29 protein-coding genes and 2 pseudogenes (2 of these 31 running past the window's edge) are annotated in these 57,671 nt (G+C 72.8%); 16 read left to right on the forward strand and 15 right to left on the reverse strand.

Translation table 11 applies throughout. The features are described from left to right. The 3 genes from OHT74_RS41250 to OHT74_RS41260 all read left to right on the forward strand — a co-directional run. Positions 1-4,481: the 3' portion of a WD40 repeat domain-containing protein gene (locus OHT74_RS41250; RefSeq protein WP_328623550.1), read on the forward strand. 127 nt of this gene lie to the left of the window's left edge; 4,481 of the gene's 4,608 nt are visible here — the last part of the coding sequence; its start codon lies beyond the left edge, outside the window; the stop codon is at positions 4,479-4,481. Positions 4,482-4,770: 289 nt separating this feature from the next. After that, the gene (locus OHT74_RS41255; RefSeq protein WP_328623551.1) at positions 4,771-5,466 is read left to right on the forward strand and encodes an RES domain-containing protein; all 696 of its coding nucleotides are present in this window, start codon (positions 4,771-4,773) and stop codon (positions 5,464-5,466) included. A 709-nt stretch (positions 5,467-6,175) separates the two neighbouring features. Further along, positions 6,176-6,583 (forward strand): XRE family transcriptional regulator, encoded by a 408-nt coding sequence (locus OHT74_RS41260; RefSeq protein WP_266674394.1) that lies wholly within the window; start codon positions 6,176-6,178, stop codon positions 6,581-6,583. 205 nt (positions 6,584-6,788) lie between these two features. Here OHT74_RS41260 and OHT74_RS41265 read toward each other — a convergent pair whose 3' ends face one another. Then, positions 6,789-7,025, reverse strand: coding sequence for a hypothetical protein (locus tag OHT74_RS41265; protein WP_422070979.1), 237 nt, complete (start codon positions 7,023-7,025; stop codon positions 6,789-6,791). 87 nt (positions 7,026-7,112) lie between these two features. After that, the gene (locus OHT74_RS41270; RefSeq protein ID WP_328623552.1) at positions 7,113-7,580 is read right to left on the reverse strand and encodes a hypothetical protein; all 468 of its coding nucleotides are present in this window, start codon (positions 7,578-7,580) and stop codon (positions 7,113-7,115) included. 272 nt (positions 7,581-7,852) lie between these two features. On the opposite strand from OHT74_RS41270, the gene OHT74_RS41275 reads away from it, so the two are divergent. Then, positions 7,853-8,767 carry a C40 family peptidase gene (locus OHT74_RS41275; RefSeq protein WP_328623553.1) on the forward strand — a complete coding sequence of 305 codons (915 nt, stop codon included), beginning with the start codon at positions 7,853-7,855 and terminating at the stop codon, positions 8,765-8,767. A 99-nt stretch (positions 8,768-8,866) separates the two neighbouring features. On the opposite strand, the gene OHT74_RS41280 is transcribed toward OHT74_RS41275, so the two are convergent. Together OHT74_RS41280 and gntD are read right to left on the reverse strand one after the other, a co-directional pair. Continuing rightward, entirely contained in the window at positions 8,867-10,144 is a 1,278-nt protein-coding gene (locus OHT74_RS41280) for an MFS transporter (protein ID WP_266674388.1), read from the reverse strand. A gap of 66 nt (positions 10,145-10,210) precedes the next feature. After that, positions 10,211-11,302, reverse strand: coding sequence for a guanitoxin biosynthesis L-enduracididine beta-hydroxylase GntD (gene gntD / locus OHT74_RS41285; protein WP_328623554.1), 1,092 nt, complete (start codon positions 11,300-11,302; stop codon positions 10,211-10,213). Positions 11,303-11,578: 276 nt separating this feature from the next. On the opposite strand from gntD, the gene OHT74_RS41290 reads away from it, so the two are divergent. Together OHT74_RS41290 and OHT74_RS41295 are read left to right on the forward strand one after the other, a co-directional pair. Then, positions 11,579-11,701 carry a hypothetical protein gene (locus tag OHT74_RS41290; protein ID WP_266674384.1) on the forward strand — a complete coding sequence of 41 codons (123 nt, stop codon included), beginning with the start codon at positions 11,579-11,581 and terminating at the stop codon, positions 11,699-11,701. 70 nt (positions 11,702-11,771) lie between these two features. Next, the gene (locus tag OHT74_RS41295) at positions 11,772-12,854 is read left to right on the forward strand and encodes a hypothetical protein (RefSeq protein WP_328623555.1); all 1,083 of its coding nucleotides are present in this window, start codon (positions 11,772-11,774) and stop codon (positions 12,852-12,854) included. A 1-nt stretch (position 12,855) separates the two neighbouring features. On the opposite strand, the gene OHT74_RS41300 is transcribed toward OHT74_RS41295, so the two are convergent. Beyond that, entirely contained in the window at positions 12,856-13,257 is a 402-nt protein-coding gene (locus OHT74_RS41300; protein WP_266674380.1) for an ACT domain-containing protein, read from the reverse strand. Between OHT74_RS41300 and OHT74_RS41305 the strand changes: the two genes are divergently transcribed. From OHT74_RS41305 to OHT74_RS41315, 3 genes are all read left to right on the forward strand, one after another. Beyond that, positions 13,222-20,358 (forward strand): non-ribosomal peptide synthetase, encoded by a 7,137-nt coding sequence (locus OHT74_RS41305; protein ID WP_328623556.1) that lies wholly within the window; start codon positions 13,222-13,224, stop codon positions 20,356-20,358. The two genes, OHT74_RS41300 and OHT74_RS41305, sit on opposite strands and share 36 nt — an antisense overlap. After that, positions 20,355-23,675, forward strand: a complete 3,321-nt coding sequence (locus OHT74_RS41310) for an amino acid adenylation domain-containing protein (protein WP_328623557.1) — start codon at positions 20,355-20,357, stop codon at positions 23,673-23,675. Before OHT74_RS41305 ends, OHT74_RS41310 begins: the two co-directional genes overlap by 4 nt. Positions 23,676-23,795: 120 nt before the next feature. Next, positions 23,796-23,954, forward strand: coding sequence for a hypothetical protein (locus OHT74_RS41315; RefSeq protein ID WP_328623558.1), 159 nt, complete (start codon positions 23,796-23,798; stop codon positions 23,952-23,954). Between the two features lie 376 nt (positions 23,955-24,330). Here the strand turns inward: OHT74_RS41315 and OHT74_RS41320 are convergent, their stop codons facing one another. Continuing rightward, positions 24,331-26,610 carry a D-alanyl-D-alanine carboxypeptidase gene (locus OHT74_RS41320; RefSeq protein ID WP_328623559.1) on the reverse strand — a complete coding sequence of 760 codons (2,280 nt, stop codon included), beginning with the start codon at positions 26,608-26,610 and terminating at the stop codon, positions 24,331-24,333. A 427-nt stretch (positions 26,611-27,037) separates the two neighbouring features. Here OHT74_RS41320 and OHT74_RS41325 point away from each other — a divergent pair, with 427 nt between their 5' ends. After that, positions 27,038-28,096 (forward strand): vWA domain-containing protein, encoded by a 1,059-nt coding sequence (locus OHT74_RS41325; protein ID WP_267003483.1) that lies wholly within the window; start codon positions 27,038-27,040, stop codon positions 28,094-28,096. A 62-nt stretch (positions 28,097-28,158) separates the two neighbouring features. Here OHT74_RS41325 and OHT74_RS41330 read toward each other — a convergent pair whose 3' ends face one another. The 3 genes from OHT74_RS41330 to OHT74_RS41340 all read right to left on the reverse strand — a co-directional run bounded on the left by OHT74_RS41330 (position 28,159) and on the right by OHT74_RS41340 (position 31,882). Then, positions 28,159-29,271 (reverse strand): ABC transporter substrate-binding protein, encoded by a 1,113-nt coding sequence (locus OHT74_RS41330; protein WP_328623560.1) that lies wholly within the window; start codon positions 29,269-29,271, stop codon positions 28,159-28,161. A gap of 28 nt (positions 29,272-29,299) precedes the next feature. Next, on the reverse strand, positions 29,300-30,268 hold the full coding sequence (locus tag OHT74_RS41335) for an immunity 49 family protein (RefSeq protein ID WP_328623561.1): 969 nt from the start codon (positions 30,266-30,268) through the stop codon (positions 29,300-29,302). Positions 30,269-30,385: 117 nt separating this feature from the next. After that, a complete protein-coding gene (locus OHT74_RS41340) occupies positions 30,386-31,882 on the reverse strand; it encodes a PKD domain-containing protein (RefSeq protein WP_328623562.1) in 1,497 nt (498 codons plus the stop codon). Positions 31,883-32,502: 620 nt separating this feature from the next. On the opposite strand from OHT74_RS41340, the gene OHT74_RS41345 reads away from it, so the two are divergent. From OHT74_RS41345 to OHT74_RS41360, 4 genes and pseudogenes are all read left to right on the forward strand, one after another. Next, on the forward strand, positions 32,503-33,171 hold the full coding sequence (locus tag OHT74_RS41345; RefSeq protein ID WP_267003491.1) for a DUF4097 family beta strand repeat-containing protein: 669 nt from the start codon (positions 32,503-32,505) through the stop codon (positions 33,169-33,171). Between the two features lie 41 nt (positions 33,172-33,212). Continuing rightward, positions 33,213-33,988 (forward strand): annotated as a pseudogene (locus tag OHT74_RS41350) (ATP-binding cassette domain-containing protein). After that, positions 33,985-34,773 carry an ABC transporter permease gene (locus OHT74_RS41355; protein ID WP_328623563.1) on the forward strand — a complete coding sequence of 263 codons (789 nt, stop codon included), beginning with the start codon at positions 33,985-33,987 and terminating at the stop codon, positions 34,771-34,773. Before OHT74_RS41350 ends, OHT74_RS41355 begins: the two are co-directional and overlap by 4 nt. Before the next feature lie 335 nt (positions 34,774-35,108). Beyond that, on the forward strand, positions 35,109-35,876 hold the full coding sequence (locus OHT74_RS41360; RefSeq protein WP_328623564.1) for a thioesterase II family protein: 768 nt from the start codon (positions 35,109-35,111) through the stop codon (positions 35,874-35,876). A 161-nt stretch (positions 35,877-36,037) separates the two neighbouring features. Here OHT74_RS41360 and OHT74_RS41365 read toward each other — a convergent pair whose 3' ends face one another. Further along, positions 36,038-37,240 (reverse strand): enoyl-[acyl-carrier-protein] reductase FabV, encoded by a 1,203-nt coding sequence (locus OHT74_RS41365; protein ID WP_266674356.1) that lies wholly within the window; start codon positions 37,238-37,240, stop codon positions 36,038-36,040. Positions 37,241-37,519: 279 nt separating this feature from the next. Here OHT74_RS41365 and OHT74_RS41370 point away from each other — a divergent pair, with 279 nt between their 5' ends. After that, complete coding sequence (locus tag OHT74_RS41370; protein ID WP_266674354.1) at positions 37,520-38,320, forward strand: alpha/beta fold hydrolase; 801 nt, start codon at positions 37,520-37,522, stop codon at positions 38,318-38,320. A gap of 4 nt (positions 38,321-38,324) precedes the next feature. Continuing rightward, entirely contained in the window at positions 38,325-39,101 is a 777-nt protein-coding gene (locus OHT74_RS41375; RefSeq protein ID WP_328623565.1) for a MerR family transcriptional regulator, read from the forward strand. Positions 39,102-39,257: 156 nt separating this feature from the next. Here OHT74_RS41375 and OHT74_RS41380 read toward each other — a convergent pair whose 3' ends face one another. The 5 genes and pseudogenes from OHT74_RS41380 to OHT74_RS41400 all read right to left on the reverse strand — a co-directional run. Further along, a complete protein-coding gene (locus tag OHT74_RS41380) occupies positions 39,258-41,528 on the reverse strand; it encodes an MMPL family transporter (RefSeq protein WP_328623566.1) in 2,271 nt (756 codons plus the stop codon). 303 nt (positions 41,529-41,831) lie between these two features. After that, entirely contained in the window at positions 41,832-45,110 is a 3,279-nt protein-coding gene (locus OHT74_RS41385) for a non-ribosomal peptide synthetase (RefSeq protein WP_328623567.1), read from the reverse strand. Positions 45,111-45,204: 94 nt separating this feature from the next. Next, positions 45,205-48,312 (reverse strand): type I polyketide synthase, encoded by a 3,108-nt coding sequence (locus OHT74_RS41390; RefSeq protein ID WP_328623568.1) that lies wholly within the window; start codon positions 48,310-48,312, stop codon positions 45,205-45,207. 5 nt (positions 48,313-48,317) lie between these two features. Then, complete coding sequence (locus OHT74_RS41395) at positions 48,318-54,881, reverse strand: type I polyketide synthase (protein ID WP_328623569.1); 6,564 nt, start codon at positions 54,879-54,881, stop codon at positions 48,318-48,320. A 9-nt stretch (positions 54,882-54,890) separates the two neighbouring features. Continuing rightward, a pseudogene (locus OHT74_RS41400) lies at positions 54,891-57,671 on the reverse strand (SDR family NAD(P)-dependent oxidoreductase); its annotated part runs 2,715 nt beyond the window's last position; the annotation flags it as partial.

A 57,671-nucleotide genomic window follows, 5' to 3' on the forward strand; every position in this document is an offset into this window, starting at 1 on the left:
TGCGGCAGGCCCTCGGCGCGCAGCTGGAGGCGGTGGCGCTGTGGTGGGAACGGCCGCCTCCGGCCGGGCCCGGATTCGTGAAGGTGGCGCCCGCGCAGCCGGTGACCAGCCGTCATGACGTGGAGTGCTTCCTGGAGACTTCGGGGATCCGGGAGGCGGAGCCGGACGTCCCCGTGGTGCTGTACGTGTCGGGCCACGGCCTCACCTCGGGCGCGGCCAAGCACTTCGCGGTCCTGCGGGAGACCGATGCCCAGCGGCTCCTGGCGACGGGTCTGCGTACGACGGAGATCGTGATCGCCGCGCTCGACTCGCACGCCCGGGACGTCCTGGTGATCGTGAACATGTGCGAGTCCGCCGACGTGGGAGGGGAGCTGCTGGAACTCTTACGCAGCCTGGACACCGCGCGCACCACGCGCGCCACGCTGAACGTCCTGACCACCGCGGCGCCCAAGACGCAGGTGATGGGTGGGGAGTTCGCGCTCGTCCTGCGCCGGGCCCACGAGTGGCTGCGTACGGCCGGCGGGGTCACCCGCCCGTACCTGACGATGGACGAGTTCAGCCGGGCCCTCTATCAGGCGGCGCAGGCGGTCGGTGCGGAGCTCGGCCGGAGCCTGTCCCTCGACTGCCGCCCGCTGACGGGCGGCAAGCTGCACGTGCCGACCGCCGCACTGCCGAACCCGGGCTACCGGCCGGAGCGGGCCGCGGTGGAGGAGAGCCGGCAGGAGGTGGCGGCGACCCTGGAGGACCTGGGCTACTGGCTGGAGAAGGCCAGTGGCCGCACCGGCGCCGACGACACCGGCTGGTACTTCTCGGGCCGCAAGCGGCTGAACACCTCGGTGGTCTCCTTCCTGAAGGGCGCGCCGGGGGTCCTCGTCGTCACGGGCATCACCGCGAGCGGGAAATCGGCGATCCTGGGCCGCGCGGTGACCTTGAGCGACGCGACGTTCAGGACGTCGGCCCTGTTCGCGGCCGCCGTCGGCCACTGCCCGCAGGACACCGTGCCGGACGAGGGTGCGGTGACCATCGCGGTCACCGCGCACAACCGGGAGCCACTGGGGCTGTTGACGGTCATCGCGAAGAAGCTGGGGGCCGTGGCCGACCCCTCGGGCAGGGACCAGCTGAGCCGCTGGCAGTTGGGGCTGCGGAGGTTCCTCGGCTCGCCCGGCCCCATGGTGACGGTCGTCGTCGACGCCCTGGACGAGGCGACCAACCCGGCGGCGGTGGTGCACCAGGTCCTGGTGCCGCTGACCGGACACCTGTCCGGCGCCGCGCCGTCGTCGCCCGTACGGCGTGGGGTACGGCTGGTCGTCGCCGTCCGCAGCAGCGATGGCGCCGACCGCCTCGCCCCGGACGGCGGCGGCGGCGGCCAGGAACTGCTGGGCCGGCTGCGGGAGGCGTTCCCCGGGGCGGCCGTGCTGCGTACCGACGACGAGGACATGGGCAAGGACGTCGAAGGGTACGTACGGGCCCTCCTGGACGGGGAGGCCAACTGGGCGGGACACGGCCTGACCGAGGTCGCGCGGACGGTGGCCGAGGCGGTGGGGCGGTCCTTCCTCGACGCCCGCGTGGCGGCGCACCAGCTGCGCACCGAGGGGCCCCGGCTGGCGGCCGACGCCAGCTGGCTCGCGCGGCTGGGCGAGGGCACGACGGGACTGCTGAAGGACGATCTGGCGAGGTCGGCGGAGGACGGCCTGGGGGCGGACGAGGCGCTGGCGCTGCTGCGGGCGACGGCGTTCGCGCAGGGGCGCGGCATCGCCTGGGGGGAGGTGTGGCCCGCTGTCGCGTCCGCCGTCCACGGGGAGGCCCTCCAGAATGCCGATGCCAAGATCCGGGTGCTGCTGGAAGGCCGGCTGGCTGGGTATCTCACCCGTGACGTGGAAGAGGACCAGCGGGTGTACCGGCCGGCGCACGAGCGGCTGGCCGCTGTCCTGCGCGCCTGGCCTGCGGGCGGCGCGGCATCTCGTGGGGGGATGGGAATGACGGATGGCCAGGATGAGCCTGCGGAGCAGCCCGATGAGACCGGCGGCGCTGATGAGGCCTGCGGCGCTGATGAGGTGACGGGGACCGGCGCGACGGGGGACGCGTACGAGGACACGCACAGGGACGACCATGCCGCCGTGCACGCCCGCATCGCACGGGCGCTCGCCGATCTGGCCGCGCCGCACACCGGCGGCCGCGCGGCCGGCACCGCCCCGCACCCGTACGTACGGCGCTACCTCGCGCGCCACGCCCGCCTGGGCGGGGTCCTGAACGACGCGCACGTGCCGGCCGACGTGCTGCCGTGGCTGACCGGCAGCCCGATCCGCGGGCTGCTGGGCCCGGGCCGGGGGCGGGAAGGCCGGCTCTGGCTGGAGGCGTGGGCCGCCGTCGAGCCGTACCTGCACCGGGCGGACCGGGAGGACCACCCCTCGCGCCTGGCCAGCCTGCACCTCGCGTACACGGCGCTGCGCCATCCCGGCCTGCCGCGCCCGCGCACCCCCGAAGAGGCGGCGGGGCCGCTGGCGGTGCTGTGGTCCCGGTGGACGCCGCCCGTGAACGTCCTGGCCACCCTCGACGCCACCGTGCGTTCCCTGACGGCGCTGCCGGCACCCGACGGGCGCCCCGCCCTCGCGGCGGGCGACGACGACGGCGGCATCGAACTGATCGACGCGGTCGAGGGAACGGCGGTCCGCGAACGGATCGGCGCGCACGAGGGATCCGTACGCCACCTGCTCCTCGCGCCGCGCCCCGCGCAGTCGCCGCTGCTGGTGTCCGGCAGTACGGACGGCACCGTCCGCCTCTGGGACCCCGCGACCGGCCGCCTCGTCGACCAGGTCCACCGGCCCGGCGGGATGTGGATCGCCGACGTGTGCGCGTACCGCGACAGCGGGCACGAGCTCGCGGTGCTCTGCGTCAACGGGGACGGCGTGGTGGTGTGGTGGAACGAGCGGATGGGCCCGCTGAACCTGCTGACCCTGCCGGGCGACACTCCGCGTACGACGACCACCGCACTGGCGGCGGTGGAGGGGGAGACGCCCGGCCGGCCGTTGCTGGCGATCGCCGACGGCGCGTTCCTGGCGTTCCGGGACACGGCGGCCGAGGTGGAGGTGGCACGGTTCGATGTCCCGGCCGACGTACGCGTACTCGCTGCGACCACGCGGCCGGGGACGGTCGCGGCCGGCCACGCGGGCGGGAGCGTCACCGTCTGGGGCGTCGGCGGACCGCTCGCCACCCTCACCGGCGCCGGCGGGCCGGTGAGCAGCCTGGCCGCCCTCACCCTGGGCGAACGGCACCTCCTCGCGGCCGGGACAGGCAGCAGCATCGCCGTATGGGACGTCTCCCGATGGGACACCGCCATGAAGGAGCCTCCGGCGCTGCTCAGCGGGCACACCGCCGCCGTGACCGCGCTCAGCCCCGTCGCCTCACCGGATTCCGGGATCCTCGCGTCGGCCTCCACCGACGGCACGCTGCGCCTGTGGAACCGGGAGGTCCTGGAGCGCGCACTGGCCACTGCCCGTACGCCGGCCGAGCCTGCGGCGACGGGCGGGGCGCTGCTGCTGCCGGAGCCGGGGGACCTGTGCGGCCCGTCCTGGTTCGCGCTCAGCGGCGGCCACCCGCACATCGACGTGCGGGACATCGGTGCGGGGATCGGCGCGGGGGACGAGGTCGCCCGGATAGACACCGGCCGGCCGGTGTCCGCGATGGCCTGGGCGCGCCGGCGGGAGGGGCGCGTACTGGCGTCGGCCGGATGCGAGGACCACGGGATCCGGCTGTGGGACGCGGGTACCCGGCAGGCGCTGCCGGACGTCCTGGAGGGGCACTTCCTCCCCGTCCGCGCCCTGGCCGGCTGCGCCACGGCGGACGGCCGGCATCTGCTGCTGAGCGGCGGGGACGACGAGACGGTCCGGCTGTGGGATCTGGACCGCCTGGCCCCGCTGCGGGAGTGGACGGGGCACGGCCTGCGGGTCCTGGCGGTGGCGGCCGCCTCGTGCGAGGGGGGCGGGGACTGGTTCGCCTCCGCCAGCTCCGACGGCACCGTACGGCTGTGGGACGCGGAACGCGGTGGTGCGCTGGGCGGACCCCTGCGCTGCGACCAGGGGCTCCTGCACGCCGTCGCCATCAACCCCGGCCCGCTGGGCGGCCTTCCGCCGCATCTGGCCAGCGGCGGCGACACCGGCACGGTGCGGCTGTGGGACCTGCGCGAGCGCCGCCCCCTGGGCGAGCCGCTGACCGGCCACACCGCGGCCGTGCACGCCCTGGCCCTGTGGAACGCGGAGGGCCACGGCAGCTTCGTCGCCTCCGGCGCGGCCGACGGGACCATCCGCGTCTGGGACGCCGCCACCGGGCAGTGCCGGCTGCTGCTCGCGGTGGGGAGCCCCGTACGCAGCCTCGCCGCGCACCCGTCGGCGGCCGGCGGGCGCTTCGTGCTCTCCTTCGCCGGGGACGCCGGAGCCGCCGCGGTGGAGATCGACCTCGCCGAATGCCGGGCGGGCGGAGCCTGATCACCCGCATGCGCCCCCTGCGTTCCTTCGTGCGCCCCCGATGACCACCGCAACCCGGTCGCGTTGGTCGTACCAGAGCATGAAAATGATCGTTCGGCATGTGCCACGGATCAATACGCCGTCGGGCGCGCGCCATCCGCTCATGAGCGCCCCTCATGTGCATCACACCGTCACGAGACCGGCTCTCCCGGCGGCCGGACCGCCCCGCCGGCCCGGCCGCCCTGCGCGAGCCACGAGCATCACCGGCCCGCGCCTCGCGGAGGGCGGCCGGAGCAAGGAGAGCGGCCGCATGAGCCGGGACACCGCACAGCCGGACGTCGTACTCGTCCCCGCGCCCGACCACGGCGTCTGGCGCCTGGGGAAGGCCAACAACCCGGTCACGTACGAGAGGATCAGCCAGGAGGACGCGTCCCGGACGGGCGGAAACCGCTGGAGTCTGGTCAGCTACGACACCCTCTACTGCGCATCCCAGCACGACGGGTGCTTCGCGGAGGCCTTAGCACCCTTCCGTGTGGACCCCAGGATGCGGGAGGTCATCGGGGACGAATGGATGAAGCCGTCCTACATGACCCCCGGCAAGATCCCCCGTGACTGGACCACGCGCCACATCCTGGTCCGCCTGCAGCCTCCCAAGGAGGTCCGCTTCCTCGACGTGGACGACGAGCGGACCCTGGAGACGCTCTCCCGCGAACTCAAGGGCGAGCTGGCGGAACAGGGCGTGGACAGGCTCACCACGGAGCACATCCAGGGCTTCAACCGCCGGATCACCCGGCTGATCTCGGCGTGGGCCATCACCCAGCGCACCGGCCCCTCGAGGCAGGAGCGCCTCGTCCACGGCATCGCCTACCGCTCCCGCTTCGGGATGCGGAAGTGCTGGGCCGTCTTCAACGACGTGGAGCTCAAGCAGGAGGAGACCAGCCTGATCTTCCCCGAGTCGGAGGCGCTGCGGCGGGTGGCCGAGGAGTACGACCTGACGATGCTGTGACCGGAGTCCCCCCACCCACCCCCCTCAATCCCCTCGCGTTGCCCACCTGAAAAGGTGACTGAAACCAACCTGAAAGCCGCCACATCGCTGTCGTCCAAAAGAGCGAAACAACCCGTTCTCTGCCGCCCCCACGCCGCCGGCCACCCTCCCACCCCGGCAACATATGGACAGGTCAGGACGGAAGTCCGGCTTCAAACCCGCCAGTTGACGTACCGTCGAGAACGTGCTGAATTCCGGCTAAGAGGTGGAGTTGGAAGGTGATAATGGGTAACCTAACCAGTACGTAGACCAACTTGGAGCATGTGGGGGATCTCATGAGCAACACCCGTTGCGCCGTCAGTGCGTTCTTACCCGTCGGGCTCGCGCCACGCGTCGCGGCACCACCGCCCGCAACGGGCTCTGCACCATCGGATCACCCAAGTCAGCCATGTGCCGGATCCCCGCGGACCGGAATACATCGATGCTGAGCGCCGACCGCTGACCGCTGGTCGGCACGCCCCGCCCCACCCGCGCTGGTACACGCTTCCCGGCGGGTCGGGAACACACCACGAAGCGTTCGCAGCTCGCCGAGACCGAGCGTCCCTTCCGTCTGCCCCCCGTGGCAGTACGCGACAGCCAGGTCCTGCGGGCACACCCCGACACCCGTCGCCTGAACACGCGACCCGCCACCGGACGGGCGCGTAGTCAGGGCAACGAGGGAGACCTGACCATGCCTTCTGACACCACCACGCCCCCCGTCGCCCTCGCCAAGAGCGTTGCCAGCGCCGAAAGAGCCCACGTCGCCACCGTGCGCATGCACATCAGCGAGATCGCCCGCTTCCTCCAGGAGAACCTGGGGCAGCGCCTGACCGCGCGGATCGCCAACATCAGCGATCCCAAGCAGGTCGGCAAGTGGGCATCGGGCGACACCACACCCCGACCCGAGTCGGAGCAGCGCCTGCGCGCGGCCCTGCAGGTCTTCCAGCTCATCCAGGACGCCGAAAGCCTCTACACGGCTCGTGCGTGGATGATCGGCATGAACCCGCAGCTCGAGGACGAGGCGCCGGCCCAGTGCATCGCCGACGGCAGGATGCGCGACGTGATGGTGGCGGCCCGAGCTTACGTCGACGGCGGCTGACTCCCCGCGTACCTGCTCGGGGCGAAGAGCGCTGCAGTCGGCCGGACGGGCCGACCGCAGCGCTCAGCCCGCTCAGCCCGCTCGGCACCGAGGCTCTACTCGTGATCGATCAGGATGACCTGCCCGAAGTATCCGCCCGGGCCCTTCATCTCGTCGGAGAACGTGACGCCCAGGCGCGCTTCGGCGGCGGCGATCTCCTCCTCCGTCAAACCATCGCGTCAGGCAACCGCTCGCGGGGCGTCCGCTCCAGCAGCTCGAGGTCCGCCGAAGGGGCCGATGCCACCCCGGGCACCGGGTCGGGGAGCTGCCGCCAGGGCTGGGCCCGGGCGCCTTCGACCAGAACGAGCACCCCCAGGTCCGGGTAGCCGATGGCCGGTTCCCGCAGCACGGGCTCCCAGGTCACGAAGTCCTGTACCGAAGACGAACGTCCTTGATCAACCATGCGCAGACCGTACGCGCATGGAGTCCGTGTTCCGGGGCGGCAGCCACAGTGACGGGCGCTGTGGAGCGGGCCGCGCGCCAACTCCTCTCACGGCAGGTCGGTACGTCCCAGCCACGCTGGTTTCACCGGCACGCCATCCTCGTCCCGCTCCACCGCCACCGCCGCCGTTGACGGCGGTGGCGGTGGCGGGGACTCCGGCGCCGGTATCGGCGTCGGTGTCCTGGCCGACCGCGCCTCAGCCGCGGCTGGTTCACCGCTGACCCGTTCCGCCGGTGCAGGGCGGTCGGTGTCGTCCAAGAGTTCGGCAGCGGAGAAGCGGGTGGCGTGGGACTGCCACGCGCCGTCGACAACCAGCAGAAATCCATCACCGTCGCGGAAGAGGCGGCGGCGCTTGGGGCTCCTGGGGTGCTCCGGCGTGTAGGCACGCGCCCGCCGCTCCAGCTCCGCCAGAGCCGTCTCACGCCCACCCTCCACGTGCGCCATCACGTAGGCCTCGGTGTGTTTGTGCTCGCCCGAGCCGACCGTTGTCTCCAGGATCAGTCCCCACGTCGTCATGCCCGGCTCCCTTCCCTGTTCCATCGAGCAGTAGCAGAGCGGCAGATGTGATGTGACGAGGATTGCCGTCGGCGGTGGCCGCCGAGACGGTTCTGCCCTCGCGTCCTGCCGCCTCCGGTCCGGGGCGCGTGAGGCTCATGCCGCGGTACGGAAACCGCTTGCAGCAATTTTCGCTCGCGGACTATCTGCACCGGCATCGCACTGCTTGAATGGCCGCCGCCAACTGGCCCTCATCTCAAGCCACTTGTGGCACACGAGCCCAGGACACCGCCATGCCTACGCGCGTCAACCTCCCACCGCGGCGTTCCCTCCCCGCCCTGCGCTTCGCCGCGCTCCTCGCCATGCTGGCCTCCGTCATCGTCTTCTTCTCCGGCGCCCCGCCGGCCCATGCGGCCCCGGCCTGCGCAGTCCTGTCCTCCGGGGCCGCTCCGCAGGCCAGATCGGCTGTGAACGCCGCCTGCGGCTTGATCGGGACCCCGTACGCCTGGGGCGGCGGCCACGGTGGGCAGCCGGGCCCCACGTACGGGATCTGCGACCCCTCCAACGGTGCCCCGAACGACTGCCACGTCCGTGGGCTGGACTGCTCCGGAATGGTCCGCTACGCCTACTACCTCGCAGTGGGTACCGACGTCATCAACGGAGTGACCAGAACCCAGTGGACCTCCTCCAGGGCGGTCGCCAGGTTCTACCGCAGCGACGGCACCGCACCGCTGCTCCCCGGCGATCTGGTCTTCTTCGGGAACACGCCCTCGACCATCCATCACGTGGCGATGTACCTGGGCCAGGGCTACATCGCCGAGGCGCCGTACTCCGGCGGCCGCGTCCAGGTCTCCGCGCTCTCCTCGCACGGTGACTACTACGGAGCGATCCGCCTCTACGGCCCGGGAGGGGGGTCCCCCGAGCCGCCCGGCGGCAGCCTGTACTGGGTGGACACGTTCGCGGACGCCCCCGTCTACGGTTCGCCGACCGGCACGTCCAGCACGGGCACGCTCCGCAAGGGCACGAATTACGTGTTCTGCAAGGCCTGGGGGCGCGAGGTGCGCAGCGGCAGCAGCTTCAACCACTGGTGGCTGAAGACCGACCCGGACATGGGTCCGGCCGGGCAATGGGTATCCGCGTACTACCTGTCCAAGTGGGGCAACGACGTCGCCAAGGACAACAACGGCACCGTCATCCCCGACTGCTGAACCGACCGTGACGTGCGGCCGGCCCGGCGGATGGTCTTCCGTCGGGCCGGCCGCACAACACGGCAGTGCGTGAAGCACCGTAGGTTCAGCGTCGCGGTGTCATGCCACGGCTCCGGGCTGTCCGACGGGCTGGGCGGCGGGTTCGGCGGGCTTCTGGTCCTCGGCGTCGGCCGGGGCCGCCGTGAGCGTTGCGCGGGCGGAGAGGAGCGCGGGGCCGCACAGCGCGAGCGCCAGGAAGATGCCGCCACCGGCGATCACGAAGACCAGTCGGGCGTGGCTGTCGGGGCTGAGCAGGCTGCCGGCCAGGTAGCCGGCCGTGCTGCCGAAGAAGGCGGCGGAGGACAGCGTGCCGCCCACCCGGCCCAGCACCTCGGCGGGCACGGCCTTCTGCAGCAGCGTCTCCTCGCCGACGTTGGCCACACCGTTGCCCAGGCCCGCGATCAGCTGCATGGCGATCGCGGCGAGCAGCACCGGCGCGGCGGCCGTCAGCAGCAGGCCCAGGCCGGTGAAGAACCAGCCCGCCAGCAGCACCCACACGGGCGAGCGGCTCTCGGCGGTGCGGACCAGCCACAGCGAGGCGGCGACCATGGCGACGCCGAACGACGCGGACAGGATGCCGTATCCGGTCTCGCCGGCGTCCAGGGTGTGCTCGGCGAGGAAGACCAGCGCCAGGTTGTCGAGCGAGCCGAAGAACAGGCCGAGCAGGAGCAGCAGCACGATGGCCCGGGACACCCGGTGGTGCCGTACGAACTTCAGCCCCTCGACGGTGTCGCCCAGCAGGGTCCGCCGCTGGCCGGTGCGCAGCGGCTCCAGCGCCGGGATGCGGGTCAGCAGCAGGGCCGAGACCACGAAGCTGCCCGCGTTGACGGCCAGCGCGCCGTACTCGCCGCCCCAGGCGGAGAACACACCGCCGAGGACCGGGCCGAGCGCGGCCTGGAGGTTGAAGGCGGTGCCCATCCACGCGTTGGCGGGCATCAGGTCCTTCTCGTCGACCAGGCGCGGCACCACCGTACGGCCGGCCGCGGAGAAGACGGTGGAGGCCGCGGCGGCCACCGCGACCAGCGGCACGAGGACGGCGAGCCCGGGCCGTGCCAGTACGACGATCCCGAAGACCAGGGCCTGGACCAGCTCGGCGGCGATCAGCAGGCGCCGCACGCCCATCCGGTCCGCGAGCGCCCCGGCGAGCGGTCCGAAGAACCGCGGCACGGACTCGGCCAGGAGGATCAGCGACACACCGGTTCCGGCGTGGTCACCACGGCTGACCAGCAGGACGAGCGCCACCATGGCTGCGCCGTCGCCGACGAGCGAGACCGCGCGCGCCAGCCAGAACCGGCGGAACAGCCGGTGGCGTCGGATCAGATTGGGTTCTGCGGCCAAGGCCTTGAATCCTTTCAAGGGGAAAAGGGTCGGTCCGGGCGCGGCGTGAGCGCTTGCGGCAGTGGGTCAGACCACGGCCCGGCCGTGGTCGCCGAGCCGGGATCCGGCGCTGCGGCGCAGATCGGCCGTGAGGTTGATGCGCTTGAGCCAGCGGTCGGTGCCGTCGTAGCGGGGCGTGAACGGCCGGCGGCCGTGCACCGCACGCTTGTTGTCGATGACGAACAGGTCGCCGCGGCCGATCACCACGTCGGTCAGCTTCGCCTCGATCGCGGCCAGCAGTGCGTCCTGCGCCTCCGCGGCCTGCGGGTCGAGCGGGTTGGTGTGCATGAACGGCGGGTCCACGCGCAGCCACGGGGCCGCGGGGTCGCCCTCCAGCAGGGCAATCTGCTCGGGCCGGTTCGCCATGGTGTCGATGCGTCGGAACTGCTCGGCTCCGGTGGCATCCGCCGCTTCGGCGGCGCCGGTGGCCACGTTGAAGCTCTTGGAGTGCGACTCGTCCGGAAGGATCGCGAAGCGCTTCTCGAAGAGGACGGCGCGGTGCTCGTCGCTGAGCTCGATGTCCTCCATGGCCGCGAAGGTCGTGGGCACCGCGTCGTGGTTGCGCAGGCCCAGCAGGATCATCCAGTCCGCGCGGTGCGGGTGGAAGGCGTCCTCGGTGTGCCAGTCGAGCATGGCGGTCGATCCCGAGCCGAGCTGGCTCAGCTCGTGCCCGGGCACCGGGTACAGGTCGAGGAGCAGCCGGCCGCGCTGCTGGCTGCTGAACGAGAACGGCTCCCCGAGCAGGGAGCCGACCAGGGACAGCACCGCGTCCGCGTGCCGCAGTTCGGGGCGGTCGGGGCGCTCCTGGTAGCTCATCGGGGTGGGGCCCAGCGCGTTCTCGTCGATGAGCAGCCCGCTGATCAGGAAGCCCGCGTGCGGGGACCCGGCCAGGCGGAACTCGGTCATCAGCCGCCGCAGCGAACGCGGCAGCTCATGCGCCATCAGGGCGGCGAGCTGGAGGGATCGCCGGGCATCCAGCGAGGCCGAGGCCCGCGCGTACTCGTGGGCGAGTGCGGCCACACTGTGGCGCTCGTCGGGCAGGAGTTCGATGCGCGGGACCCCCGGCCCCGGCTTTGACGGCGCGGTCGGTGCGATGACGGCCGGTGCGATGGTCTGCATGGTGGTCCCTTCCTCAGGAGACGTGGAATTGCCGCAGCCTCTCAGGATCCACTCGAATCGCACTCAAGGACTTTCACGCGTCACGTCGTTCCCACCATTGCACCCTCGCCGGTTGTCCGGGACGCGGGCTCCGGCATCTTTCAAGCGGTCCTGTAGCGAAGCGAGTTGTTCTGTTCTCGGGAAAGGCCGAGGCCCCAAGCGGGACCGGCCCCGACCACGCCGGACCCCGCAACCCGCGGCTACCGGAGCTCCACCAGAACACGACGAGGAGTCGATGTGACCGAGAACAAGCTGGACCAGCAGTCCGTTCAGGCCAACAACAAGCCGGTGGCCGAGAAGAAGCCGTCGATCAGCTCCCGCATCAGCAAGTACGGGAAGTACGACCGCCTCGAGGGCTGAGTTCGAGTCGTGGTCCGGGGTGTGAGTGAACGGCACTCACACCCCGGCACGCCTTTACAGGGAGGTTTCCTTGAGCACTGCACAGCTCGTACCGATCAGCCCGGAGCAGTTCCGCAAGGTGTTCGGGGGTGACCTCGCAGACGTCTTCCTCCTGGTCACGTCGCCGGGCGTGCGCAGCGCGCTCACCGTCGAGACCAGCACCGTCCCGGTACAGGAGTTCACCTGGACCGGCCCCGACTCCCGCGCGGGCCTCATCGCCGAGATGGCCGCCATCCGCGCCTCCGGCCGCCGTGCCTCCGTCCTGTGGATCGCCGACGACGAGTTCGTCCACTTCGACGACGAAGACCTCGTGGGCATGGCCATGGGCGCCTTCTCCAGCTTCTCGGTGCCCTTCTCCGAGGAGAGCCTGCGCAACAACGTCCGCGTCGTCGCCGATGTCGACTACGAGCGCGAGCTCGGCATCGAGGAGGAGTTCCTGACCCTCCTCGACCAGGCCGACGACATGCTCTTCCTCGGCCGCGAGTTCGGCACCGAGGCCGTCTTCCAGCACCAGCTCTCCGAGCACTGGTTCTCGCTGCACGGCCCGCTCCTGCCCGGCCAGCAGGTCGTCCTGCCCACCGGTGAGCTCAGCTCGCTGGTCAACGCCTCGGGCGAGTTCGAGCTCCACACCCACTTCACGCTGAACGGCGACATCACCCTCCAGGGCGCGCCCATCGTCCACCGCGGCGGCCATGAGACCAGCCTCGCCGAGACCGAGCAGGTCTACCGCGACCTCGCCTCCATGGCGGACCAGCCGGCGATCATCACGCTGGCCGAGGGCCGTATCACCGCGGTCCGCCCGGCCGTCGCCGGACGCACCGAGTTCGCCGTCAACCTCGAGAAGCTGCTGGCCAAGGACGACCGCTACGCCAAGGTCCACGAGATCGGCTTCGGCACCAACGCCAGCTGCTCCCCCCTGCTCTCCGGCAACCACTTCGCCAACGAGCGGCACCCCGGTGTGCACCTGGGCCTGGGCCTGGGCACGTTCACGCAGTTCCACATCGACCTGATGAGCACCGCCATCGACGTGCTGATGCGCGGCGTGGACGGCCGCGACGTGGAGCTGTTCCCGGCGCTCGGCGTGGCGCCGGCGCGGATTCTCACCGGCGTCTGAGTCAGTCCGACGACAGCACGTGCCCGGCCGCTTCCAGAGCGGTCCGGGCCCGCTCGTACTCCCCGGCAGGTACGAGTACGAGGTCCGCGTCGAACGTCGACGCGGCGAACACGCCGATCCCGGCCCCGGCCAGCGGCACCAGCACGCTCGCCAGCATGCCCGGCAGGTCCAGGGAGTGTGCGCCGGTCCCGTACAGCCCGCGCCACGGACCGCTCGCTCCGGACGCGCCGGGCAGCCGCTCGGCGCACACCACGGTGAGCCCGTCCCGCGCCCGGGTGACCGAGGACCAGGGACGGCCGGGCAACGGGGGCACGGGGGCGTCCGCCGGCAGGCGGTGCACCCACAACCGATCAGGGAGGACGTAGAAGTGCTGCGCAACGATGGTGACGGAGAGCTCGGCCATGGGGACGACCCTAAGGCGTCGGCCGCGGAGGCCGAGTTCTGGCTCCCGCGCCTGAACGGCGCCTGGCGCGAACCCCTGCTCGAGCCCGCGGGCGCGCCCGGCGCCGTCGCCGCACCGCCCGGCCGGGTGGCCCCCGAAGCCGCCGCCGCCCTGCACGCGATGACCGGCGGGGCCCCCGAAGGCCTGCTGCTGCTCACCGTCGCCGCCGCCCGGATCGCCCTCGCCCGGCTCACCGGTTCCACCGGGTCCGGTGCGCCGGGGCGGGTGCCGGTCCTCGTACCGGCCCTCGGCACACCGTCCGGCGGGGCCGAGTTCGCGCTGCTGGCCCCGCTGGACCCCGCCGCGCCCGCCACCGACTTCCTCGAGGCCCTGCACTCCGAGCTGGAGCAGGCCTCCGCCCGCCCCTGGCAGGACCGGGACGCGCTCAGCACCCGGCTGGACGCCGTCACCCCCGGCACGGGCTCCGCCCTGGCGCAGCTCGCCGTCGTCTGCCCGGCCCTGTACGGGGACCGCACGCCGGCCCCCCGGGCCGCCCTGGTCCTGCGCGCGGAACCGGGCCCGGACGGCGCACTGTCGGTCACCGCCCACGGCACCGCCGGCCTCACCGCGGCCCTGCCCCGCTGCGTGGCCGCCGTACTCGAGGCCCTCGCCGCCGACCCGCGCCGGACCCCGGCGGAGACGGACGTGCTCGGCGCCACCCAGCGCGCCGAACTCCTCGCCCTCGCCGAGCTGCCCGTCCCCGCGGCCTTCGAGGCCGCCACCCTCACCGCCCTGTTCGAGGAGTCCGCCCGGCGCACCCCCGACTCCGTCGCCGTCACCGGCGAGGGCCGCACCCTGACCTACCGGCAGCTCGCCGCCGAGGCCGGGCGGGCCGCCGCCGCGCTCACCGCACGGCACGGCATCGGCCCCGGCGACGCCGTCTGCGTCATGGCCCCGCGCGGCGCCGACCTCGTCACCGCCTTCCTCGCCGTCCTGCGCACCGGCGCGGCCGTCGTCCCCCTCGAACACCGCCACCCCGCCGCGCGCGTGGCCCTGCTGGCCCGGCTGAGCGGCGCCCGCCTGGTGCTGCGCGCCGAGGGGTACGGCCCCGCCGACGAGGAGCTGCCCGTCCCGGTGGCGGGCCTGACCTCCCTGCTCGCCGCAGCGCCGGCCGACGCAGACGCCCGCGACGCCGCCGAGCCCGGGACCCCGGCCATGGTCCTGTTCACCTCCGGATCCACCGGCACCCCCCGCCCGGTCGCCGTGTACCACGACCAGCTGTGCCACAAGATGCTGACCGAGATCAGCGCGCTCGGCATCGACGCCGCAACCCGCACCGCCCTGCTCTCCGCGATCACCTCCGACGCCACCGCCTTCCAGGTCTTCGCCACGCTCCTCGCGGGCGGCACCCTCGTCGCCGTCGGCGACCCCGACCGGCTCGACCCGCACGCGCTGTGGCAGCGGGTGCGCGACGGCGAGGTCAACCTCGTCAACTGCGTGCCCGGACTCCTGTCCGTCCTGCTGCGCGCCCTGCCCGAGGACGGCGAACTCCCGCTGCGCCACCTGCTGCTGGGCGGCGACACCATCGCCCGCGGGCTGCTGCCGCGTACCGCCGGACGGCTGCGCATCGCCACCTTCGCCAATCTGTACGGGCCCAGCGAGGCCACCGTCGAAGCCACCATGTTCATCCGGGACGGCGCGCTCGCCCAGCGGCTCGACCGGGTGCCGGTCGGCCGCCCCTCGCCCGGCTACGGCGTGTTCGTGGTCACCCCCTCCGGCGAACTCGCCCCGCCCGGCGTACCGGGCGAGATCCACGTGGCCGGACCCGGCGTCGCCCCCGGCTACCGCGGGGACACCGAGGCCACCGCCGCCCGCTTCGGGCGCTCCCCGCACGCCGGGGACGCCCGCGTCTTCCGTACGGGGGACCAGGGCCGCTGGAACGCCGAGGGCGAACTGGAGTTCCTCGGCCGCGCCGACGGCCAGATACAGGTCTTCGGCACCCGGGTGGAGACCGGCGAGGTCGAACAGGCCCTGGTCCGGCACCCGGAGGTGATCGAGGCCGTGGTCGTGCCCCGCACCGCCGCCGACGCCACCGTGACCCTGCACGCCTGGTACGTGGCCCGCCCGCAGGCGCCCGGGGGCGCCCCGCTCGCCCCCGACGCCCTCGCCGCATGGCTGCGCGAGCAGCTGCCCTCCCCGATGGTCCCGGCCGGCCTGCACCGGCTCGAGACGCTGCCGCTCACCGTCCACGGCAAGGTGGACCGGGCCGCGCTGCTCGCGCTCCCCACCGCTGCGCAGGGCCCCGGATGGCAGCCCGCCGACGCCCTGGAACAGCTCGTCCACGACGCCTGGGCCGAGGTGCTGGGCCACCCGCCGCACTCCGCCGACGAGGACTTCTTCAAGGCCGAGGGCCACAGCCTGGCCGCCGTCCAGCTCGTCGCCGCGCTGTGCGAGGGCACCGGACGCCCCGACGCGGCCCGCGTCCACGACGTGCTCGACCTGCGCACCCCGGGGGCGCTGGCCTCCGTACTGCGCGAACGCGGGGCGCTGCCCCGGGACCCGGCTGCGCACGCCGCGGCCGAGGCCGCCGCGCGGGCGCCCCGGTCCGGGAACACCTTCCCCGCCTCCAACGCCCAGCGCCGGATGTGGCTGCTGGACCGGCTGGACGAGTCGCCCGTCCCCCCGTACACGATGGTCGAGGCCTACCGGCTCGACGGCCCCGTGGACGAGAACCGGCTCGCCGCAGGCGTCGACGCGCTGGTGGCCCGGCACGAATCCCTGCGGACCGTCCTGCGCCACACGCCCGGGGGCCTGACCCAGGTGATCCTCGACGCGCCCTCCGCGGTCCTCGCCGTCGAGCGGGACACCACCGTGGACGAGGCCTTCGCACGGGCCTGCCGCCACCGCTTCGACCTCGCCGAGGGCCCGCTGGCCAAGGTCTCCTGGCTGCCCGACCCCCGGTCCGGGAACGGGCCGGCGACGGGCGGCGTGCTGCTGTTCACCGTGCACCACGCGATCTGCGACGGCTGGTCCTTCGGCCTGCTGATGCGCGAGCTCGTGCGCTCGCTGACCGGCCCGGCCGCCGCGCAGGAGCCGGCGCCCACGTACACCGAGCACACCGACCGGCTCGCCGCCCGGCTCGCGGGCCCGGCGGGCGCGGAGCACCGCGCGTACTGGCAGGAGCGCCTCGCGGGCCTGCCCGAACCGCTGGAACTGCCCGCCGACCGGCGCCGCCCCGCCGCCCGCAGCGCCGCCGGCGGCACCGTACGCCTCACCCTCGACCCGGAACTCACCGGCGCGCTGGCCGAGCTGTGCCGCGCGAACGCGGCCACCCCCTTCATGGGCTTCACCGCGGCGCTGCGCGTCCTGCTGTGGCGGCTGTGCGCGCAGCCGGACGTACTGCTGGGCACCGTGGTCGCGGGCCGGCCCGACCGGCGGTCCGCCGAGACGGTCGGGCTGTTCGCCAACACCGTGGTCCTGCGCACCCCGGTGGACCCCGCCGGCTCGTTCCGCGAGCTGCTGGCCGCCGTGCGCACCACCGCGCAGGAGGCCATGACCCACCAGGAGTACCCGTTCGAGCAGCTCGTCGAGGACCTCGCGCTGCCCCGCGACCCCAGCCGCAACCCCGTCTTCGACGTCCTCGTCGAGACCGTCCTCGACGACGGCGCCGCAGCACCCGGCGGCACCGGCCCGGCCGTGCGCCACCTCGATCTCGAACAGCCGGTCAGCGACTTCGACCTGGCGTTCAGCTTCCTCGACGCCCGGGCCGGGGCCCCGGGCGAGCTGTGGGTCGGCTACACCGACGACCTCTTCGACCGGGACAGCGCACGCCGCATGGGGGAGCGGCTGGTCCACCTGCTCGCCGGGCTGCTGGCCGGCCCCGACGCCCCGCTGCCCGGGATCCCGGTCCTGCCCGCGGCCGAGCGGCGCTTCCTGCTCGACGAGGCCAACGACACCGCCGCCCCCTTCCCCGAGCACCGGACCCTCCTGGACCTGGTCGAGGAGCAGACGGCGGCCGGCCCCGACCGGCCGGCCGTGGTGCACGGCACCACCGTCCTCAGCTTCGCCGAGCTCGACGCCCGCGCCGAGGCCGTCGCCGCCCGGCTGCGGGCGGCCTGCGCCGCGGGCCCGGGAACGCTGGTGGCCGTGGTCACCGAGCGGACCGAGTGGATGGTCGTGAGCGCGCTCGCCGTCCTGAAGACCGGCGCCGCCTTCGTCCCGCTGGACCCCGAACAGCCCGGCGACCGGCTCGCGTTCGCCCTCGCCGACAGCGGGGCGCTCGCCGTGCTCGCCGACGGCCCGTACCACGCCAAGACCGCCGCCCTGACCGGCCTGCCCGTCCTCGACCCGCGCGCCCCCGCGGAGCCCGGCGCCGCCCCTGCCCCGCTGCCGCCCGCGCACCGGGCCGGTCCGCACGACCTCGCGTACGTCATCTACACCTCGGGCTCCACCGGCCGCCCCAAGGGCGTCATGATCGAGCACCGCGGCATCGTCAACACCGTCCACTACCGGGCCGGCTACTACGGGTTCGGACCGGACGCGGCCGTGCTCCAGGTGCCGCCGCTGCACTTCGACAGCGGGGTCAACGACATCTTCTCCGCGCTGATCGCCGGCACCCGGGTGGTGGTCCTCGGCAAGGACCGCCTCCTCGACGTCGAGCACGTGGCCGAGGAGATCGGCCGCAACGCGGTCACCCACATCATGCTGGTCCCCAGCCTCTACCAGCTCATGCTGGAGCGCTGCGCGCCCCGGCTCACCTCCGTCCGCCAGATCGTCCTGGTCGGCGAGCGGCTCCCCGAGGCCCTCGCCGCCCGGCACGCCGACCTGCTGCCCGACACCGTCCTCTACAACGAGTACGGGCCCACCGAGGACAGCGTGTGGACCACCGTCCACCGGATCACCGACCCGGGCGCCGACGTCCTGATCGGGCACCCCATCGCCAACAAGACGGTCGACGTCGTCGACGCCCACGGCGACCTCGCCCCCGTCGGCGTCCCCGGCGAGCTGTGCATCTCCGGCGCAGGCCTGGCCCGCGGCTACCTCGGCAACCCGGAGCTGACCGCCGACCGGTTCGTACCGCACCCGCTGCGCCCCGGCCGGCTCATGTACCGCACCGGCGACCGCGCCGCCCGCCGGCCCGACGGCAACCTGCTCTACCTCGGCCGCATCGACGACCAGGTCAAGATCCGCGGCCAGCGGGTCGAGCCCGGCGAGGTGGCGGCCGTCCTCGCCGAGCACCCGGACGTACGGCGCTGCGCCGTCATCGCCGTGCCCGACGAGCGCGGCGAACTCGGCCTCGTCGCCTACGTGGTGGGCGCCGCCGCCCCGCACACCCTGCGGGCCCACCTCACCGAGCTGCTCCCGGCCGCGATGGTCCCCCGTACGTACGTCGCGATCGACGAGCTGCCGCTGAACCCCAACGGCAAGCTCGACCGCCGCGCACTGCCCGCCCCGCCCCGCGAAGAGCCGCTCGCGTGCGCGGACCTGAACCCCACCGAGGAGCGCGTGGCCAAGATCTGGGCGGACGTGCTCGGGACCCCGGTCACCGACCCCGAGGCCGATCTGTTCTCCCTCGGCGGCCACAGCCTGACCGCCGCCCGCCTCGCCGCGGCCCTCCAGGAGGAGTTCGGCGTCCGGGTTCCGCTCGTCACCGTCTTCCAGCAGCAGACCGTACGGGCCCTCGCGGCCGTGCTCGAGCAGCCGGACGGCATCCCGCTCGGCGCCCCGGCCGCCCCGGCGGCCGTGCCCCTGCTCGCGCCCGCCCCCGACGGCGCCGTCCTGCCGCTCTCCCGCGCCCAGCGCCGGATCTGGATGGCCTCCCGGACCAGCCGCAACCCCGTCGCGCTCAACATCAGCGACGCGGTACGGGCCGGCCGGACGCTCGACCCCGGCGTACTGCAGACGGCCGTCACCGCCCTCGCCGACCGGCACGAGGCGCTGCGCACCCGGGTGGCCGCCGTCGACGGCACCGTCCGGCAGATCGTCATGGACCGCCTGCCCGGCGGGCCGCCGCTGTCCGTCCTGCGCATCGACGGCACCGACGAGGCGCTCGCCGAGGCGGTGGACGCCGCCCACAACGCCCCGTTCGACCTGGCCGCAGGCCCGCTGTTCGCAGTGCGGCTGCTGACCGGCCACCCCGGCGGCGACATCCTGGTGATCACCGCCCACCACATCGTGTACGACGGCGACAGCGCCGCCGTCGTGGCCCGCGACCTGCTGGCCGCGTACGACGCCCTCGCCGCCGGACGCGAACCGTGGGACGGCCGCCCCGCCCACCCGTACCGCGACTGGGTGGCCGAGGAGGCCGCCTGGCTGGAGGGCCCCGACGCCGCCCGCCAGCGCGCGTACTGGACCCGTACCCTCGCCGGGCCGCTCCCCCGCCTCGACCTGCCGGACGCGGGCCCGCGCGAGGGCGCCGGACAGCAGGGAGCGGGACTGGTCCACCGGGCCCTGCCCGCCGCCGTGCTGCACGCTGCTGCCCGGTCCGGGGGCGCCACCCCGTTCGGCGCCCTGCTCACCGCCTGGGCGCTGGTGCTGCACCGCCGTTCCGGCAGCGCCGAGGTGGTCATCGGCTGCCCGGCCGGCACCCGCGACCGTGCGGAGACCGCCGAGACCGTCGGATGCTTCGTCAACGCCCTGCCGGTGCGACTCGCCCCCGGCGAGGCCGACAGCCCGGCCGAGCTGCTGGTCCAGGTGCGCAACCGGCTGGCCGAGGCGTACGACAATGCCCGCTTCCCCTTCGACACCATGGCCGTGGAGATCGCGGAGCGGCCCGCGCGCGGCCGCCGGCTCCTCTTCGACGCCGGACTGAGCTGGGAGACGCCCGAACGCTTCGAGGGCGGGCCCGAGTTCCTGTCCGCCGCCCCCTCGCAGACCCCCCTCACCGACGACCTGCGGATCTACGCGAACGAGCGCGACGGCCGGGTCCTGCTCGAACTCGCCTACGACCGGGCGCTGTTCCCCGAGGTCACCGCCGAGGGGCTGCTCGACGAGGTGGTGGACCTTCTGCACCGCCACCCGTCCTGGTCCCCCGCAGCCGAGGACCGGCCGGCGCCGCCCCACCCGGCCGCCTGCCCTGCCGAAACCGACCGACCGCACACCGCAGGGAGCGTAAGGCCTTGACCGCAGTACCGATGACCCGCCCGGGAGCGGCGGTGACCGCCTGGCAGCAGACCCTGGCCGCACTCAACGACACGGCCGCGCCCGTCCCGCGGGGCCCGGTGGCGCACCTGCTCGCCGAGCGCGCCCGCCCGGTCGCGGACCGGCCCGCCGTGCTGGCCCGCGACCGGGACCTCACCCACGGGGAGCTGCACGGCCTCGCCGAGGCGCTCGCGGTACGGCTGCGCGAGCGCGGGGCGGGGCCGGGCGTCCTGGTCCGGGTCTGCCTGCCGCGCTCCGCCGAGCTGGTCGTCGCCGTCCTCGCGGTGCTGCGCGCCGGAGCCGCGTACGTACCGCTGGACCCGGACCACCCGCCCGAGCGGCTCGCCCAGCTCGTCGAGAGCGCCCCCGCACCGATCACCCTGACCAGTGCCCGGCTCGCCCACCTGTTCCCCGCACCGGGTGTGCTGGAGGTCGACCTGGGAGCGCCGGGCGCCGTCGGCCCGGCCGTGCCGCAGCCGGGCGGGCCGCAGCCGGGCCCGGCCGACCTCGCGTACGTCATCCACACCTCGGGCTCCACCGGCCGCCCCAAGGGGGTGGCCATCGAACAGCACTCCCTGGCCAATCTGCTGGAGGCCACCGCCGTCCCCTTCGGCCTCGCCCCGGGCCGGCGCGTGCTCCAGTTCGCCAGCCCCGCCTTCGACGTCTCGGTGTGGGAGATCCTCGCGACCCTGTGGGCGGGGGCGGCCGTCGTCGTCTTCGACGAGCCCGTCGCCTCCGCCGAGGCCCTGGCCGCACTGGTCCGCGAACGCCGCGCCGACACCGTGTTCCTGCTCGCCGCGCTGCTGGCCCAGCTGGACCCGGCCGCCTTCCCGGGCGTACGGACGGTCGTCACCGGCGGCGAGTCCTTCAGCCAGGCGCTGGTGGACCGCTGGGCCCCGGGCCGCGACCTCATCTACGTCTACGGGCCCACCGAGGCCACGGTGTTCCAGTCCTGGCACCGGTGCCTGCCCGGAGCCCCCGGGGAGCCGGCGACCGTCGGCCGCCCCATGGCCAACCTGCGCTACTCGGTGCGCGACGGCTCCGGCGCACCGGTCGGCCCCGGCGTCGAGGGCGAGCTGTGGATCGGCGGCGCCGGCGTGGGCCGGGGCTACCTGGGCCTGCCCGACGCGGGCGCGCCACGCTTCGTACCCGACCCCGACGACCCCCGCCCCGGGGCCCGGCTCTACCGCACCGGCGACCTGGCCCGCCACCGCGAGGACGGCACCCTGGACTTCCGCGGGCGCGCCGACCGGCAGCTGAAGATCCGCGGCTTCCGCATCGAGCCCGGGGAGGTGGAGGTGGCGCTCACCGCTCTGCCGGGCGTCGCGGCCGCCGCCGTGGTCGTGCCCGAGGGGACGGCGCAGCCGCTGCTCGCCGGGTACGTGGTCACCGACGGGCCGCTGCCCGCCGACTGGCGGGCCAGGCTGGCCGAGCGGCTGCCGTACTACATGATCCCGGCAGCGGTGATCCCGCTGGACCGTTTGCCGAGCACTCCCAACGGCAAGATAGACCGGCGCAGCCTTTCCGCCCGGCCCCTCCCCACGGGCCTCCCGGCCGCTGCTGCCCCGGACACGTCCGCCGGGCTCGTGCCCGCGGGCGATGCGGGTGCCTCCCGCGGTGCGGCGGTTCCGTCTGCCGGGCTGCGGCCCGCGGGGGATGCGGGTGGGGCGGCCGACCACGTCCGTGCCGTGCTGCGGGCTCTGTTCTCCGAGGCGTTCGGCCAACCGGTCCCGGACCACGGCGACTTCTTCCTGCTCGGGGGCAACAGCCTCAAGGCCGCCTCCCTGGCTGTGGAGGCAGCCCAACGGCTGTCCGTGCCGGTCCGCGTCCGCGACGTGTTCGAATGCCCGAGCGTCACCGACCTCGCCGACCGGCTGGCGCCACGCACCGCCTCGGCGACGGCCGAGGCCGAGGCCGTGGCCGTGGCCCCGGCGGTGGCCCCGGCCGGCCCGGCCGGGGGCGCCGACGGGTCGCAGGGCGTCAGTGGGGCTCAGCGGTGGCTGTGGCTGGAGGACCGGACCCGGGGTACCGGGGCGCGCGGGAGCGCCGCGTACCACGTGCCGATGTTGCTGGAGTGCCACGGCGCCGCCGATCCCGAGGCGCTGGGCGCCGCGTTCGCCCGCCTCCAGGAGCTCCAGCCGCAGCTGCGCACCGTCTTCCGCGAGGAGTGGGGGGAGCCGGTGCCCGCCCCCGCGTCCGAGCGCGCCCGCCTGGCGGTGCTGGACCTGCCCGACGAGGCCGCCCGCGCGGCCGCCGTACAGGAGTGGGCCCACGCGCCGTTCGACCTCGCACAGGGGCCACTGGTGCGGGCCGCACTGCTGCGCCGCCCCGGCGGCCGGGACCGGCTGCTGGTCGTCCTGCACCACATCGTCGGCGACCAGACCTCGCTCGAGATCATCGCCCGGGCCCTGGCCGGGACCGGTCCGGACCCGGCTCCGGGACTGCCTGGCCGCGCTTCGTACGAGTCGCCCTCCGGGGACGAACTCGCTTACTGGCGGAGCCGGTTGAGTCCGCCGCCGGCTCCGCTCCCGCTGCCCGTCGACCATCCGCGCACCGGCCCGGCCGGCCGGACCACCGCGGTCACGGCCGTGCACCTCGACACCGCCGAACTCGAGGCGCTGGAGGAGCTCGCGCGCAGCCGCCGTACGGGGCTGTTCCCGGTGCTGGCCGCCGCCGTCGCCGCCACGCTGCACGAGGCGACCGGCGCCGGCGACATCAGCCTCGGCACGGCCGTCAGCCGGCGCCCCGCCCTCGGGCCCGGCCCGGCGGAGGCGGTGGGCTGCATAGTCAACACCGTGGTCCTGCGGACCGCCGTACAGGGCGGATCGCCCTGCGTCGCGCTGGTCGACGACCTCGCGGACCAGGCGGTCGGCGCGATGGACCACGGCGGACTGCCTTTCAGCGAGCTGGTGCGCACCCTGGACCCGCCGCGGAACCCGGGCCGCAACCCGTTCTTCGACGTGTGGGTGACCCTCTGGGACGAGATCGACACCGGGCCGGGCGCGCTCCGGCTCACCGGCGGCGCCATCCCGCTGGTCGAGGGGCTGTTCGAGCTCTCGTTCCAGTTCTCGCGTTGCTCGAGCGGCCTGAATCTGCTCCTCCAGTACGACTCCGCACTCTACGAACCGGGCACGGCACAGGGACTGGCCGAAAGGGCCGCCCACGCCGCGCGCCGGCTGGCGACGGCCGGCCCGCAGACCCCGGTCGTCTCGCTCACGCCCCGGGTGGAGGCGCCGCAGCCCCCCACCGGCCGTCCGGCGTTCGCAGGGTTCTCCTGGGGGGCCACCACCCGGCCCTGAACGCTGCGCTCCACCGGCCACGCCGGGGCTCGCGCCGAGGTCGGCGCGGCCGCCGTGACCGCCCAGATCCCCTTCGTGCGGAGCCGTATCGGCGCCGCACCCACCGGAAGGCAGGAACACATGACCGAGTACAACCTCCCGAGCGACACCGCTGCCGACTCCGCCGCTCCCGCCGCCGCGCCGGCGCCGCGCCGCCGCTTCACCGTCCAGCGCGGCGGCTGCGGCTGCGAGGGCAAGCCCTCCCCCACCGCCCAGCAGAAGCCCGCGGAGAACGGCTGAGCGCTGAAGAAGCGCGTCAGGCGACGGCAGGGCGCCGGGCGGCGAGGCGGGCCCAGGCCCTGGCCCGCCGGCGCCCTGCGGTCCACACCAAGGCGAACGTGCTCCCGTCGCCGGAGTGACCGGCCACGCGTACTCCCGGAACGCCGGCAGTCTCGACGGCTTCGACCTCGTCATGTGCACGGGCACGGGCACGGTGCCAGTGCTAGGGAGTGTCGTCAAAGTGGCGTCGGTCGCCCGAAGGGCGGGGCTGGCGGGGCCTGGTGCGTGCGATCGCAAGGCGGAGGAGGGAATCGACGCGGAGCGTCGGTGACCGACGACAACGCGGCGAGCGTGCGTGCCAGGCCCCGCCAGCCAGACGGGACTTTGACGACACGACCTAGCGCAGGCGGGTGACCCGGGTGGCGAAGGAGGGTTCGGCCAGCTCGGTCCCGACCGCCACGGGCACGCTCTTCGCGCCCTCCCCCTCACCGGCCGTGAGGACGCCGACCTCGGTGCCCGCCTTCGCGGCGTGCGGGGTCCCGGAGGCCCCCGGCCGCAGGGTGAGCTTCAGCTGCTGGCCCGGTACGCCGATCAGGTTCAGGTCCTTCGTGGCCACCAGCGGGGTACGGCCGCCGAGGCCGTCGTCCACGTGGCCGACCGTCTGGCCCTTGCGGACCACCGGAGCCGCGTCGAGCGCCTGCCGCACCGCTTCGATGATCTTCTTGCTGTTGGCCAGCACGAGTTTCAGGCTGTTCTCCCCGTTGAGGTCCGGGCCGTCCGCGTGCTGGTCCATGAGCGTGCCGAGGATCAGCGGGGTCTCGTCGCCGACCGACTTGTACGCAGCCCACATCAGCGTGCCGCCCGCGGGGGTGCTGGACCCGGTCTTGATGCCGCGGATGCTCAGGCCGTTGGCCGAGAGCAGGGTGTTGTTGTTGAGGAGCGTCTTGGACAACCCCTTGATCTCTTCGTTCGGCAGCGCGACCACCGCACGGAACGCCTCGTCCTTCATCACGGCCTCGGCCAGCTTCAGCTGGTCGGCGGCCGTGCTGACGGTCGCGGAGTCCAGACCGCTGGGGTCCGTGTACGTGGTGTTCTCCATGCCGAGCTCCTTGGCCGCGGCGTTCATCTTCGCGACGAAGGCCGCCTCGGAGTCGGTGCCGGCATCCCAGCGCGCCAGCAGCCGGGCGATGTTGTTGCCCGAGGGGATCATGAGCATCTTCAGCATGTTCTGCTGGCTGAACTTCGTACCGGCGACGAGCCCCTCGACCCGGGACTCGTTGTCCGAGTTGCCGTCCGCCACTGCCTTCGCGTCGATCTCGATCTGGGGGCCGGCCTCGCCCTTGCGGAGCGGGTGGCCCTTGAGGATCACGTAGGCCGTCATCACCTTGGCGACGCTCGCCGTGGGGACGGGCTTCTGCTCGCCGAAGGTGCCGATGTCACCGGAACCGGGTACGCGTACGGCGCCCTGGCCCTTGGCGGGCCACGGTACGGAGAACTGCCCGTCGAGGGTGTGCACCTGTTCGGCCGCGACGAGCTGCGGGGCGGGCAGCGGGCGCAGCAGCTGCCCGCCGGTGGCCGCGCCGGCCAGGAGCAGCAGGATCGGGGTCCAGATCTTGACGCGCCGGACCGCGGTGCGGCGCGGGGTCTCCGGCGGGGGAGTTGTGTTGGTGAGTTCGGCCAGCAGATCCAGCGGGGGCTGCGGGGGCAGCGGGACCTCGCGGGTGGGCTCGACGACCTCCGCGGGAGCCGTGGCCGGGGCCGTTGCCCGGGCAGGGGCAGGGGCAGGGGCAGGGGCAGGGGCAGGGGTCCGGGCCGGGGTCCGGTTCTGCGGTACGGCTTCCGGCCAAGGGGCCTTCTTCGCCGGGGCGTCCAGCTCCTTCAGGGCCACGAACTGGCTGGTGCGCTCCGCGTCGGCCTCGGCCGCGCCGTCCCGAGCCCAGGACGGCACAGGCCGGGTCTCCCGGCCCGCGTCGTCCGCCGGACCGGCCTCCGCGGGCTCCTCGGCCTCGGCCGCCTCGGCCGCCTCGGCATCCTCGTCGGGCGCGCCCTCGTCCTGGCCCGCAGCACCTCCGCCGTCACCCCCGTCTCCGGCCTCCGTCTCGGGCTCGGGTACGTCCCCGCCGGCGACCTCCGGCTCGGGTGCGGGCGCGTCGGTGGCCTTCGCGTCGGGCTCCGCCTCCGTGTCGGGCCGTGCTTCGGTCTCGGGAGCGGTCTCGTCGGCCTCTGTCCCGGCCTCGGAGCTGTCTTCGGCCTCCGCGTCGGAGCCCGCTTCGGGCTCGCCTTCCGCCTGGGGCTCCACGTCAGCCTCCGGCTCCGGCTCCGGCTCCGGCTCCGGCTCCGGGTCAGCGTCCGGGTCCGGGTCCGGCTCCGGGTCCGGGTCAGCCTCCGGCTCGGCTTCGGCCTCCGGCTCCGCGTCGGCCTTCGCCGCGGGTTCGTCCGGCGCGTCCTCCTCGGGCCCGGTCTCCGCGGCGCCGTCGGCCTCGGCCTCCGCGTCGGCCTCGGCAGGGGTTTCGGCCTCTGCGCGCTCCGGGGTGTCCGAGCCGCCGGTACCGGGGGGCGTGTCCTGCGCACCGGGATCCGTTCCCGGTACCTCGGTCGCTTCCGCCTCCGGAGACTCCGGGGTGCCCGGAGTCTCCGGGGTGTCCGGGGAACCGCCCGCCACCGCTACCGCCTTCATTCCTGCCCCGCCTTGCCACTCACCCCCGGGCGGCAGCCGCCCGGTTCTTGCCGATACCGTCGGGCGAGGCCCCCGCAGGAGCCTCGCCGACCGGCTAGATGTTCGCCGCGCCCCGTCCGTTCCCGGAGCCGGATCCTGTGACCGTCCGGTCATACTCCGGCCCCGGACAGCAGCTGATGGGCGGGTTGGTCGGGTGGGGCAGCCGTCATCGGCAGCTGCGCCTCGCCGGACCTGCCTCGGCTCCTCGGCTGGCATCGCTGTCATCGGAGGGCGGCACGGAACACCGGTGTCCGGCTCTCGTCGCCGTCTCCCTCCCAGGGCCGTTACCGGGGGCCCGGCGGGCGGGTGATTGGCCGTCAGGCTCATTGTCAGTGGCTGCTCATAGTGTGGAGACATCACTCGGGGAGCTCGGAGAAGGAGCAGAATCATGTCCGCCAACAAGATCCAGCACAAGGTGAATCACGTCGCGCTGGTAGTGGACTGTTCGGGTTCCATGCATCAGCACCAGAGTCAGCTCATCCGTGTCGTGGACGAGTTCGTGGCGGGCCTGAAGGCCGAGTCGGACAGCCTGGGTCATGAGACCCGGATCAGTCTCTACTCGTTCGACCACAAGGTGGAGAACCTGGTGTGGGACATGGATGTGAAGCATCTGCCGTCCATGCGGGGTCTGTACAAGGTCAACAATGGCGCCACCGCTCTCATCGAAGCCTCGCTGAAGTCTCTGGACGACCTGGGCCACATCTGGGAGGCGTACGGCGAGCACAGTTTCCTCCAGATCGTGGTGACGGACGGCGAGGAGAACGCCTCCGGCGGCGACCGGCGGCACGACGGCGACATGGCCATCCTCGGCCCCTGGCTCGACAAGATCGCGGCGAAGATGGGTGCGCTCCCGGGCCACTGGACTTCCGCGATCCTCGTTCCGAACTCGCTGGCGAAGCGGACCGCCCAGAACTACGGCTTCCCGGCCGGCAACATCGCCATCTGGGATGCCGATTCGCAGGAGGGTGTCGAGGAGGCGATCGGTACCGTGCGCGCCGCCGCCACCAGCTTCCTCCGCGGCCGCGAGAAAGGCGTGCGCGGTACGAAGAACCTGTTCGCGGTCGGCCAGGACATCTCGGTCGACGACGTGCGGGCGAACCTCGAGCCGGTCCCGGCCGACAAGTACCGGCTCCTGAAGGTCGACACGGAGGTCGAGATCCGGTCCTTCGTCGATTCGCACCCGGGCGTGACGTACGAACGCGGGTCCTGTTACTACCAGCTGGGCACCCGGGTTCAGGTTCAGCCCGACAAGGAAGTCATCGTGGTCGAGAAGGACACCGACCGCGCATACACGGGCGACGCGGCCCGCAGTCTTCTGTTCGGCACGGGCATCCAGGGGACCGTCTCCGTGAAGGCGGGGCGCAATCCCAAGCTGGAGGTGTACGTGCAGAGCCGTTCGGTGAACCGGAAGCTCAAGCCGAAGACGCGTCTGCTCATCATGCTGTGAAACCAGGGGGAGCGGCGCCGAGGTGCCTCATTCATGTGCACCCCGGCGAAGTCCCGGGCGGCTCAGCCGGTGTGGAGGATGCGGAAGCGACCGGGTTCCGCCGGGTCACGGTCGACGACTTGGACCGGTGTCCAAGCCCATTGCCACACGCTGATGCCTGGTGTGCGGGAGAAACGGATCTGCCCGCGGGTGCCTTCGACTGCGACGCGCGGCCAGGATTCGGCAGTGCGCGCCCGGTCCGCGCCGTTGGATCGCAGCACATCGGCGAGGACGGCGACCGTGTCGTAGCCCTCGAAGGCGACGAAGGAGGGCGCTTCGCCCAGCCGCTCACGGAGGGCCGTCCCGACTCGTGCGCCGAGTGGGCCGAGGCGCTCGGGCAGGTAGCGCAAGAACGGGATCGCGGCGCCGTCCTCGCCCAGCAGCGTCGCCCATTCGGCGAACTCCGGCTGCCCGGCCGGAGCACCGATCAGGATCTCCGCGAGGCGCTGGTCGCGGCGGACGGACGTGACGATCGGCACGGCCGGCTCCGGGTGGCCGGCCAGGAGAAGGACGGCTGTCGCACGGTGGTCGACGAGTTCGTCGCACACCGCCGTGGGGGTGAGCTCGCTCATGTCGAGTTCGATGACCGTGCCGCCGCGTGGAGCGAGGTAGTCCCGCAGGATGCGGGTCCCGGACGCCCAGTAGACACTCGGCTGGGCTGCCACGGCGATGCGGCGGTGGCCCGCGCCGAGGAGGAAGTCAGCGTAGATCTGCCAGCCGTGGGACTGCGCCGGTGCGAGGCGCGCGACCCACTGCGTCGGCTGTTCGGTGAGCGCGTCGAGAACCGCCGACGAGCAGAGGAACGGCAGGCCGAGGGCGTCGGCCCTGGCAGCGGCGGCGCGAGCGACGACGCTGTGGTACTCCCCCGCCAGGGCGGCCACGCCCAGGCGGGCCAATTCGTCCACGGCCGCCGCGGCCCTGTGTGGATCGGCCGCGGTGTCCCGGACCACCAGCTCGAGCGGTCGCCCGAGGATCCCGCCGGCGTCATTGACTTCGCGAACGGCCAGCTCGAGTCCGGCGAGCAGGTGTCGGCCTGCCTCGACCCAGCCGGGCCGGGTCAGCGGAACGAGAGCGCCGATCCGGACGGCTGATCCGTCAGTTCGCTCCGCTCCGGGCCGCGATGGTGGCGTATTCATGCGTTGCTTCTCCCGAGTGGCGAGATGACTACGTGGCGGTCCAATGGCTCAGGGCATTCCCGTCGGCGTCCGCTGCTCGCTGCAGCGCATCCGGGGAGCCCAGAATGCCGAGCGGCAGGTAGCCGGACCGGACGGCCAGGTCCCACCCGTGCACCTGGACTGCAAGGGCGGCCAGGGCGAGGGTGCCGAGCGGCAGCAGGGTCCGGGGAGCGGGATCGGGGCCCAAGCTCTCCCGGTGCTCGATGAGCCGGGCCGCAAGTGCCTGTTCGAACGCTTGCCGGTCGTCGTCGAGGAGTACGCGAAGGAGACGCTGATCCCGTGTCAGGGGGCCGACTGCGTCGAGCCTTCGGGCAGCCTGTGCGCGCTCGTCGGCGTCCGGCTTGCAGAGGGGCACGGTGGGCCAGTGGCGGGGCAGGTGGCCGCTTGCCCGGGTCAGGTAGCCGCAGAGTGCGTCCATCGCCGCGAGGTCGGCCGGGTCCGACGTCGAGTTCAGCCTCGAGTAGGGCACCCCGTCGTGGATCGCGGACGCGTAGCTGTTCCGCAACAGCAGGCCGATCACCTTCTGCCATTCCCACACCAGGCCGCTGACCATGCACGTTTCGAACGTGTCGATCCACGTCCTGGCCGTGGGGGCCTTCCCCTCGGGGTCGAGCTCGACGACGTCGCCGAAGGCGATGTCCTCGCTGCTGAGGGTCTCGCCGATGAGCGGGAAGAGGATCTCCTGGTCACCGTGGGGGAAGCAGCCGAGGCTCAGCAACCCCAGGGAGCACTCTGCTGCGGTCCGCAGCGCCGAGCGCGCCGACTCGTCGAGCGCCGGGTCCTCCACCGTACGGGCGGCGACGTGGTCGAGGAGTTCGTCCTGCATCTCCTGGAGCTTCGCTGGGGATGGGTCGTCGTAGCGCATGTCGTACCACCGGGACCGGGTCCGCCGGCTGATGTCCTCGAGCGCTCGGGCCATGCGCTCTCCGCTGACCTCGTGGCGTGTTTCGTCCTGCACGGCTGTCGCCCCTTCGTGATCTTCCGGCCGGACGGGGGACGCTATCAGCGGGCTCGGACATGGCCCGGGTCCGGCCGGGAGACCCGGGCCACCGGCAGGACCATGGCCAACCTGGTCCTAGTAGGCGTCGTACTGGCCGAACCAGTCGACGATGTAGTGGGCTTCGCGGCTGCTCTGGTTCCAGAGGTCGATGACCTCGTGGGGGCCCGGCTTCGCCTGGACCAGGTTGGGAACGTCCTTGCCCGCCGTCCAGTTCAGCGTGGAGGACACCGGCCGCGGCGGCGGGGTCGGACGCCCGTTCCTGTACGCGTCCATCGAGTACGGGTCCGGGGCGACCGAGAGGAAGCCGGAGCCGCTCGTGCTGGTGACGGTGACGTTCAGTACGTAGGCCTCGACGGGAAGACGGTCACGATTCCCGGAATCCATGTCCATGGGCATGTAGCCGCCGGCGAGGCACGGCCAGGTGCCGGGGCCGCCCCAGCGACGCGAGTCGAGGAGCCGCCACGGTCCACCCGTCGGGATGCCGGGGGTCGTGCTGGCGAAGGCCGCCTTGCTCCCGGCGCCGTAGTAGCCGACGACGTCGACGATGACGTCGGTCCCCGCCCAGGCACCGTTGCGGACATTGATCTTTCCGTCGGCGCCGACGGGCACGATGACGGAGTTCGCGATCGTCTGACCGGCCGTGAAGTTCAGATTGGACGTGGTCGGCGCCGTCTGCCCGCTCGGGAAGACCGTCAGGTGACCGGCCTCCCGCGGATTGGTGACGGTCACGTTCAGCGCCACGGCGCTCACCCCGGCGGGGATCCCGCTCTTGCCGGTGATCTGCACACCGAACGTGCCCTGCCCGGCGACCTGGCCGCGCGCCGCGCCGAGCCCCTCGCGGGTGTCGACGAAACGGACCGGGTTCAGGGAGGTGTAGCCGTCGTTCGCGGAGCGGTCGAAGTAGCCGGTCACGTCAGCGAGCAGGTCGACCGCGTTCCAGCCGCCGTTGTAGAGCTCGACGTACCCGTCCTTGCTGACCGGCACGATCACCTGGTTCGGAACGGTCTGCCCGGCGACGTAGTTCATGTTCGAGGACTCGGGCCGCTGCTTGCCCGCAGGGTAGACGGACACGTGTCCGCCGGCGGTGGTGTTGGTGACGGTGACGTTGAGAACCACCGCGGCGACCCCGGTCGGGACCTTCCCCCTGCCCGCGATCTTCACCCAGACCGACGAGTACGCACCGACCTTGGCCTTCGCCGCGCCGACGCCGGAGCGGGTGTCGAGAAGCCGGGTGGGCGTGTGCGGGACGAAGAACGAACCGGCCGTCGAGAACGCAAGCTGGTTCACGGCCTGCACCTTGTTGACGCTGTCCGTGGCGGTCACGGTGACCGTGTAGTCGCCGGGCCTCGGATAGGTGTGCTTGTTGAACCCCCGGACTTCCCCACCGTTCATGGTGATCGCGTCCGTCGTGCCGTCGCCCCAGGCGATCGTGACCTCGTGCGGGACCGGCACACCGTTGTAGAGGTTGACGGTCAGGGAGATTCCGCGCGCGGTCGTGATGTCAGCCGCCAGAGCGACTTCCAGGTTCGAGGCGGCGGCGGAGTCCTGTGCCGCCACGTCACGGCCGGTCAAGGAGGTTCGCACCGTCCGGTCGCCCGAACTCTGATAGGCCCCGGGCCCGGCCCCGGCATCGTCGGCAGCCACTTCGACCGGTGGCACGGAAACCCCGGCCGGCGCCGGACCGTCGGCCTGCGCCACGCCCGGTATGAGACCCACACCAGCCGCAAGGGCAACAGCTGAAACTACGAGTCGGCGACTGCGCACCGGCCCCCCCATTTTCTGTTACAGCTTGAACAAGTTCGAAAGCCCGCCCAGAGTACAGAGCCCCCAACCCACCCGCGGGCGCGGCGGGGGCGGCAGCGGTCAGGCCGGCAAGCGCCGGGCGGCCTTGCGGGCGTGGGCGGTTCGGGGTCTCGGCGTCGGCCAGGGACCGGGCCGCACCTCGCGTCCGCGGTCTCCTTCGCGGTCCGTGGTGTCTCCAGGTATCGCGTTCACACTCAATCCATTGCAACGAACCGAGGACGCGCGTTGCGTTAGCCTCAAGGACATTGCAACGAATTCTCACCTCTCACCTGCATTGATGCTGATTTTGCGCAACGCACATGTTGCCAACTCTGTGAATGCAACGTAGCTTTTCCATCATCAGAAACAGCGAGCCGACAGAGTGCACGCTGAAGCAGAAGGAGAACGCCATGCAGAAGTTCGACACCCCCGCCGGCCGCTCCACCGTCCTCGACATCCCCGCCGGACGCATCCGGTTCATCGCCGCCGACCGGGACAACACCACCGTCGAGATCCTGCCCGCCGACCCGTCCAAGAGCCGCGACGTGAAGGCCGCCGAGGAGACCACCGTCACCTACATCGACGGCGTCCTGCGCATCCAGGCCGCACCGGCCAAGAACCGGGTCCTCGGCTCTTCCGGATCCATCGAACTGACCGTCCAGCTGCCCGCCGGCTCGCGTATCGAGGCGAAGGTGGCCAGCGCCGAGTTCCGTTGCGTCGGACGCCTCGGCGACGTCTCCTTCGAGGGCGCGCAGGCCACGGTCAAGATCGACGAAGCGGCAAGCGCCCGTCTGACCCTGATGTCGGGTGATGTGTCGGTCGGCCGTCTGGGCGGGGACGCGCAGATCAGCACCCAGAAGGGCGACCTCCACATCGCCGAGGCCGTGCGCGGCACGGTCACGCTGCGCACGGAGCAGGGCGAGATCACGGTCGGCGCGGCCCGCGGCGTCTCCGCTTCCCTGGACGCCGGCACCACCTACGGCCGGATCAACAACTCGCTCCAGAACAGCGAAGGCGTCGCCGGCCTGAACATCCACGCCAGCACCAACTACGGCAACATCACCGCTCGCAGCCTCTAACCCGCAGCCTCTAACCCGCAGCGTCAAAGGGAGCGTCCATCATGACCGGCTTGGCGATCGCGGCGAACGGGCTGCGCAAGTCCTACGGCGACAAGAGCGTGCTCGACGGCATCGACCTGAGCGTTCCGGAGGGGACGATCTTCTCCCTGCTCGGGCCGAACGGCGCCGGGAAGACCACTGCCGTCAAGATCCTCTCCACCCTCATCACCCCCGATGCCGGTGAGATCCGTGTCGCCGGTCATGACCTGGCCGCTGCTCCGCAGGCGGTGCGGGCGTCGATCGGTGTCACCGGGCAGTTCTCCGCCGTCGACGGGCTGATCACCGGCGAGGAGAACATGCTCCTCATGGCCGACCTGCACCACCTGTCCAAGAGCGAGGGACAGCGGGTCGCCGCCGAACTGCTGGAGCGCTTCGACCTGGTGGAGGCCGCCAAGAAGCCCGCCGCCAGGCCGACCAGCTCGCCGACCGCATCGCCGTCCTCAACAACGGCAAGATCGCAGCCGAAGGCACCGCCGACGAGTTGAAGCGGCTCATCCCCGGCGGGCACGTCCGGCTGAGGTTCTCCGACCCGGCTGCGTACGAGAGCGCCGCGTCCGCGCTGCGCGACGTGACCCGGGACGACGAAGCGCTCGCCCTGCAAATTGCCAGCGGCGGCAGTCAGCGCGACCTGCGCACCATCCTCGACCGGCTCGACGCCGCCGCGGTCCAGGCCGACGAGCTGACCGTGCACACCCCCGACCTGGACGACGTCTTCTTCGCCCTGACCGGCACCAACATCCCCAGCCAGCCCAGCCAGTCCGAGGAGACCGTCCGATGAGCTCCCTCTCCCTCGCCGTGCGCGACTCGTCCACGATGCTGCGCCGCAACCTCCTGCACGCGCGCCGCTACCCCTCGCTCACGCTGAACCTCCTGCTGACGCCGGTCATGCTGCTGCTGCTCTTCGTCTACATCTTCGGCGGCGCCATGAGCGGCGGCATCAGCGGCGGCGGAGACCGCTCCGCATACATCGCCTACATCGTCCCCGGCATCCTGCTGATGACCATCGGCAGCACCGTCGTCGGCGCCGCGGTATCCGTCTCCACCGACATGTCCGAAGGCATCATCGCCCGCTTCCGCACGATGGCGATTCACCGCGGATCCGTGCTCATCGGGCACGTCATCGGCGGTGTCCTGCAATCCCTGGCCAGCGTGGTCCTCGTCGGCATCGTCGGCGTCGCCATCGGCTTCCGCTCCCACGACGCCACGGCCCTGGAGTGGCTGGCGGCGTTCGGGCTCCTCGCGCTCTTCGCTCTCGCGCTCACCTGGATCGCCATCGGCATGGGCATGGTCAGCCCCAACGCGGAAGCGGCCGGCAACAGCGCGATGCCGCTGATCCTCCTGCCGCTCATCTCCAGCGCGTTCACTCCGATCGACTCGATGCCGGGCTGGTTCCAGCCCATCGCCGAGTACCAGCCGTTCACGCCGGTCATCGAGACCCTGCGCGGACTGCTTCTGGGCACCGAGATCGGATACAACGGCTGGCTCGCCCTCGGCTGGTCCATCGCCCTCATCGCACTCGGCTACCGCTGGTCCACCGCATCCTTCAACCGCGACCCCAAGTAGCAGCCATGAGCGTGGACCGCCCCAGGGCGGCGTGACCCGGCACCCGCCGGCGCACGCCGCCCTCGCGGCATTCCCGGCCATCCGGTGCACCGGATGACAGCGGCTGTACGGGTTTCTCCAGCAGACTGCGAGCGCCCTTCGAGGACGGGGCGCAATGCTCGGGTCATGAGCTCCGATACGGACGGGCGCAAGCCCTCGCGGGGCACCCGAACCGCCCGCCGGCGCCCATCCCCCGAGGGCACCGGCGGGCTTTCGCTCTGCCCGCCCGCTGCCGGTCCGGTCGGTGTGATCAGCGGGGGCAGTGTTGCCGGCACAGACGAAGGGACACACCGACGATGAACAACACGTGGTTCCGGCGCTTCACCACGACCACGACCACGGGAAACGGGCCACGCCTCTTCTGCTTCCCGCATGCGGGGGGCTCCGCGACGGCGTACGTGCAGCTGGCGCGCGCGCTGCCCGCGGACTTCGACGTGGTGTCCGTGCAGTACCCGGGGCGCCAGGACCGGTACCACGAGGAGCCGTTCACGGCCGTGGCCCCGCTCGTCGAGGCAGTGGCCGAGGAGCTGGCCCACGAACTGGCCGCGGACCCCGGACGGCCGTACGCCCTGTTCGGCCACAGCATGGGCGCGCTCGTCGCGTTCGAGACGGCCCGGCTCCTCGTCGCCCGGGGCGAACTGCCCGGGCCCCAGCGGCTGTTCCTCTCCGGCCGGGGCGCGCCGCGCCCGGGCACCAGTGCCCAGTACGACTTCTACGACGACGCCGACGTGCTGGCCGAGCTGCGCAGGCTGGGCGGCACCGATCAGTCGATGCTCGAGAACCCCGAGGTCCTGGAGCTCGTACTGCCGGCACTGCGAGCCGACTACCGGGCCCTCGCCGCGTACGACTGGCGCGGGGGAGAGCCGCTCGCCGCTCCGATCACCACCCTGATCGGGGACAGCGACCCGATGGTGACGGTCGAGGAGGCCGGGACCTGGCGGGAGCGGACCAGCGGTGACTTCGACCTGAAGGTCTTCCCCGGCGGCCACTTCTACCTCGTCGACCAGATCGACCAGGTCACTGCGGCCGTCACCGAGGGGCTGCTCGCCACCGCCGCTTCCTGACGTGCCTCCTGGCCGGCCGCAGCCGGCTGCGCAGACGGGCCGAGAGACGATCGCCGTGCCCCCGCCATTCGGTGATGAGCCGGTCCACGTTTCCGGTCCTGCGCAGCCGGCCTGGCCGGCCGGCAACTGTCCTTCTCGCTGGTCAGCGGCGAACGCCTTCGCTAGCGAAGGCTTCGGCGCGGCGCCGGCCACTCGACCGTCGTCTGCGTGGGCCGCCCGTAGTCGACACCGTCGACGCCCCATCCGTACAGTTCGCGGATCTGCCCCATGAACCAGTCCGCGCCGTCCCCCGCGCGCTCCAGTCCGGCTTCCGGGTTCGCCCACAGCTCCCGCACCTGGTCCTGGACCTCGTCGTTGAGTTCCCAGCCGTCCAGCCGGATGCGGCCCTGCTCGTCGAGGACCAGCGGTGTCGCCCCCGTCAGCTGCTCCCACAGTTCCCCGGCCTGTTCGGCCGTCGTGCGGAACCCGTCTCCGAGGACGGTCCGCAGGAACGCCGTGTACAGGGCGATCGACGGGATCGCGCTCGACGCCTGGGTGACGGCCGCGCCCGCGACCGCGGTGAACGCCCGGCCCGCGTCTGCCAGCTCGGCGTCCAGCTGTCCGGCGGTCCGCTCCAAGTCCTCCTTCGCCGCGCCGATGGTGCCCTGCCGGTAGATCGGCGCCGTCAGCTCCGAGCCGATGTACGTGAGGGCGACCGTGGTGAACCCGTCGGCCAGCAGGTCGCGCCCGGCCAGGGCGCGTACCCACAGCCGCCAGTCCGCGCCGCCCATCACCTGCTCCGTCGCGTGCCGCTCCTCGGCGCTGGCCGGCTCCAAGGACACCTGGCCGACCTTCGGGGAATCGCCGGAGAAGTCCAGTGCCGGAGCCTCGTACGGCGCGCCGAGCGGTTTGATCACCGAGTGGTGGACCGTGCCGGTCGCCGGGTCTGTGCGGCGCGGCGCCGCCAGGCTGTAGATCAGGTGGTCGACCTTGCCGTACCGCTCCTCCACCAGGGCCAGCACCTGCTCCTTGCCCGCCTCGGAGAACGCGTCGGTGTTGACGAACACGAAGTCGTGGCCGGCGTCCTGTGCCAGGGCATCGACGGCCGCGGTGCGGTACCAGCCCGCTGTGGCGGTGCGCCGCTCGGTCTCCGCGCCCTCGAAGGCGACACCCACACCCCGGATCCCGTGCCGGCGCAGCCCGGTCAGCAGCGTGGCCAGCCCGTACCCGGCGCTGTGGCCGAGGAGCAGTACCACCGGGCCGCTGCCGTCGGCGCGTGCCGGAATCCGTTCCCACATCCGGTGCACGGTCTCGGCGGCCCCGTCCGGGTGGGAGTTGACGATCAGGAAACCGCGCTGCTTCGGGTCGATCTGGCGAAGGCTCACAGTGCGTCCATTCCATTCGGTACGAGTCGGGCGAGGTGTACGCGCACGTCCATGATCGTATCGACGCCCCGGACTGCGGCCCGTGCTGGCGAAGCACGGAGATCATCGCCGGTCGTTGTCACCTTCGGCATTGACGAGGCTCCTTCCTCGTTGCTTCCGAGCGGCCCGAGGGCGTCAACGCGTTCGTGGGCGCGATCGCTTCGGCGAAGGAGGCCGTGGGAGGTCCGGCCTGATGTCGCCGGTTGACCTTGACCCTGGGTCAGGGTGGACGCTGATGGCATGACCAATTCCACTTCCTCGCCCTGGACCGGCATGGTCCCTGTCGACGACACGGCCCTGGCCGTCACCGACACGCGCGGTCCCGGCCGGCCCGTCGTCTATCTGAACGGCTCCTATGCCGACTCCCGGCCCTGGCGGCCCGTGATCGCCGAACTCGACTCCGGCTGGCGGCACATCACCTACGACGAGCGGGCCCGCGGCCGGTCGAAGCGGTCGGCGGACTACTCCTTCGAGGCGTGCGTCCGGGACCTCGATGCCGTCCTCGAGGCGACCGGGGTGGAGCGGCCGCTGCTCGTCGGCTGGTCCTACGGTGCGGCGCTCGCGGCGCACTGGGCCGACCGGAATCCGGGCCGCGTCCTGGGGGTGGTGTCCGTGGACGGCGGCATTCCGTACGGTCTGACCGGCGAGGAGGGCCGTGAGCGGATCCGGCGCCTGTTCCGCCGGATGCGGTGGCTGCTGCCGCTGGTGCGTCCGCTGGGCCTGGCCGCGCGGATGACCGCCGACCAGCATGCCGACATCAACATCGAGGCCAACGAGGTCAACGCCGCCATCGAGCCGGTCCTCGACCGCCTGACCTGCCCGGTGCGGTACGTCCTCGCCACGGGCGGCAGCCTCGGCGGGGGCCAGGAGGAGATGGAGAAGATGCGGGCCGCGCTCGATCCGGTGCTCGCCCGGAACCCGAACGTCAAGGTGAGCGCGAAGGTCGCGAGCAACCACTCCAAGGTTCTGGCCAAGGACTTCCGGGCCATCGCCTCGGCCGTGCGCGAGACCTCGGCCGCCCACGACCAGAGGGCCCGCTGAGCCCATGGTGTACGGACTCACGATCGGTCAGGCGGCCGCGTTCGCCGGCGTCACGGTGAAGACCGTGCGCCACTACCACCGGCTCGGCCTGGTCGACGAACCGGAACGCGACGGCTCCGGTTATCGCCGGTACGGATCGTCCGACATGTTGCGGCTGGTCCAGGCCCGCACGCTCGCCGACGCGGGCGTGCCGCTGGCCGAGGTCGGGGATCTGCTCGACGCCGATCCCGAGCAGTTCGTCGCCGCCCTGGACGACGTCGAGCGGCGGCTCACCGACCGGATCGAGGAGCTGATCGCGCGGCGCGCGGTGCTGCACCGGCTCGCCGCCGGCGACCGGCTCCTGCTGCCCGAGCGCGCGTGCGTGGCCCTGGACCGGTTCGCGGAGCTCGGGTTCGGTGCCGACTATGTGGCCATCCAGCAGGAGGCCCTGGTTCTGGCCCGTGCCCTGGTGCCGGAGGTCTTCGACAGCTTCCTGAGCCAGCTCGAGCGCCAGCTCGCCGACCCCCAGTACGTCGAGCTGATGAAGCTCTGCCAGGACGCCGAATCGTGGGATCCGGACGACCCGCGGCTGGACGAGATCGCGTCCGCCCTGGCCGCCAAGGTGCTGGCCAACCGTGAACTGCTGTCGCTGCCGGCCGAGTTCCGGGCCAGGCCCGACGCCGCCACCCGCTACGGCCTCATCAACCACCACCGGGAAGACCAGGCGCCGGCGGCTGCCCGGCTGACCGAGCTGCTCGAGGCGAACCTCCGGGCAGCCGGCGTCGACATCCCGCATCAGTAGCGGCCTGCAGGGCAGCTGCCGGCGGCCTGGCCCGAAGACGACGGCCGGCCCGGTGGCTGGTGCCACCGGGCCGGCGGGGGTGCGGCTCCCTGACGGTCCGGACGGGGGCCGGTCCGCCGCGGGAGTCCGCTGCGTGTGTTCCCTTACGGGGATCCGCTAGGAGACGCGGTCCGCGAGCTCGCGCTCGCGGGGCGGGACCGAGCGGGCGACGATGCGGTTGAGCTTCTCGCCCTCCACGTCGACGTTCGGGAGCAGTGCGTCGAGCCAGCGGGGCAGCCACCAGGCGGCCTTGCCGAGCAGGGCGAACAGGGCGGGCACGATCGCCATGCGGACGACGAAGGCGTCGAAGAGGATGGCCGTCGCCAGCCCGAAGCCGATCATCTGGATCATGTCGTTGGCGTCCAGGATGAAGCCGGAGAACACGCTGATCATGATGGCCGCCGCGGCGGTGACGACGCGGCCGCTGTAGCGGAAGCCGGTGGCCACGGCCTCGTCCGGGCCTGCGCCGTGGACGTAGGCCTCGCGCATGCGGGAGACCAGGAAGACCTCGTAGTCCATGGCCAGGCCGAAGACGATGCCGATCATGAAGATCGGCATGGTGCTCATGATCGGACCGGTCTGGTCGATGCCGAGGACGTCCTTCAGCCAGCCCCACTGGAAGACCGCGACGACGGCGCCGAGGGCCGCGCTGACCGACAGGAGGAAGCCGAGGGCCGCCTTCAGCGGGACGAGCAGCGAGCGGAAGACCAGGACCAGCAGGACGAAGGCCAGGCCGACGACCAGGCCGAGGTAGGGCACGAACGCGTCGTCCAGCGTCTTCGAGAAGTCGATGAGCATCGCGGTCTGGCCGGTGATCAGCACCTCGCCGGCGGTCTGCTCCTCGAAGCCGCCCGCGAGGGCGCGGAGGTTGTGGACGAGGTCCTCGGTCTTCTTGTCGGCCGGACCGGTGGTCGGGACGACGTTGAGGATGGCGGTGTCGCCGGCCTCGTTGGCGACGGCCGGGGAGACCGAGGCCACCCCGTCCACCTTGGCGAGGGCCTTGCCGACGGTGTCGCCGGCGGCCTTGGCGTCCTTGGCGCTGACCGTGACCATCAGCGGGCCGTTGAAGCCGGCGCCGAAGGACTCGGACAGAATGTCGTACGCCTTGCGCTGGGTGGTCTCCGTCGACATGGTGCCCTCGCCCGGCAGGCCGAGCTCCAGGCTGGCGGCGGGCACCGCGAGCGCACCGAGGCTCACGACGCCGACGAGCAGGACGGCGACCGGGTTGCGGAGCACGTAGCCGGCCCAGCGGGAGCCGAGGTTCGGCTTGTTCGGGTCCTTCTTCGCGGCGCGCGCGGCGGCCTTGGCGGCTCGCTTGGCGGACACGCGCTGCTTGCGGGCCGACAGCGGCCCGCTCCAGAACAGGTGGCGCTCGCGGCGGGGCAGCACCTTGAACGGGGCGAAGCCGAGCAGCGCGGGAACCAGCGTCAGCGCGATGAGGACGGCGACGGCGACCGTGCCGGAGGCGGCCAGGCCCATCTTGGTGAGCAGCGGGACGTTCACGACGGACAGGCCGGCCAGCGCGATGATGACCGTGAGGCCGGCGAAGACGACGGCCGAGCCGGCCGTGCCGACGGCGCGTCCGGCGGCCTCCTCGCGGTCGCGGCCCTCCGCCATCTCCGAGCGGTAGCGGGAGACGATGAACAGCGCGTAGTCGATGCCGACGGCGAGGCCGAGCATCATCGCCAGCGTCGAGGTGGTGGCGGAGAGCCCGAACGTGCTGCCGAGCGCGGTGATGCCGGAGATGCCGATGGAGACGCCGATGGTGGCGGTCAGGAGCGGCATGCCGGCCGCGATCATCGAGCCGAAGGTCAGCAGCAGGACTATGGCGGAGACCAGGATGCCGATGCCTTCGCCGGAACCGCCCATCTCGGCCTTGATCTTGACGGCGTCACCGCCGGCCTCGACGGTCAGTCCGCCGGCCCGGGCCTTCTCGGTGATCTCGTCGAAGGCGTCGTGCGCCTCGTCGCTCACTTCGGGGCCGGGGACCTTGTAGGTGACCACGGCGTAGGCGGTGGTGCCGTCCTTGCTGATGGTGTTGGCCTGGTACGGGTCGGTCGCGCCGATGACCTCGGGGGCCTTGGACAGGTTCCCGAGCAGCTCGGTGACGCCGGCCTTCGGGCCCGCGTCGGAGATCTTGGCGCCCTGGGGGGCGCGGAGGACGACGCGGGCGCTGGCGCCGGTGGCGCTGGCCGTGGGGAACTTCTCCTTGAGCAGGTCGAACGCCTTCTGCGACTCGGTGCCCGGCATGGAGAAGGTGTCGGCGGGGGGCGGGGGTGCGGAGGACGCCGCGACTCCGACGCCGCCGAAGATCAGCACCCACAGGACGACCAGCAGCCATCGGCGCCGGAACGCCAGGCGGCCGAGTTTGTAAAGGAAGGTGGCCACGGCGAGTGGACTCCCATCGGATCGGCAGAGCAACAGGCAGGACTCAAGGACACTAACAAACCGCTCGTGCGGTTTTCTTACGGGGGATGTATTCGCGCCACCACACCGGCTTCAGCCACGAACGCTGTGGGGAGCCACTCACACGCTTCGATCCAGCACGAGCTGAACCCCGTCGGAAGTTCACCGGAGGCCGGTGGTGGCCCACTTGAGCCCCGCTCGAAGCCGGCAGGCGGCCCGGCAGCACGAACGCCCGCGGCCCCCTGGTGGGCAGGGGGCCGCGGGCGCTTCGGCGTGACGGCACGGTCAGAGAACGGCGCCTTCCCTCGTCCTCCTGCGCAGAGTCGGCCTGCTGGACTGGGCGAGGTCCTTCCACATGTCCGAGAGACCGGTGATGGTGCGCGCCGCGAACAGCCTGCGGATCGACACCTCCTGGTTCAGCTCCGCCCGGATCAGGCCGACCAGCCTGATCGCCCGCAGCGAGTTGCCACCGAGGTCGAAGAAGTCCTCGTCGATGCCCACCCGGTCCAGCTCGAGCACGTCGGCGAACGCCGCGGCCAGCACCCGCTCGGTCTCGTTGCGCGGTGCCCGGTACTTCGCGTCGAACTCGGGCTCCGGCAGCGACGCCCGGTCCACCGTCCCGTTGACCGTCGCCGGCAGGCGTTCCAGCACCGTGAACACCGACGGCACCATGGACTCCGGCAGCCACCCTGCGGCGAACCGGCGCAGCTCCTCGCCCGAAACGGCCTGGCCGCGGACCGGGACCACATAGGCCACCAGCCGCTGCTGCCCCGAACCGTCCTCCTTGACGACCACGACCGACTGTGCAAGGCCGCTGTGCTCGGACAGCACCTCTTCGACCTCGGCCAACTCGACTCGAACGCCACGTACATCGACCTGGGCGTCGGCCCGGGCCACGTACTCGAGCCGGCCGCCGGTTCCCCAGCGCACCCGGTCCCCGGTCCGGTACATGAGCCCGCCGGCCGGACCGAACGGGCAGGGCACGAACCGCTCCGCGGTCGGCCCGGGCTGCCCGGCATATCCACGGGCCACGCCGGGCCCGGCCACGTACAGCTCTCCGGTCACGCCGACGGGGACCGGCGCCAGTCCCGGACCCAGCACGTAGAGCGCGGTGTTGTCCATCGGACGGCCGACCGCGGACGCGAGGCGCACCGGTTCGTCCGCAGCCAGGCGCTGGCACGCGGCGAAGACGGTCGTCTCCGTCAGGCCGTGGCCGGTGACGATCGTCAGCTCGGGGCAGGCCTCACGGACCCGGCGCAGCGCGGCCGTGGACACGCGGTCGCCACCGGTCCACACCTCGCGCAGCCCGGCGAAGCTCTCGGGGCGTTCTGCCGCGATCGCCGAGAACAGGCTCGCGGGCAGCCACACCGTGGAGATCTCGTGCGCCGCGCGCACAGCGGTCAGGGCGTCGATGTCGAGCTCCCCCGCGGGAGCCACGACCACGCGGCCGCCGTTCAGCAGGGGCACCCACAGTTCGAGGGCGAGCGCATCGGCGGTGTGCGGCGCGTGCCACAGCACGGTGCCGTGGCCGGCCTCCTTGCAGTGGCGGTCCTTGACGAACCGCTCCATGTTCCGGTGCGTCACGGCGACTGCGGTGGCCGCGCCGGCCGTTCCGGAGCCGTGCATCACGGCCAGCAGGCCGTCCTGGTGCGACGGGACCGCAGCCTGCGGCGCACCGTCGTTCTCGTCGGCGCTGTCCGGGCGGATGTCGTCGAACACGATCACCGCAACGTCCGGGCCGCAGGAGAGTGCGCCGGCTGTCGCCGCATCGGTGAGCAGTGCGCGCGCCGAGGAGTCGCCGACCTGCGACGTGATCTGCTCCGCCGGGAGCGCCGGGTCGATGGGCAGGTAGGCTCCGCCCGCCTTCACCACGCCCAGCAGGGCGACGGCGAGGTCCACCGACCGGGGCATCGCCACGGCGACGACCGTCTCGGGTCCGACGTGCCGGCGTCGCAGCGCCCCGGCCAGACGGCTCGAGCGCTCGTCCAGCTCCCCGTAGGAGACCTCCGAGTCGCCGGACACCATCGCGATGGCGTAGGGGTCCCGCTCCACCTGCTGGGCGAACAGCTCCGGAACCGTCAGTCCCGGCAGCGCCGCGTCCGTGTCGTTCGGTGCCGTCAGGACGCCGTCGCGCTCGACACCGCTGACCACGTCCAGCGCACCGATCGGCTGCGTACCGGCGGCCACCACGGCACGGATGTGCGCGATCAGCTCCTCGCCGAGGAAGCGCAGCTCCGCGCGGTGGTACAGGCTCGCGGGGGCGTCGAGGCGGATGTAGAGGTCGCTGTCGGCGCTGCCGTCGGTGTAGACGCCGATCGACAGTTCCTCGAAGGTGCCGGTCGTCGCGCCGGAGTAGCGCGCCGGGCTGTCGGCGAAGTGGAGCTGCTCCACGAACTCGACGACGTTCATGACGGCACCGAAACTGCCGCGGCCGCTCAGGACGGTTCCGCTCGCGCGCTGGATGTCCGAGTAGTGGCAGGCGGTGTGGCCGAAGAGCTCGTACGTCTCGTCGACCATCGCGTCGGCGATCTCGGCGAAGGTCGCGCCGAGCGGAACGGCCACCCGTACCGGCACCACGTTCACGGCCAGGCCGGGGGTCCGGCTCGCCACGCCGACGCGGTTGCCCACGGCCAGCGAGAGGAGGAACTCCGGACGGTCGCAGCGGTGCCGGAAGAAGACCGCCGCGGCGGCGGTGAGCATCTGCGACATCCACACGCCCATGGACGTCGCGGTCTCGGTCCACACGTCTGCCTCGGCGCGCGGAACGGTCAGCGTCCGGCTCACCATGCCGATGGTCTCGGCCACCTCCGACCAGCGGTCGGCGCTGCTCATCGGCTGGGAGAGCGCGGCCCGCAGCGAGTCGGACAGGGCGACCCGCGGAACCTGCGCGGGCGCCGGCGCATCCTTCAGGTAGTCGCGCCAGAACTCCGTGTCCTCGGTGAACTTCTGGGAGGCGAGGTACTCCGTCGCCTCGGACGCGAACGACTCGGCGTCCCACGGGTGCGGCAGCTCCGGTACGTTCTCGCCCCGCAGCAGCGCCGTGTAGACCTCGGCGAGGCGCCGCGAGAGCAGGCCACCCGCGCCGAACCCGTCCGATATGAGGTGGTGGTAGGCGATCACCAGGAGGGAACGGGCCTCCGCGAGTTTGACCACACCCAGTCGGAACAGCAGGTCCCGCGACAGGTCGAACGGCTGCCGCACCATGTCGGCCAGCGCTTCGCGCGCCGCCTGCTCGGGATCGGCCTCGGCGCTGAGGTCCAGGAAGAACGGCCGCCAGTCCCCCAGTTCCCGGGGTACGAGGCGCAGCCCGCTGCCGTCGTCGACGAAGTTGACGCGCAGCACCTCCGCCTCGCCCATCACGTGCAGGAACGCGGATTCAATGACCGCCGCGTCCAGCTCACCGTCCACATCCCACATGGTCAGCGCATGGTTCGGCGTGTCGGGAGCCATTTCCTGCGCTCGCCACATGCCTTTATGCGCAGACGACGCACCGAACGAACGCACACAGATCAACTCCTCAGCAAACAGGCCCGGGAATCGGAGAACTTCACAGATCACCCCCACCTTCAGGGAAGTGGGTCAGCCGTTCAAGACAACTTGGTGCCGGGCGGGACACACCGCTGTGGAGCTTGCGGTGTGTCCCGCCGGCGGGACATTCCTACGCGGCCATCGAGGACGTGACGTGGTCGGCGATCCGCCGCGGTGACGGGAACTTCAGGACCAGGTTCGCCCGCAGCTTGAGTCCGGTCGATGCGGTCAGACGCTTGCTCAGCTCCACCGACAGCAGCGAGTCGAATCCGATCTCCTTGAACTCCTGGTCGGGGTCGAGCGACGCGCTGGACGGGTGCCCGAGCACGACGGCGACCTTCTCGAGGACGTGCTCGAGCACGAGCGCCTTCGCGTCGTCCCCGGAGAGGGCGGCGAGCCGGTCCGGCAGGGGCACGAGGTGGTCGTCGCCTGCCGGAGCATCGGTCGAGGGCACCTCCGCCGCCACCGCCGTCTGCGAGGAGTTCAGCCAGTACCGCTGCCGCTGGAACGCGTACGTCGGGAGGTCCACCCGCTCGCGCGTCCCGAACAGGGCGTCCCAGTCCACCGACCCGCCCCGGACGTGGAGCTGGGCCAGCGAGCCGACCACGGCCTCCACCTCGTCCCGGTCCCGCCTCGAGGAGGACAGGACCAGCGCGTCGTCCACGTCCTCGACGATCTCCTGCACCGGGACGGTCAGAACGGGGTGCGGGCTCATCTCGACGAACACCCGGAAACCGTCCTCGGCCAGCCGCTGGACGGAGGTTTCGAAGAGGACCTTTTCGCGCAGGTTGTCGTACCAGTAGTCGCCGTTCAGCCGTGCGGTGTCGATGACCTCGCCGTAGAGGGTGGAGTAGAAGGGCAGCGCCGACGTCTTCGGGCTGACGTCGGACAGCGGGCCGATCACCTGCTCGCGGACCCGGGTCACATGGTGGGAGTGCGAGGCGTAGTCGACCGAGATCCTCCGGGCCTGGGCGCCGTCGGCCTTCATCTTCTCGACGAATTCGTCGAGCGCGTCCGGCTCCCCGGACACCACCACGGAGCGGGGCCCGTTGACAACGGCGATGCTCAGCTGGTCGCCCCACGGAGCGAGACGTTCCGCTACGACGTCCGCGGACTCCGCGACCGATGCCATCCCGCCGTGACCGATCAGGTCCACCAGAGCCAGGCTGCGGAGCGCCACGATCTTGGTGGCGTCCCTCAGCGACAGCGCACCGCAGACGTGGGCGGCGGCGATCTCGCCCTGGCTGTGTCCGACCACCGCGGCCGGTTCCACACCCCAGGAGCGCCACAGGGCGGCCATGGACACCATCACCGAGAACAGCGCCGGCTGGACCACGTCCACCCGGTCCAGCGACGGCGCCCCCTCCACCCCGCGCACCACGTCGAGCAGCGACCAGTCGACCCATTCGGACAGTGCGGCCCCGCACGCGTCGAGGCTCTGTGCGAAGACGGGGAACGTGTCGTACAGCTGCCGGCCCATGCCGACCCACTGCGACCCCTGCCCGGGGAACATGAAGGCGACACCGCCGAGTTTCCCGGCGGCTGCGCGCACCACCGCGGGGGACTCCGCGCCTTCGCCCAGCGCCGTCAGAGCGCTCAGGAGTTCGTCGCGGCCGCGGCCCAGCACGACCGCACGGTGGTCGAACCGCGACCGGCTCGACAGCAGCGACGCGCCGATGCCGGCGATGTCCGCCCGCGGGTCGGCAGCGAGGAAGTCGCGCAGCTTGCCCGCCTGGCCCTGCAGGGCGGCCGCGCTCTTGGCCGACACCACCCAGGGCACCAGCCCGCCGACGACGCCCGGGACCGGAGCCCGCTCGTCCGCCTGCTCCTGCTGCGGAGCCTCTTCAAGGATCACGTGCGCGTTGGTGCCGCTGACGCCGAACGAGGACACCCCGGCCCGGCGCGGACCGTCGGCCCGGGTCCACTCACGGCCCTCGGCCAGCAGTTCGACCCCGCCGGAGGACCAGTCGACGTGCCGCGTGGGCGCGTCCACGTGCAGGGTCTTCGGCAGGTACCCGTGGCGCATGGCCATCACGGCCTTGATGACTCCGCCGACCCCGGCGGCGGCCTGGGCGTGACCCATGTTCGACTTCAGGGATCCCAGGAAGAGCGGCCTGCCCTCGGCCCGGTCCTTCCCGTAGGTCGCCAGCAGGGCGTCCGCCTCGATGGGATCGCCCAGGGTGGTTCCGGTGCCGTGGGCTTCGACCAGGTCCACCTCGGAGGCCTTGACCCCCGCGTTCGCCAGTGCCCGCCGGATCACCTTCTCCTGGGCGCGGCCGTTGGGAGCGGTCAGCCCGTTGCTGGCCCCGTCCTGGTTCACGGCGGAACCGCGGACGACGGCGAGCACCGGGTGGCCGTTGCGGCGGGCGTCGGACAGCCGCTCCAGGAGCAGCACGCCCACGCCCTCGGCCCAGCCGGTCCCGTCGGCTCCGTCCGCGAAGGCCTTGCACCTGCCGTCGGCCGACAGGGCGCCCTGGCGGGCGAACTCCACGAAGGCCGCGGGCGTCGACATCACCAGCGCCCCGCCGGCCAGCGCGAGCGAGCACTCCCCCGCACGCAGTGACTGCACCGCCATGTGCAGGGCCACCAGCGAGGACGAGCACGCCGTGTCCAGGGACACCGCCGGCCCGGTCAGCCCCAGCTCGTACGCCACCCGGCCGGACGCGACGCTCAGCGAGCTGCCGTACAGCAGGTAGCCCTCCAGCTCGCTCTGGCCCGCCTCCAGGAATCGCCACCCGTACTCGGTGGAGCTCACACCGGAGAAGACGCCGACCTCCGCCCCGCGTACGTCGGCGGGGACGATGCCGGCGCGCTCGAAGGCCTCCCACGACGTCTCCAGCAGCAGGCGCTGCTGCGGATCGGTCGCCAGTGCCTCGCGCGGGCTGATGCCGAAGAAGTCCGCGTCGAAGCCGGCGGCGTCGGCCAGGAACCCTCCCTGGCGCACGTATGCGCTGCCGACGGCGTCGCGGTCCGGGTCGTACACGTCCCGCCACCCGCGGTCCGTCGGGAACCCGTCCACGACGTCCCGGCCGCTGCGGATCACCTCCCACAGCTCCTCGGGCGACGAGACGCCTCCCGGGTAGCGGCAGGCCATGGACACCACGGCGATCGGCTCGCCACGGCCGGCCTTCAGGGCGTCGTTCTCCTGGCGCAGGCGGTCGCGCTCCTCCAGCAGCGCACGGAGCGCCCGCTGGACCCGGTCCCCGCCCTCCGCCGTCTGATCCGCGGAGTTGGTCATGTCACTTACCTCTTCTCATCCAGAGCCAGGTCGAGCAGCGCGTCCAGGTCCAAGTCCGACAGTTCGTCCGCGGCGGTGTCCGCGTCCGCCGCGGCTGCGTCGCCGTTCGCCCGGGGCGGGTTGGCGCACGCCAGGACCAGCTCCAGGAGACCTGCGCTGCGCAGGCCGTCGATCGAGACGTTCCGCAGCACTTCGCGGATCGCAGCGTCCTCGTCCGCGCTCGCGTCCGCCTCGGGTCGCAGCAGGCCGAGCAGGTGCAGGCCCAGCTCGCGCGGTGTGGGGTAGCTGAAGACGAGGGTGGACGCCAGGCGCAGTCCGGTCGAGGCGGCCAGGCGGTTGCACAGTTCGACCGCGGTCAGCGAGTCGAATCCGAGCTGGGTGAACGCCTGGTCGGCGTCGACGGCCGCGCCGGACGGGTGTCCGAGCACGATGGCCGCCTGGTCGCGGATCCAGTCCACGGCCGCTACCTCGGCCTCGTCCGCCGGCAGGGTGACCAGCCTGGCGGACAGGTCCGCAGAGCCGCCGTCCTTGGGCGTGCCCGCCCTGCCCCGGCGCGGACGGGCGCCGTCGACGAGGCCGCGCAGCAGCAGCGGCAGCTCGTCGGCTGCCTTGTTCCGCAGCCCGGCGACGTCCACCCGGGCCGGGACGAGGACCGGCCTGCCGCTCGCACACGCCGAGTCGAACAGGGCCAGAGCCTCGGGCGTCGGCATCGGGGCGATGCCCATCCGCCGGAGCCGGGAGAGATCGGCCTGGTCCAGGTCCTCGGTCATGCCGCTGCTCTGCTCCCACCAGCCCCAGCACAGCGAGGTGCCGACCAGGCCGGATGCGCTGCGCTGCGCCGCCAGACCGTCCAGGAAGCCGTTCGCCGCGGCGTAGTTCGCCTGTCCTCCGGTGCCGAGCGTGCCGGCGAGGGCGGAGAACTGGACGAACGCCGACAGGTTGTGCTCCCGGGTCAGCTCGTGCAGGTTGGCCGCACCGCCGACCTTGGCGCGCAGCACGTGGTCGAGGCTCTCCGCGGTCAGCGATTCGACGGTGCCGTCCGCCAGGACGCCCGCCGCGTGGACGACCGCGGTCAGCGGGTACCGGGGGGGCATGTCCGCGAGCAGGTCCGCCAGGGCAGCCCGGTCCGCGATGTCGCATGCCACGACCCGGACGGCGGCGCCGGCCTCCTCGAGGTCCGAGACCAGCTCGGGAACGCCGTCGGCCGCCGTTCCCCGACGGCTCGCCAGCACCAGGCTCCGTACGCCGTGTTCGGCGACGAGGTGCCGCGCCACCAGCGAACCGACGCCGCCGGTACCGCCGGTGACGAGCACGGTGCCGCCGCCGAAGCCGCCGCTCAGGTCGAAGACCAGCTTGCCGACGTGGCGGCCTTGGCTCATCTCGCGGAACGTCGCGCGGGCTTCGCGGATGCTGCGGACGGAGATCGGGCCGAGCTGCACCTGTCCGTCGGCGAACAGCTCCATGACGTCGCGGAACATCTCGTGGATGGTGTCCGGGCCCGCCGTGCCGTAGAGGTCGAAGGCCTGGTAGTCGACGCCGGGGTGGTCGGCCGCGACCTGCCGGGGGTCGCGGATGTCCGTCTTGCCCATCTCGATGAAGTTGCCGCCGCCCGGCAGCAGCTTCAGGGAGGCGTCGACGAAGGTGTGTGCGAGGGAGTTGAGTACGACGTCGACACCGCGGCCGCCGGTGGCTTCGAGGAACTTCTCCACGAACTCCAGGTCGCGCGAGGACGCCAGGTGCGCGTCGTCGAGGCCCATGCCGCGCAGCGCGGGCCACTTGGCCGGGCTGGCGGTGGCGTAGACCTCGGCGCCCAGGTGCTTGGCCAGCTGGACGGCGGCCGTTCCGACGCCGCCGGCCGCTGCGTGGATGAGGATGCGCTGCCCCTTCTGCAGCTTCATCACGTGGAAGAGCGCGTAGTAGGCAGTGAGGAAGGTGCTCGGCATGGAGGCCGCCTCGGCGTGGCTCCAGCCGTCGGGGACGGGGGCCAGCAGGCGGTGGTCGGCCACGGCCACCCGGCCGAAGGAGCCGTTGAAGATGCCGGTCACCCGGTCGCCCGGGGCAAGGCCGGCCACGTCGTCCGCGACCTCCAGCACGATGCCCGCGCCCTCGCTGCCGAGCCCGGAGTCGAAGTCCGTCCGGTCGATGAGGCCCAGGGCGATCGTGACGTCGCGGAAGTTGAGGCCGGCGGCCTGGACGGCGATGCGGACCTGCCCGGCCTCCAGGGGCGCCGCCACCTCGGGGCACGCGACCCACGTCAGGTTCTCCAGCGTGCCCGCCTTCGCGATGCCCAGCCGGTACGCGCCGTCCGCCGGGGCCTCGAGCTGGTGGCCGGCAGGCGCGGCCTGCGCCATCCGCGGCACGAGGAACGTACCGCCGCGCAGCGCCAGCTGGTCCTCACCGAGGGCGAGGGCGTCCGCGAAGGCCTCCCACGAGGTCTCCTCGTCGTCGATGTCTACGAGCCGGAACCGGCCGGGGTGCTCGGTCTGGGCGGAGCGGATCAGGCCCCACACGGACGCGCCGGGCAGGCTCTCGACGTTGTCCCCCGCGCCGGCGGCCTGCGCCAGGCGGGTGAGCACGACCAGCGTGGACGCGGCGAGCCGGTCCTCGGCGAGGAACCGCTGGACCCAGTCCAGCACGTGTTTGTCCGCGTCGCCGACCGTGGTGAGCAGGTCGTCGCCGGGGGCGACGGCGTCGTCGAGGCACAGGACGAGGTGGCAGGGGGCGTCGGCGGCGAGGACCTCGCCGAGGGACGCGTACAGCGAGACGCTGCCGTCGCCCGCGGCGACGAGCCGGGCGGCCCGGCCGGTCTCCGCGCCGATGACGCCCCACTGCGCGCGGCCGGCGTCCGGCGCGGCCTCCGGGGCCGGGCGCCAGTCCAGTGCGTACAGGGACTGCTCGCGGCCGCCGCGCGCCGAGCGGACCTGCTCGGCGCCGGCCGGGCGGAACGTCAGCGCGTCGACGTGGGCGATCTCGCGGCCGTGCTCGTCGGCGATCACGAGGGACACGACGCCTTCGGCGGCCGGGGTGAGCTTGACGCGCACGGTCGGGCCGCACTCCCCGGCGAGGTGCACGCCGGACCAGGCGAAGGGCATCCAGCCCTGGTCGCCCGTCACGGTGATGACGCCGCCGACGACGACGGCGTGCAGCACGGTGTCGATCAGCGCCGGGTGCAGGGCGAACCCGCCGTCGGCGCCTTCCGGCAGGGTGGCGAGGGCGAACAGGTCGTCGCCCTTGCGCCAGACCTCGCGCAGTCCGCGGAACAGCGGGCCGTAGTCGAAGCCGCCGTCCGCAAGGGAGTCGTAGAGGCCGTCGAAGCCGATCTGCTCGGCCCCGGCCGGCGGCCACGCGGCGAGCGCGCGGGCGTCGTCGGCCCGGTCGGCGTCCTGCGGGGCCCCGGGCGCCAGGCTGCCCATGGCGTGCCGGGTCCAGCCGCCGGCACCGGCGGCGTTCTCGGCGGGACGCGAGTACACGTCCAGGGAGCGGCGGCCGCTCTCGTCCGCGGCGCCGACGACGACGCGCACCTGCACGTCGCCCGTGTCGGGGAGGATCAGCGGGACTTCGAGGGAGAGCTCCTCGACGAAGGCGCAGCCGACGTGCTCGCCCACCGACAGCGCCAGGTCCATGTAGGCGGTCGCCGGGACGACGACCGAGTCGAACACGGCGTGGTCGGCGATCCACTCGTGGGTCTGCACGGACCACAGGTCGGTGAACACCAGCTCGTCGGTGCCGGGGTGCTCCACCACGGCGCCCAGCAGCGGGTGCTCCGCGGCGGACAGCCCGGCGGAGGTCACGTCCGCGGACGCGAGGCCCGAGAGGAAGTCCATCCAGTAGCGCTGGTGCTGGAACGCGTACGTCGGGAGGTCGACGCGCTCCTGCGTGCCGAACAGGGCGGCCCAGTCCGCGGCGGCGCCCAGGACGTGCAGGTCGGCGAGCGCGCCGACCAGGCCCTGCGCCACACCGCGGTCGCGGCGCGCCGAGGCCACCACGGCGGCGTCGTGCACGCCCTGCGCGGCGAACGCGTCCTTGGTGAGGCCGGCGAGCGTGGAGCCGGGGCCGACCTCGACGAAGACGTTCGCGCCGGCCGCGCGGGCGCGCTCCACGGCGTCGTGGAAGCGCACGGGCTCGCGGACGTGGTCGACCCAGTGGGCGACGGAGGTCAGCTCCCGGAGGGTGGCCTCGCGGCCCAGCAGCGTAGAGACGACCGGGACCGACAGCTCGCCGCCCATGGGCAGCGCGCGCAGCGCCAGTTCGAACTCCTCCAGGACCGGGCCCATCAGCGGGGAGTGGAACGCGTGGTCGACGGGGAGCAGTTTCGCCGACCGGCCGTCGGCGACGAGCCGGTCGCGCAGGTCGTGGACCTCGTCGCGCAGGCCCGAGACCACCACCGACTCCGGGCCGTTGACGGCGGCGATGCCGGTACGGGTGTACGGGCGCAGCAGCGCGGCGACTTCGGCTTCCGACGCGCGGACCGCCAGCATGGCGCCGGGCTCGGTGACGGCCTGCATGGTGCGGCCGCGGGCGGCCACGATGCGGGTCGCGGTGTCCAGGTCGAAGGCTCCGGACACGTGGGCGGCGGCGATTTCGCCGACGGAGTGGCCGATCAGGTGGGTCGGCTGCGGGCCGTACTGGCTGAGGAGCCGGTAGAGGGCGACCTGCAGGGCGAACAGCGCGGGCTGCATGACGTCCGTGCGCTCGCGGCCCTCGGGCTCGTCGGCGAGGAGCAGGGGCTTGAGGTCGAAGGGGAGGTGCGCGTCGAAGCGCGCGCAGACCTCGTCGAGGGCCTCGGCGAAGACGGGGAAGGTGTCGTACAGCTCGCGGGCCACGCCGGTCCATTTCGAGCCCTGGCCCGGGAACATGAAGGCGGAGCCGCCCGGCTCGCCGGCCGCGCCGCGCACCACGGCGGGGGACTCGGCGCCCTCGGCCAGCTTCGCGAGGGCGTCCAGCAGGTCGTCCCGGCCGCTGCCCAGCACCACGGCGCGGTGCTCGAACTGCGCCCGGCCGCAGACCAGCGAGGCTCCGATGGCGGCGAGGTCCGCCGCCGGGTCGGCGGCGACGAACGCGCGCAGCTTCTCGGCCTGCGCCCGCAGCGCCTGCTCGGACCGCGCCGACAGCGCCCACGGCACGAGGCCCGAGGTGCCGGCCGGCACCCGGTCGGCGGCGTCGGGGGCCGGCTGCGGCTCGGGAGCCTGCTCGAGGATCAGGTGGGCGTTGGTGCCGCTGGCGCCGAAGCTGGACACGCCGGCCCGGCGGGGCCGGCCCGGGGCGGTGGTCCACTCGCGGGCCTCGGTCAGCAGTTCGACCGCGCCGGCCGTCCAGTCGACGTGCGTCGAGGGCTGGTCCACGTGCAGCGTCTTGGGCATGACGCCGCGCTGCATCGCCATGATCATCTTGATGATGCCGCCGACGCCGCCCGCCGCCTGGGTGTGGCCGATGTTCGACTTCAGGGAGCCCAGCCACAGCGGGTTGCCCGGCTCGCGCTCCTGCCCGTAGGTGGCCAGCAGCGCCTGCGCCTCGATGGGGTCGCCGAGCGTGGTACCGGTGCCGTGCGCCTCGACCACGTCGACGTCGCCCGCCTGCACCCGGGCGTTGGCCAGCGCGGCGCGGATGACGCGCTGCTGCGCCGGGCCGCTCGGTGCGGTCAGGCCGTTGGAGGCGCCGTCCTGGTTGATGGCGGAGCCGCGGATGACCGCCCAGATCTTGCGGCCGCCCCGCTGCGCGTCGGAGAGCCGCTCCAGGACCAGCATGCCGACGCCCTCGGAGAAGCCGGTGCCGTCCGCCGCGTCGGCGAACGCCTTGCACCGGCCGTCCGCCGCCAGGCCGCCCTGGCGCGCGAACTCGCGGAGCACCTGCGGCATCGCCATGACGGTGACGCCGCCGGCCAGCGCCAGGCCGCACTCGCCCTGGCGCAGCGACTGCACCGCCTGGTGCACCGTCACGAGCGAGGACGAGCACGCGGTGTCGGTGGACACCGCCGGGCCCTCCAGGCCCAGCGCGTACGACACGCGGCCGGACGCGACGCTCAGCAGGGAGCCGATCTGCGCGTAGCCCGAGATGTTCTCGGGGGTGAAGTAGTGGTTGCCGTACCCGAAGTAGGCGATCCCGGCGAAGACGCCGGTGCTGGTGCCGCGCAGGGAGTGCGGGTCGATGCCGGCCCTCTCCAGGGACTCCCACGAGGTCTCCAGCAGGAGCCGCTGCTGCGGGTCGGAGGCCAGCGCCTCGCGCGGGTTGATCTCGAAGAAGTCGGCGTCGAAGTCGCCCGCGTCATGGAGGAAGCCGCCTTCCCGCGTGTAGCAGGTGCCCGGCCGCTCGCGCTGCGGGTCGTAGAGGTCCTCCAGGTCCCAGTAGCGGTCCTCGGGGAACTCCGAGATGACGTCCGCGCCCGCCTGCACCAGGTCCCACAGTGCCTCCGGGGACGCCGCCCCACCCGGGAAGCGGCAGGCGACGCCCACCACGGCGATGGGCTCGGCGGCGGCCTCGGTCAGCTCCTTCAGTCGCTTGCGCGTTTCGATCAGCTCGATCGACGTCCGCTTGAGGTACTCGAGAACTTCGGCGTTGTTGTCGTTTGTCATCGCTCTCCCCTAGCCGAGCTCTTTGTCCAGTAGCGCGAGAAGGTCTCCCGCCGAGGCCGAACTGATCTGGTCGACGATGCCGACCGGTGCTCCGGCGCTCACCAGCGAACGGACTCGGCCCTGCAGCTCGCCGAGCAGAGTGGAAATGGTGTTCTTGTCCTCGTCCGCGAGCTCGAGGAACGCCTCCTCCAGCCGGGCGCCCAGTCCGTTGATCTCCTGGGCCAGGTGATCGGCCGGAGATTGCGGGGCGGCACCGGAGCCGGGGGTGATACGCGCGTTCAGGAACTGCGCGAGGGCGGTGGGGTTCGGGTGGTCGAACACCAGCGTGGACGGCAGCTTCAGGCCGGTCACCGCCGACAGCTTGTTCCGCAGCTCCAGGGCGGTGAGCGAGTCGATCCCCAGTTTCCTGAACGTCGCAGCGGGAGTGATCCGCCGGGCGTCCGGGTGGCCGAGGACGATCGCGGTCTGCGCCCGGACGGCATCGAGCAGCACCGCCTCCGCGTCGGCCGGCGCCAGCGACGCCAGCTGCTGCGCGAGTGCGCTGTCGGTGGACTCCCGGCTCCCCGGGCCGCCCGGTCCGGCAGGCGTCCCGTTCAGGGCGCGCAGGAGCGGTGAAGCCGCGCCCGGTGCCGCGAGGTTCAGCCGCGCCGGCACCAGGACCGGCTCGTCCAGCGAGATCGCCGCGTCGAAGAGCGCGAGGCCCTCCTGCGAAGCCATCGGCAGCACACCCTGCCGCTGGAGGCGTACGACGTCCGTGTCGCCGATGTCGGCGACCATCTCGCTGCGTTCGGCCCAGAAGCCCCAGCACAGCGAGGTGGCCGGCAGGCCATCGGCCCGACGGGTCTCCGCGAGGCCGTTGAGGAACGCGTTGGCCGCCGCGTAGTTGGCCTGTCCTGCGGTCCCGAGCACGCTCGCGATCGAGGAGAACAGCACGAACGCGGACAGGTCCAGATGGCGGGTCAGCTCGTGCAGGTGCCAGGCACCGTTCACCTTGGGCGCGAGGACCGTGTTCACGCGATCCTCGGTCAGCGCCTCGACGACCCCGTCGGCCAGCACGCCCGCGCAGTGGATCACCGCGGTCAGCGGGTGCTCGGACGGCACCCCGGCGATCAGCTCTGCGACGGAGTCACGGCTCGCGACATCGCAGGCCACGACCTCGACCTGCGCTCCCGCCCCGGCCAGCTCCTCCTGCAGACCTGCCGCCGCCGGGGCCGCCAGGCCCCGCCTGCTGGTCAGCACCAGCCGGCGCACGCCGTGGCGCTCCACGAGGTGCCGGGCCAGCATCGCGCCCAGGCCGCTGGTGCCGCCCGTGATCAGCACCGTCCCGGACCCGAGGGCGGGAAGGTCCGCCTGCCCGCCGAGGGCTCCGGAACCGGCGGACGCACCGTGGGCGCGGGCCAGTTCCGGCGTGGTCACCTCGCCGGCCCGGATCTTGAGCTGGAGTTCTCCGCTTTCGGCCGCTGCGGGGATGCAGGCCCACGAAGCGGGCCGGCCGTCCGTGTCCACGAGCGTGAACCGGCCCGGGTTCTCGGTCTGCGCGGTGCGTACGAATCCCCAGACCGCGGTCGCCGCGGGGTCGGGGCGGGGCACCTGCTCGTCGTGGATCGCGTCCTGCGTCACGACGACCAGGCGGGAGTCGGCGAACCGGTCGTCGGCGAGCCAGTCCTGCGTCCACCGCAGGACACGGTGGAGGTTGCGCTCGACGGCGGCGGGTGTGTCGTCGCCGTCCGTGCCCGTCCGGTCGATGCCGGCGATGACGATCGGGGGTATCCCGCTGCCGGAGGCGGCGAGTTCCCCGAGGTCGGCGAAGACCTCTGCGCCCTCTTCCAGGGCCCCGGCGGGTGCGCCCAGCACCGCGTACCGGCCCGTGGCGTGACCGGAGGGGACCGCGAGGGGGGCCCAGTCCACCTGGAACAGCGCGTCCTGGTGGTCGAAGCTCAGCGCGGTCAGCTTCTGGACGTCCGCGGGCCGCAGGGTCAGCGATGCGACGCCGCCGACGGGGGCTCCGTTCTGGTCCGCGAGGGTCACGGACAGCGTGTTCTCCCCCGCGGGCGCCAAACGGACGCGCAGTACGGCCGGCTCGGCGGAGTTCACGCGGATGCCGGTGCAGCGCAGCGGCAGCCAGCCCTCGGGCCGGGAGTTGTCGACGAACTGCCCCAGGCCGACCGGGAGCAGCGCGGCGTGGAGCAGCGCCGGGTGGATCCGGTACCGGCTGCGGTCCGCGCCGTCGGCGGCGGGCAGCTCCACCTCCGCGAACAGGGCCTCGCCCTGGCGCCAGACCTTCTGCAGGCCGCGGAACAGGGGTCCGTAGCCGAACCCGAGGGCGGACAGGCGGGCGTATTCGTCCTCGAAGGGCACGGCGACCGCGCCCGCGGGAGGCCACGCGACGAGGCTTTCCTGCGCGGGGGTGCGTCCGGTGTCGGACCCGACGACGCCGACGGCGTTGCGCGTCCACCCGGTGTCGCCCTCGCCCCGGGAGTGCACGCTGATCACGCTCTTGCCGTCGACCACGACGCGGATCTCGCGCTCGGCCGTCCGGGAGAGGACCAGCGGCGTTTCCAGGGTGAGTTCGTCGACGACGTCGCCCCCCGCCTTGTGCGCGGCCCAGACCGCCATCTCCAGCAGCGCGGTTGCCGGCACCAGGACGGCGCCGTGGACCACGTGGTCGGCGAGCCACGGCTGGCGCTCCAGGGACAGCCGCCCGCTGCCCACGACTCCGCCGTTCTCCCCGTCATCGGGCAGATCGATCACGGCGTCGAGCAGCGGGTGGTCCGACGTGCTCCCGGTGGC

The organism is Streptomyces sp. NBC_00354, from assembly GCF_036106915.1.
Taxonomy (GTDB): Bacteria; Actinomycetota; Actinomycetes; order Streptomycetales; family Streptomycetaceae; genus Streptomyces.

Coding starts and splice junctions, on each gene's coding strand:
- OHT74_RS41255 (WP_328623551.1), top strand. CDS start 4,771: ATGAGCCGGGACACCGCACAGCCGGACGTCGTACTCGTCCCCGCGCCC.
- OHT74_RS41260 (WP_266674394.1), top strand. CDS start 6,176: ATGCCTTCTGACACCACCACGCCCCCCGTCGCCCTCGCCAAGAGCGTT.
- OHT74_RS41265 (WP_422070979.1), bottom strand. CDS start 7,025: ATGGTTGATCAAGGACGTTCGTCTTCGGTACAGGACTTCGTGACCTGG.
- OHT74_RS41270 (WP_328623552.1), bottom strand. CDS start 7,580: ATGACGACGTGGGGACTGATCCTGGAGACAACGGTCGGCTCGGGCGAG.
- OHT74_RS41275 (WP_328623553.1), top strand. CDS start 7,853: ATGCCTACGCGCGTCAACCTCCCACCGCGGCGTTCCCTCCCCGCCCTG.
- gntD (WP_328623554.1), bottom strand. CDS start 11,302: ATGCAGACCATCGCACCGGCCGTCATCGCACCGACCGCGCCGTCAAAG.
- OHT74_RS41300 (WP_266674380.1), bottom strand. CDS start 13,257: ATGGCCGAGCTCTCCGTCACCATCGTTGCGCAGCACTTCTACGTCCTC.
- OHT74_RS41315 (WP_328623558.1), top strand. CDS start 23,796: ATGACCGAGTACAACCTCCCGAGCGACACCGCTGCCGACTCCGCCGCT.
- OHT74_RS41320 (WP_328623559.1), bottom strand. CDS start 26,610: ATGAAGGCGGTAGCGGTGGCGGGCGGTTCCCCGGACACCCCGGAGACT.
- OHT74_RS41325 (WP_267003483.1), top strand. CDS start 27,038: ATGTCCGCCAACAAGATCCAGCACAAGGTGAATCACGTCGCGCTGGTA.
- OHT74_RS41330 (WP_328623560.1), bottom strand. CDS start 29,271: ATGAATACGCCACCATCGCGGCCCGGAGCGGAGCGAACTGACGGATCA.
- OHT74_RS41345 (WP_267003491.1), top strand. CDS start 32,503: ATGCAGAAGTTCGACACCCCCGCCGGCCGCTCCACCGTCCTCGACATC.
- OHT74_RS41355 (WP_328623563.1), top strand. CDS start 33,985: ATGAGCTCCCTCTCCCTCGCCGTGCGCGACTCGTCCACGATGCTGCGC.
- OHT74_RS41360 (WP_328623564.1), top strand. CDS start 35,109: ATGAACAACACGTGGTTCCGGCGCTTCACCACGACCACGACCACGGGA.
- OHT74_RS41370 (WP_266674354.1), top strand. CDS start 37,520: ATGACCAATTCCACTTCCTCGCCCTGGACCGGCATGGTCCCTGTCGAC.
- OHT74_RS41375 (WP_328623565.1), top strand. CDS start 38,325: ATGGTGTACGGACTCACGATCGGTCAGGCGGCCGCGTTCGCCGGCGTC.
- OHT74_RS41390 (WP_328623568.1), bottom strand. CDS start 48,312: ATGACCAACTCCGCGGATCAGACGGCGGAGGGCGGGGACCGGGTCCAG.
- OHT74_RS41395 (WP_328623569.1), bottom strand. CDS start 54,881: ATGACAAACGACAACAACGCCGAAGTTCTCGAGTACCTCAAGCGGACG.